Origin of the sequence: Corynebacterium sp. NML130628 (genome assembly GCF_001875665.1) — a bacterium.
Lineage (GTDB): Bacteria > Actinomycetota > Actinomycetes > Mycobacteriales > Mycobacteriaceae > Corynebacterium.
Genome location: NZ_MLAL01000036.1, coordinates 1 through 57,488, shown reverse-complemented (window position 1 = coordinate 57,488; position 57,488 = coordinate 1). Strand labels below are relative to the sequence as shown.

General features: G+C 58.5%; 53 protein-coding genes and 3 tRNA genes (1 of these 56 running past the window's edge). 20 read left to right on the top strand and 36 right to left on the bottom strand.

The window, feature by feature from the left end; translation table 11 throughout:
• The 5 genes in view from BJP07_RS09110 to BJP07_RS09090 are tightly spaced (at most 16 nt apart) and all read right to left on the bottom strand, a layout consistent with a single transcriptional unit that may run on beyond the window.
• A protein-coding gene (locus BJP07_RS09110) for an RsmD family RNA methyltransferase (protein ID WP_071567163.1) crosses the window boundary here: on the bottom strand, window positions 1-461 show its 5' portion. The gene continues 124 nt to the left of window position 1, outside the view; only the first 461 of its 585 coding nucleotides appear in the window; its start codon is at window positions 459-461; the stop codon falls past the left edge of the window.
• A gap of 16 nt (window positions 462-477) precedes the next feature.
• A complete protein-coding gene (locus BJP07_RS09105) occupies window positions 478-2,580 on the bottom strand; it encodes an ATP-dependent DNA helicase RecG (protein WP_071567162.1) in 2,103 nt (700 codons plus the stop codon).
• Between the two features lie 3 nt (window positions 2,581-2,583).
• Window positions 2,584-4,134: a DAK2 domain-containing protein gene (locus tag BJP07_RS09100; RefSeq protein WP_071567161.1), complete on the bottom strand. Its 1,551-nt coding sequence runs from the start codon at window positions 4,132-4,134 to the stop codon at window positions 2,584-2,586.
• A gap of 11 nt (window positions 4,135-4,145) precedes the next feature.
• Window positions 4,146-4,790, bottom strand: a complete 645-nt coding sequence (locus BJP07_RS09095; RefSeq protein ID WP_071567160.1) for a uracil-DNA glycosylase — start codon at window positions 4,788-4,790, stop codon at window positions 4,146-4,148.
• Window positions 4,787-5,752, bottom strand: a complete 966-nt coding sequence (locus BJP07_RS09090; protein ID WP_083584191.1) for a thiamine-phosphate kinase — start codon at window positions 5,750-5,752, stop codon at window positions 4,787-4,789. Before BJP07_RS09090 ends, BJP07_RS09095 begins: the two co-directional genes overlap by 4 nt.
• Before the next feature lie 31 nt (window positions 5,753-5,783).
• Here BJP07_RS09090 and BJP07_RS09085 point away from each other — a divergent pair, with 31 nt between their 5' ends.
• On the top strand, window positions 5,784-6,746 hold the full coding sequence (locus tag BJP07_RS09085; RefSeq protein WP_071567158.1) for a DUF3515 domain-containing protein: 963 nt from the start codon (window positions 5,784-5,786) through the stop codon (window positions 6,744-6,746).
• On the opposite strand, the gene BJP07_RS09080 is transcribed toward BJP07_RS09085, so the two are convergent.
• Both BJP07_RS09080 and BJP07_RS09075 read right to left on the bottom strand, forming a co-directional pair.
• Window positions 6,743-7,816 (bottom strand): D-alanine--D-alanine ligase family protein, encoded by a 1,074-nt coding sequence (locus tag BJP07_RS09080; RefSeq protein WP_255365970.1) that lies wholly within the window; start codon window positions 7,814-7,816, stop codon window positions 6,743-6,745. The two genes, BJP07_RS09085 and BJP07_RS09080, sit on opposite strands and share 4 nt — an antisense overlap.
• 12 nt (window positions 7,817-7,828) lie before the next feature.
• Window positions 7,829-8,842: an NAD(P)H-dependent glycerol-3-phosphate dehydrogenase gene (locus BJP07_RS09075; RefSeq protein ID WP_071567157.1), complete on the bottom strand. Its 1,014-nt coding sequence runs from the start codon at window positions 8,840-8,842 to the stop codon at window positions 7,829-7,831.
• Between the two features lie 113 nt (window positions 8,843-8,955).
• On the opposite strand from BJP07_RS09075, the gene BJP07_RS09070 reads away from it, so the two are divergent.
• The 3 genes from BJP07_RS09070 to BJP07_RS09060 are packed head-to-tail and all read left to right on the top strand — an operon-like array spanning window position 8,956 to window position 10,905.
• Complete coding sequence (locus BJP07_RS09070; protein WP_071567156.1) at window positions 8,956-9,963, top strand: bifunctional NUDIX hydrolase/histidine phosphatase family protein; 1,008 nt, start codon at window positions 8,956-8,958, stop codon at window positions 9,961-9,963.
• A gap of 33 nt (window positions 9,964-9,996) precedes the next feature.
• Complete coding sequence (locus tag BJP07_RS09065; protein WP_071567155.1) at window positions 9,997-10,443, top strand: YbjN domain-containing protein; 447 nt, start codon at window positions 9,997-9,999, stop codon at window positions 10,441-10,443.
• Window positions 10,444-10,905: a hypothetical protein gene (locus tag BJP07_RS09060; protein ID WP_071567154.1), complete on the top strand. Its 462-nt coding sequence runs from the start codon at window positions 10,444-10,446 to the stop codon at window positions 10,903-10,905.
• Here BJP07_RS09060 and leuD read toward each other — a convergent pair.
• Together leuD and leuC are read right to left on the bottom strand one after the other, a co-directional pair.
• Complete coding sequence (gene leuD, locus BJP07_RS09055; protein WP_071567153.1) at window positions 10,889-11,485, bottom strand: 3-isopropylmalate dehydratase small subunit; 597 nt, start codon at window positions 11,483-11,485, stop codon at window positions 10,889-10,891. The two genes, BJP07_RS09060 and leuD, sit on opposite strands and share 17 nt — an antisense overlap.
• Window positions 11,486-11,505: 20 nt before the next feature.
• Entirely contained in the window at window positions 11,506-12,948 is a 1,443-nt protein-coding gene (leuC, locus tag BJP07_RS09050) for a 3-isopropylmalate dehydratase large subunit (protein WP_071567152.1), read from the bottom strand.
• Window positions 12,949-13,008: 60 nt separating this feature from the next.
• Between leuC and BJP07_RS09045 the strand changes: the two genes are divergently transcribed.
• Window positions 13,009-13,701, top strand: a complete 693-nt coding sequence (locus tag BJP07_RS09045) for an IclR family transcriptional regulator (RefSeq protein WP_143111767.1) — start codon at window positions 13,009-13,011, stop codon at window positions 13,699-13,701.
• On the opposite strand, the gene BJP07_RS09040 is transcribed toward BJP07_RS09045, so the two are convergent.
• The 7 genes from BJP07_RS09040 to gltX all read right to left on the bottom strand — a co-directional run bounded on the left by BJP07_RS09040 (window position 13,682) and on the right by gltX (window position 18,139).
• Window positions 13,682-13,981 carry a hypothetical protein gene (locus BJP07_RS09040; protein ID WP_071567150.1) on the bottom strand — a complete coding sequence of 100 codons (300 nt, stop codon included), beginning with the start codon at window positions 13,979-13,981 and terminating at the stop codon, window positions 13,682-13,684. The genes BJP07_RS09045 and BJP07_RS09040 overlap by 20 nt on opposite strands.
• Window positions 13,982-14,011: 30 nt before the next feature.
• Window positions 14,012-14,812 (bottom strand): carbonic anhydrase, encoded by an 801-nt coding sequence (locus BJP07_RS09035; protein WP_071567149.1) that lies wholly within the window; start codon window positions 14,810-14,812, stop codon window positions 14,012-14,014.
• Between the two features lie 130 nt (window positions 14,813-14,942).
• A tRNA-Glu gene (locus tag BJP07_RS09030) sits at window positions 14,943-15,015 on the bottom strand.
• A gap of 38 nt (window positions 15,016-15,053) precedes the next feature.
• Window positions 15,054-16,103: an alpha/beta hydrolase family protein gene (locus BJP07_RS09025; protein WP_255365969.1), complete on the bottom strand. Its 1,050-nt coding sequence runs from the start codon at window positions 16,101-16,103 to the stop codon at window positions 15,054-15,056.
• A gap of 192 nt (window positions 16,104-16,295) precedes the next feature.
• A tRNA-Glu gene (locus tag BJP07_RS09020) sits at window positions 16,296-16,368 on the bottom strand.
• A 28-nt stretch (window positions 16,369-16,396) separates the two neighbouring features.
• Window positions 16,397-16,468, bottom strand: a tRNA-Gln gene (locus BJP07_RS09015).
• 168 nt (window positions 16,469-16,636) lie between these two features.
• Window positions 16,637-18,139: a glutamate--tRNA ligase gene (gltX, locus tag BJP07_RS09010; protein WP_071567148.1), complete on the bottom strand. Its 1,503-nt coding sequence runs from the start codon at window positions 18,137-18,139 to the stop codon at window positions 16,637-16,639.
• A 91-nt stretch (window positions 18,140-18,230) separates the two neighbouring features.
• Here gltX and BJP07_RS09005 point away from each other — a divergent pair, with 91 nt between their 5' ends.
• Window positions 18,231-19,346 (top strand): isochorismate synthase MenF, encoded by a 1,116-nt coding sequence (locus BJP07_RS09005; protein WP_071567147.1) that lies wholly within the window; start codon window positions 18,231-18,233, stop codon window positions 19,344-19,346.
• A gap of 13 nt (window positions 19,347-19,359) precedes the next feature.
• On the opposite strand, the gene BJP07_RS09000 is transcribed toward BJP07_RS09005, so the two are convergent.
• The 7 genes from BJP07_RS09000 to BJP07_RS08970 all read right to left on the bottom strand — a co-directional run bounded on the left by BJP07_RS09000 (window position 19,360) and on the right by BJP07_RS08970 (window position 28,146).
• Window positions 19,360-20,151: a fumarylacetoacetate hydrolase family protein gene (locus BJP07_RS09000; RefSeq protein ID WP_071567146.1), complete on the bottom strand. Its 792-nt coding sequence runs from the start codon at window positions 20,149-20,151 to the stop codon at window positions 19,360-19,362.
• Window positions 20,152-20,188: 37 nt separating this feature from the next.
• Window positions 20,189-21,652 carry a cell wall-binding repeat 2 family protein gene (locus BJP07_RS08995; protein ID WP_083584189.1) on the bottom strand — a complete coding sequence of 488 codons (1,464 nt, stop codon included), beginning with the start codon at window positions 21,650-21,652 and terminating at the stop codon, window positions 20,189-20,191.
• Window positions 21,653-21,715: 63 nt separating this feature from the next.
• Window positions 21,716-22,732 (bottom strand): 3-isopropylmalate dehydrogenase, encoded by a 1,017-nt coding sequence (locus BJP07_RS08990; protein ID WP_071567144.1) that lies wholly within the window; start codon window positions 22,730-22,732, stop codon window positions 21,716-21,718.
• A 72-nt stretch (window positions 22,733-22,804) separates the two neighbouring features.
• Window positions 22,805-24,391, bottom strand: a complete 1,587-nt coding sequence (serA, locus tag BJP07_RS08985) for a phosphoglycerate dehydrogenase (RefSeq protein ID WP_071567143.1) — start codon at window positions 24,389-24,391, stop codon at window positions 22,805-22,807.
• Window positions 24,392-24,446: 55 nt separating this feature from the next.
• The gene (locus tag BJP07_RS08980; protein ID WP_255365968.1) at window positions 24,447-25,286 is read right to left on the bottom strand and encodes a hypothetical protein; all 840 of its coding nucleotides are present in this window, start codon (window positions 25,284-25,286) and stop codon (window positions 24,447-24,449) included.
• A 40-nt stretch (window positions 25,287-25,326) separates the two neighbouring features.
• Window positions 25,327-27,210 carry a DUF262 domain-containing protein gene (locus BJP07_RS08975; protein WP_071567141.1) on the bottom strand — a complete coding sequence of 628 codons (1,884 nt, stop codon included), beginning with the start codon at window positions 27,208-27,210 and terminating at the stop codon, window positions 25,327-25,329.
• A gap of 21 nt (window positions 27,211-27,231) precedes the next feature.
• Complete coding sequence (locus BJP07_RS08970) at window positions 27,232-28,146, bottom strand: cation diffusion facilitator family transporter (RefSeq protein ID WP_071567140.1); 915 nt, start codon at window positions 28,144-28,146, stop codon at window positions 27,232-27,234.
• Window positions 28,147-28,245: 99 nt separating this feature from the next.
• Between BJP07_RS08970 and BJP07_RS08965 the strand changes: the two genes are divergently transcribed.
• Window positions 28,246-28,650 (top strand): DUF4381 domain-containing protein, encoded by a 405-nt coding sequence (locus tag BJP07_RS08965; protein WP_071567139.1) that lies wholly within the window; start codon window positions 28,246-28,248, stop codon window positions 28,648-28,650.
• Between the two features lie 69 nt (window positions 28,651-28,719).
• Here BJP07_RS08965 and ilvC read toward each other — a convergent pair whose 3' ends face one another.
• The 3 genes from ilvC to BJP07_RS08950 are packed head-to-tail and all read right to left on the bottom strand — an operon-like array spanning window position 28,720 to window position 32,187.
• Complete coding sequence (gene ilvC, locus BJP07_RS08960) at window positions 28,720-29,733, bottom strand: ketol-acid reductoisomerase (protein WP_071567138.1); 1,014 nt, start codon at window positions 29,731-29,733, stop codon at window positions 28,720-28,722.
• A 59-nt stretch (window positions 29,734-29,792) separates the two neighbouring features.
• On the bottom strand, window positions 29,793-30,311 hold the full coding sequence (ilvN, locus tag BJP07_RS08955; RefSeq protein ID WP_071567137.1) for an acetolactate synthase small subunit: 519 nt from the start codon (window positions 30,309-30,311) through the stop codon (window positions 29,793-29,795).
• Window position 30,312: 1 nt separating this feature from the next.
• Window positions 30,313-32,187 carry an acetolactate synthase large subunit gene (locus BJP07_RS08950; protein ID WP_071567136.1) on the bottom strand — a complete coding sequence of 625 codons (1,875 nt, stop codon included), beginning with the start codon at window positions 32,185-32,187 and terminating at the stop codon, window positions 30,313-30,315.
• Window positions 32,188-32,426: 239 nt separating this feature from the next.
• On the opposite strand from BJP07_RS08950, the gene BJP07_RS08945 reads away from it, so the two are divergent.
• Genes BJP07_RS08945 through ilvD form a run of 3 tightly spaced genes read left to right on the top strand, consistent with a single transcriptional unit; the run spans window position 32,427 to window position 36,247 of the window.
• On the top strand, window positions 32,427-33,854 hold the full coding sequence (locus BJP07_RS08945) for a mechanosensitive ion channel family protein (protein WP_071567135.1): 1,428 nt from the start codon (window positions 32,427-32,429) through the stop codon (window positions 33,852-33,854).
• A gap of 23 nt (window positions 33,855-33,877) precedes the next feature.
• Window positions 33,878-34,405, top strand: a complete 528-nt coding sequence (locus BJP07_RS08940) for a PH domain-containing protein (RefSeq protein WP_071567134.1) — start codon at window positions 33,878-33,880, stop codon at window positions 34,403-34,405.
• A gap of 3 nt (window positions 34,406-34,408) precedes the next feature.
• A complete protein-coding gene (ilvD, locus tag BJP07_RS08935) occupies window positions 34,409-36,247 on the top strand; it encodes a dihydroxy-acid dehydratase (RefSeq protein ID WP_071567133.1) in 1,839 nt (612 codons plus the stop codon).
• A gap of 13 nt (window positions 36,248-36,260) precedes the next feature.
• Here the strand turns inward: ilvD and BJP07_RS08930 are convergent, their stop codons facing one another.
• Window positions 36,261-37,079, bottom strand: a complete 819-nt coding sequence (locus tag BJP07_RS08930; protein WP_071567132.1) for a DoxX family protein — start codon at window positions 37,077-37,079, stop codon at window positions 36,261-36,263.
• A gap of 166 nt (window positions 37,080-37,245) precedes the next feature.
• Between BJP07_RS08930 and BJP07_RS08925 the strand changes: the two genes are divergently transcribed.
• Together BJP07_RS08925 and BJP07_RS08920 are read left to right on the top strand one after the other, a co-directional pair.
• Window positions 37,246-37,707 (top strand): MarR family winged helix-turn-helix transcriptional regulator, encoded by a 462-nt coding sequence (locus BJP07_RS08925; protein WP_071567131.1) that lies wholly within the window; start codon window positions 37,246-37,248, stop codon window positions 37,705-37,707.
• Between the two features lie 348 nt (window positions 37,708-38,055).
• Window positions 38,056-39,489 (top strand): hypothetical protein, encoded by a 1,434-nt coding sequence (locus tag BJP07_RS08920; RefSeq protein ID WP_071567130.1) that lies wholly within the window; start codon window positions 38,056-38,058, stop codon window positions 39,487-39,489.
• A 79-nt stretch (window positions 39,490-39,568) separates the two neighbouring features.
• Here the strand turns inward: BJP07_RS08920 and gatB are convergent, their stop codons facing one another.
• From gatB to gatC, 5 genes are all read right to left on the bottom strand, one after another.
• Window positions 39,569-41,068 (bottom strand): Asp-tRNA(Asn)/Glu-tRNA(Gln) amidotransferase subunit GatB, encoded by a 1,500-nt coding sequence (gene gatB / locus BJP07_RS08915; RefSeq protein WP_071567129.1) that lies wholly within the window; start codon window positions 41,066-41,068, stop codon window positions 39,569-39,571.
• A gap of 22 nt (window positions 41,069-41,090) precedes the next feature.
• On the bottom strand, window positions 41,091-42,095 hold the full coding sequence (locus BJP07_RS08910) for a bile acid:sodium symporter family protein (protein ID WP_071567128.1): 1,005 nt from the start codon (window positions 42,093-42,095) through the stop codon (window positions 41,091-41,093).
• 89 nt (window positions 42,096-42,184) lie between these two features.
• Window positions 42,185-43,216, bottom strand: a complete 1,032-nt coding sequence (locus BJP07_RS08905) for a 6-phosphofructokinase (RefSeq protein ID WP_071567127.1) — start codon at window positions 43,214-43,216, stop codon at window positions 42,185-42,187.
• Between the two features lie 189 nt (window positions 43,217-43,405).
• Window positions 43,406-44,887, bottom strand: a complete 1,482-nt coding sequence (gene gatA / locus BJP07_RS08900) for an Asp-tRNA(Asn)/Glu-tRNA(Gln) amidotransferase subunit GatA (RefSeq protein ID WP_071567126.1) — start codon at window positions 44,885-44,887, stop codon at window positions 43,406-43,408.
• 2 nt (window positions 44,888-44,889) lie between these two features.
• Entirely contained in the window at window positions 44,890-45,189 is a 300-nt protein-coding gene (gene gatC / locus BJP07_RS08895) for an Asp-tRNA(Asn)/Glu-tRNA(Gln) amidotransferase subunit GatC (protein WP_071567125.1), read from the bottom strand.
• A 189-nt stretch (window positions 45,190-45,378) separates the two neighbouring features.
• Here gatC and BJP07_RS08890 point away from each other — a divergent pair, with 189 nt between their 5' ends.
• Complete coding sequence (locus BJP07_RS08890) at window positions 45,379-46,044, top strand: amino acid-binding ACT domain protein (protein WP_071567124.1); 666 nt, start codon at window positions 45,379-45,381, stop codon at window positions 46,042-46,044.
• Here BJP07_RS08890 and ligA read toward each other — a convergent pair.
• Entirely contained in the window at window positions 46,041-48,068 is a 2,028-nt protein-coding gene (gene ligA, locus BJP07_RS08885) for an NAD-dependent DNA ligase LigA (protein WP_071567203.1), read from the bottom strand. The genes BJP07_RS08890 and ligA overlap by 4 nt on opposite strands.
• 71 nt (window positions 48,069-48,139) lie before the next feature.
• On the opposite strand from ligA, the gene BJP07_RS08880 reads away from it, so the two are divergent.
• Entirely contained in the window at window positions 48,140-48,823 is a 684-nt protein-coding gene (locus BJP07_RS08880) for a 3'-5' exonuclease (protein ID WP_071567123.1), read from the top strand.
• Here BJP07_RS08880 and BJP07_RS08875 read toward each other — a convergent pair.
• Together BJP07_RS08875 and mnmA are read right to left on the bottom strand one after the other, a co-directional pair.
• Window positions 48,820-49,665, bottom strand: coding sequence for a methionine synthase (locus tag BJP07_RS08875; protein ID WP_071567122.1), 846 nt, complete (start codon window positions 49,663-49,665; stop codon window positions 48,820-48,822). The two genes, BJP07_RS08880 and BJP07_RS08875, sit on opposite strands and share 4 nt — an antisense overlap.
• Window positions 49,662-50,753, bottom strand: a complete 1,092-nt coding sequence (mnmA, locus tag BJP07_RS08870; RefSeq protein ID WP_071567202.1) for a tRNA 2-thiouridine(34) synthase MnmA — start codon at window positions 50,751-50,753, stop codon at window positions 49,662-49,664. Before mnmA ends, BJP07_RS08875 begins: the two co-directional genes overlap by 4 nt.
• A gap of 100 nt (window positions 50,754-50,853) precedes the next feature.
• Between mnmA and BJP07_RS08865 the strand changes: the two genes are divergently transcribed.
• The 6 genes from BJP07_RS08865 to BJP07_RS08840 all read left to right on the top strand — a co-directional run bounded on the left by BJP07_RS08865 (window position 50,854) and on the right by BJP07_RS08840 (window position 56,078).
• Window positions 50,854-52,035 carry a histidine kinase gene (locus BJP07_RS08865; RefSeq protein WP_083584183.1) on the top strand — a complete coding sequence of 394 codons (1,182 nt, stop codon included), beginning with the start codon at window positions 50,854-50,856 and terminating at the stop codon, window positions 52,033-52,035.
• On the top strand, window positions 52,032-52,736 hold the full coding sequence (locus BJP07_RS08860; RefSeq protein WP_071567120.1) for a response regulator transcription factor: 705 nt from the start codon (window positions 52,032-52,034) through the stop codon (window positions 52,734-52,736). The genes BJP07_RS08865 and BJP07_RS08860 overlap by 4 nt, the downstream gene beginning before the upstream one ends.
• A 106-nt stretch (window positions 52,737-52,842) precedes the next feature.
• Complete coding sequence (locus tag BJP07_RS08855; RefSeq protein ID WP_071567201.1) at window positions 52,843-53,757, top strand: ABC transporter ATP-binding protein; 915 nt, start codon at window positions 52,843-52,845, stop codon at window positions 53,755-53,757.
• Complete coding sequence (locus tag BJP07_RS08850) at window positions 53,754-54,500, top strand: ABC transporter permease (protein WP_071567119.1); 747 nt, start codon at window positions 53,754-53,756, stop codon at window positions 54,498-54,500. The genes BJP07_RS08855 and BJP07_RS08850 overlap by 4 nt, the downstream gene beginning before the upstream one ends.
• 2 nt (window positions 54,501-54,502) lie before the next feature.
• On the top strand, window positions 54,503-55,252 hold the full coding sequence (locus BJP07_RS08845; RefSeq protein ID WP_083584182.1) for an ABC transporter permease: 750 nt from the start codon (window positions 54,503-54,505) through the stop codon (window positions 55,250-55,252).
• A gap of 16 nt (window positions 55,253-55,268) precedes the next feature.
• Window positions 55,269-56,078, top strand: coding sequence for a spermidine synthase (locus BJP07_RS08840; RefSeq protein ID WP_071567118.1), 810 nt, complete (start codon window positions 55,269-55,271; stop codon window positions 56,076-56,078).
• Here the strand turns inward: BJP07_RS08840 and BJP07_RS08835 are convergent.
• On the bottom strand, window positions 56,075-57,136 hold the full coding sequence (locus BJP07_RS08835) for a glycoside hydrolase family 25 protein (RefSeq protein ID WP_071567117.1): 1,062 nt from the start codon (window positions 57,134-57,136) through the stop codon (window positions 56,075-56,077). The genes BJP07_RS08840 and BJP07_RS08835 overlap by 4 nt on opposite strands.
• Window positions 57,137-57,488 lie beyond the last annotated feature (352 nt).

The window sequence follows — 57,488 nt, the reverse complement described above, 5'->3', positions numbered from 1 at the left end:
CTTTCGCGGTGACGCTCGATGACGACAACGGCGCCGTCGACAAGTAGCTCCTGCAGGGCGGTGACCATCTCGGCGACTGCTTCATCGGCGAGGTCGTATGGTGGGTCAGCAAGCACCATGGAGAAATGCTGACGTGGCGCGCGTGCCACGAACGCGGAAACCTTCACTGGCTCAATATGCGTGTTTGGGTGCCCGACAACGCCCGCGTTGTGCTCGATCACCGCGACTGCTTTCGGATCATCTTCGACAAGAACGACTTCTTCAGCACCACGAGAGGCCGCCTCAAGGCCTAACGCTCCTGATCCCGCGAAAAGATCCAGCACTCGCTGCCCCGGGAACCCGAAGCGGACCTGCAGTGACGAAAAGAGGCCTTCTCGTGCCCGATCAGATGTAGGCCGGGTCCCCTCCGGTGGGACTTTGATCTTGCGTCCGCGGGCTTCACCAGAAATGATGCGATTCATGGTACTCACTCTAGCTTTAGCTCTTTTCTAGGTACACAAAGTCCTCGTCCTGCAGGTGTGCACTCAGCGATCGCGCGCTCTCGAGGTCTTCTTTAACAAAGCGTGCAGCATCACGATATGCACGCGTGACAATCTCGTAGTCTTCGATCAAGTCGATCAGCTTGAAGGTGCGTCGGATGCCTGACTGCTCGGTTCCAAGGACATCGCCTTCACGCCGATGGCGCAGATCCAGGTCGGCAAGGGCAAAGCCGTCGCTTGTCTGCGCAACCTCCCAGACTCGTTGGAACGCATCACTGCCTTCTTCTGCCAAAGTGTGGAAAAGACACAGCGACTGGTTGCCCCCTCGCCCGACGCGGCCTCGCAGCTGATGTAACTGTGACACGCCGAAGTTTTCGGATTCCCGCACCATCATCACCGTTGCGTTTGGCACATCCACGCCAACCTCGATGACTGTTGTTGCCACCAAGATGTCGATGCCACCCGCCGCGAAATCGGACATCACGGCGTCTTTCTCTTCGGCGTGCATCTTGCCGTGAAGTATCTCCACATGCAGGTTTGGAAACTCCGTAGCGCGCAGCCACTCCGCGGTTTCGAGAACGCCGCCTTCACCGTCGATACGCGGACACACGATGTAGACCTGGTGGCCGGCCGCGACGTCTTCCCGCATCTTTTCCCAGGCGCGGGCAATCCACGTCGGTTTGAATTCCGGAACCACCGAGGACTGGATCGGTTTCCTCCCACCCGGCAACTCGTTAAGCACAGACACCTCGAGGTCGCCGAAGACAGTCATCGCAATCGTTCGCGGAATTGGCGTTGCTGTCATGACGAGCAAGTGCGGGGTCTGCTCGCCTGACTTCGCACGGAGGCGGTCGCGCTGCTCAACTCCAAAGCGGTGCTGCTCGTCGACGATAACGAAGCCGAGGTTAAAGAATTCCACGCTGTCCTGAATCAGCGCGTGCGTCCCCACAACAATGTCTGCTTCTCCCGAAACGATCTTGAGTAGCGAGTCCTGCTTCTGGGCCGTCGGCATGGAACCGGTCAGTGGCACCACAGTCGTGTGCAGCCCGGCGCGCATGAGTGTCTCGGTCAGCGAACGGGCGTGTTGTTGTGCGAGGACTTCGGTGGGAGCGAGCAGCGCTGCTTGTGCGCCATTGTCGACGGCTTGGAGCATGCTGATCAGTGCGACGATGGTTTTACCAGAGCCAACCTCGCCTTGGAGAAGGCGACTCATCGGTTGAGCGTGAGCCAGGTCGGTGGAGATTTCTCGGATGACGCGTTGTTGCCCGCCGGTGAGCGGGTATGGGAGTTGTTTGATGAGCCGTCCTTGTTCGCCGTCTGGTTTCTTGGGTAGGGCGGGCGCGTTGTGGTTGTTTGCGTCGGTGCGGCGCACGCTCATGGCAAGTGCAACGGTCATGGCTTCGTCGTATTTGAGGCGTTGGCGAGCTGGCTCGGGCCCCTCGGCGTCTGGCTGGTGGATGGTTCGAATGGCGCTGTCACGTGAGATGTATCCGCTCGGAGTTGCGCTGAGTGGTTCGGGTATTTCGGGAAGGCTTTGGAGGATGGTGTGGATGGCCCCCATGATGGTCCAAGTGCTGACTTGTTTTGTCGCTGGGTAGATGGGGAGCCATTCGCGTCCGGAGAGGATTGTTTCGAGGTCGCCGAAGTGTTGGAGTTGGCGGAGGGCTCCGGTGGCTTGGGTGGGGCCGTCGAGAAGTACGAAATCTGGGTGCTGGAATTGAATCTCGTTGCGGTAGGTGCTGATTTTTCCAGTCATCATGACGCGGGTGTGCTCTTTGAGCACGCGCATGGCGTAGTTGGAGCCGAAGAATGTTGCTGTGAAGGTGTTGGTTCCGTCGTAGACGTGGGTGCGGTAGATGGGCCGGTTGGGGTGTTTACGGTTGGGGATGCGTTGGGTGGCGGTGATTTCGCCGACGATGCTGAGTGTGTCGCCCTCGTTGATGGCTGCGAGGTCAGTTGCGGTGCCGTAGTGGAGGTATCGGCGTGGGTAGTGCTCGAGGAGTTCGCCGCAGGTGTTGTAGCCAAGGTGTTTGCTCATTGCTTTGGCTTGTTTGAGGGGGATAACGAGGTTGAGGGGCCTGGGGTCGATGTTTCCGAGCACTGTTTATTCGACTCCAATCTCGGCGACCGCGCCGAGGCCGTCTGCGGGGAAGACGATGACGTCGACGTCGAGCTTGTTCTCGAGCGCTGCGAGGTCTTCGGCGTCGAGTGTTGTGGTGTCGAAGAGGACGGTAACTTGTTCTCCTCCTGGTTCGAGGAGGCGCTTGCAGGTCTTTTCGACGGCGGCTAACGCGTCGTCAGCAATCAGGAGAGTTTCGCCGTGTGCCATCGCGATGATGTCGCCTTTCGAGACGGCTCCCCCTTGGAGCAGTCCGGATTTGGGGGCTCGCTGTAGTACTGCGGTGCGCATTTCGCCGGCGGCTTCAGACATGGTGAACGCTGCGGTCGCAAGTGGTTGGGCTGGATCGTGGACTGCAAGGGCCGCGATGCCTGACACGAGCCGGACTGTGGGCAGCAGCGTGATGTTTTGTTCGAAGGCGTGGGTTGCTTTTTCCACGGAGGCGAGGCTGCGTTGGTCGAGCAGCCCGTTGGGTAGCAGGATGACTTCGCGTGCCGCGGTTTTGTGGACGGCGGCAAGTATGTCGGCGACGATGTGCTCGCTGGGGGCGACGGTGACTGCTCCTGCCTGGGTGTAGAGATCGGTGAGTGATCCGGGAGGTGTTACAGCGATCACAAGGCGGGTGGGGGTTTGGGTTACCGGTTCGTCTGGCAGCACCTCGAGGTGCAGCTGTGTGACCGTACCGCGCGCGAATGCCTGCTCAATGACTGCTCCTGCTTCGGTGGAGTGAATATGTACTTTGCCGCTGTGCTCATCATTGCGTGCTATCACAAGGCAATCACCCATAGTGCTGAGTTCCTGTTCGAGGACGTCGAGGTCGCCTTCGAAGAAGAACATGACTTCCAGGTTTCCTGTGCCGCTCGTATGCGAGTGCACGTGTTCAACTGATTGCTCTGCTTCGTATGGTTGTCCGTTTAACTCGTATACAAGCGATTCCAGGAGGATCACTAACCCGGTTCCGCCCGCGTCGACGACACCTGCTTGTCGGAGTGCTTCCAGTTGCGAGGGCGTGCGGGCGAGTGCGGTTTGCGCTGCTTCCGTAGCTGTTTCAGCAATGCTCAAAGCAGACGCTTCTCCCCCGTGCTCGTCGAGTGCCTGTGTCGCCGCAGTCGACGCTGCCCGAAGCACCGTGATGACGGTGCCCTCCACGGGTTCTGCGATTGCACGGTCGACGAACTCTACAGCCTGCGCGAGCGCGTTCGCGATAAACTGCCCGCTTCGCGCCTCTTCATCGGCAGTTTGTGCAACGCCCCGGATCACTTGGGACAGTACAACGCCGGAGTTTCCGCGCGCGCCGCGGATGGCGCCCACAGCGAGTGCCTCGGCAACTTCCTGCATCGACTGCGCAACGGAGCTTTTCGACGCCTCTTCGACTGCCGCCGCCATTGTCTGCGCCATGTTTGAACCAGTGTCCGCATCGGGTACGGGAAACACGTTGAGTTGGTTAATCTCGTGTCGGCGGCGCTCCAGTTCTTCCGCTGCTCGGCGGGCCCAAGACAAAAGGCGCGGGCCGTCGAGTGCAGTTGCTGTTTCCATGGTCAAACAGTCTACAGTGCCCAGTCGACAGGCGAAGCACCCTGGGAGACAAGGGCTTCGTTCGCACGGCTAAACGGGCGTGAGCCGAAGAAACCGCGGCGCGCCGACAACGGAGAAGGGTGCGGGGACTCAATCGTTGGCGTGTCGCCCAGAAATCGCTTCGCGGTCTGTGCGTCTCTCCCCCACAGGATCGCAACGAGTGGGGTACCGCGCTGCGCGAGCTGCCCAATCGCATGGGCGGTGACGGCTTCCCATCCCTTGCCGCGATGTGAGCCCGGCGCGCCGGGCCGGACTGTCAGCACTCGGTTGAGCAGCATGACCCCGTTGCGTTGCCAGGAGGTTAAGTCTCCGTCGGGACGCGGGAGAATGCCGAGGTCGTCGTTGAGTTCTTGGTAGATGTTGACCAGTGACCGGGGTGGTTTGACGCCTGGCTGCGTCGAGAAAGAAAGTCCCATGGGGTGTCCTGGTGTTGGGTATGGGTCTTGGCCCAGGATGAGCACACGTACGTCCTCAAATGGGGTCGAAAACGCACGGAGGATGTCTTTACCGGCAGGCAGGTATGCAGGTTCGCTTCGGAGGAAGTCTCCCATCGCGTGGATGGCGGGTTCCACTTCGGACAGTGGTTCTTGCCAGGAAGGATGGACAGGTAGGTTCATGAAAAAGGCTCCCATTCATGGCGTGCGGTGTGTGCGACGCCGTCGATCTCCACGCCGGTTTTGCGTGTAACGGTACCGATCGAGCGGTAGCCCACGGGTGCGGACCCATCGATCGTCCCCAGCAGGGTGTGGTCTTCTCCCCCGTTGAGCACCCAGTCCCACGGGTCTACGCCCAGGTAGTCGCCGACTTTGCGTAGCTGTTCGCTCGGTGCCACTGCAGCCCGCGAGATGTTGAATCCGACTTGGGAGGCGCGGGCGATCGCGCCCAGGTCGTGCAAGAGCCCGTCGGAGTTGTCTGTCATGGCAGTTGCTCCTGCTGCGCGTGCGACCACGCCACGTCCAGGGGTCAATTGCGGGCAACGGTGAGCATCGACGATGTCCGCGAATTCTTCTGGGATATCTCGGCCTGATTCCAGCAGCGCAAGGCCCGCTGCGGAGTGTCCGATTTTTCCGTGTGCGATGACCCGTTGTCCCGGGCGTGCTTGGCTGAGCCGTAGCGGAGGCAGGCTTCCGCCGAGTGAGCCAAGCGCAGTAATCGAGACGGTGAATTGTTCGCCGCGCGTGATGTCTCCACCAACGAGTTGGCTGGAATAGCGCTCGAGTTCAATATGAATGCCGCGTGCAAGCTCGCTGACTACTGCGAGTGGGGTTTCTGGAGGCGCGGAGAGCGCTAGTAACGCCGCGACGGGGCGCGCGCCCATTGCTTCGATATCAGCGAAGTTTTGCACGATGGCTTTGCGTCCCAGCAAAGCGGGAGTGGTCGTCGAAAAGCGAAAATGCTGTCCTTCGATGAGCATGTCTGTTGCCACGACCGCCCGACTGTTCGGTGTATGCGACTCGAGGACGGCTGCGTCATCACCATTGAGCGGAGACGGCGAGGCTCCAACGATGACGTCAATCGTTGCTTGCTCGCCTACCTCCCGCAGCGTCGGGCCGTGCGTGGGAAAACCGACGTTACTCACCAAAGTGCGCCTTTCAGTAGACTGGTACGCCATGAATGATTCCTCTGGCGCGTTGCATGATTCTCAGATTAACCGTACAGCGGTCTACATCAGTTTGGGCCTCGCAGTGGCGCTTGTTTTGGGCGTCATTGTTGGAGCTCGATACTTTTTTCAGCAGGTGGCACTACAGCCTGTCGCTATGACTGAGCTGCCCTCCCCCGAGGCGGATTCCCCCGAGTGCAGTGCGCTCGTGGACAGCCTTCCTGACAAGGTGCTTGGGCACAAGCGCGCCGAGCTTGCCACCCCGGCTCCGGCGGGTGCTGCAGCCTGGCAGTCCTCCTCAACCCGGCGCGTCACGCTTCGTTGCGGCGTGGAAATGCCGCTGCAGTACACCGAGTACACACCGGTGTCCTCCCACAACGGTGCAGAGTGGATCAGAATTGACGACGCCACCCCAGGCTCAACAATGGTGACATGGTTTAGCGCGGACCGGTGGCCCGCTGTCGCGGTGACCACCGATGCAGAAGGGCTCGGCGGAGCGGCAACACCGGTCGACGAGATCGACGTGAGTGCGCTTCCGCAACGCGATCTTCCTCGCAATCCCGCGCCGTTGTCTGAGCTACATACGGACGCGCAGGCCGTGGAAGGTAATGTCTGCGCGGGGTTGCTCGCCGCGTTGCCTGAAACGCTCGCTGAAGGTTACGAAAGGCTCCCAGAAAACGAAGTGGTATCCCCGCAGACGGCCGTCTGGACACGACTCGGACATGAGCCGATTGTATTGCGGTGCGGTGTCGACGACCCGGAACACTACGCAGCTGGGGCGACGCTGCAGCAGATTAACGGGATTCCTTGGTTCGAAGACACCATCACAGCCACGGGGACCACGTCATCGACGTGGTACGCGCTCGGGCGGGTGGTCAACGTTGCGGCGTTTGTGCCCTCGGGCGAAGGCAATGACGTCATCACCACGCTGACCGAGCTCATCGAGGAGCACGTCGCTGAACGTAAGTTCTAAGCTGCTGGCTTGTTCGCTGACTGCAATGCGGTGCGAACCAAGATGTCCAGCAGGCTTGGGTAGTTGACGCCGCTTGCGTTCCAAACCTGCGGGTACATCGAGATTGCGGTAAATCCCGGCATGGTGTTGATCTCGTTGAGCACCGGGCCTTTCTCCGTGACGAAGAAGTCCACGCGGGCGAGCCCCTTGCAGCTCAAGGCCTTAAACGTCTGAATCGCCTGTGCTTGCAACGATTCGATCACATTGGCGTCGTATGGCGCGGGGATCGTTGCTGTGACTCCTTCTTCCAAGTACTTCGTCTCGAAACCGTAGAAGCCTTCTGCCGAAGAATCGGTTCCGTTGAGCTTTGCCGGAACGGAAGCCTCGATGCGGCCGTCGGGAAACTCCAACACGCCTACTTCAACTTCGTCGCCCACTTGCTCTGATTCGATGATCACTTTCGAGTCACACTCGTAGGCTTGCTGCAGCGCAGCGTCGAAATCTTCCCACGACGTCACTTTCGACACCCCAATCGAGGATCCGCCATTGGCTGGCTTCACAAACACTGGCAGACCAAGGCGTTGTTTGTCCTCGCTGTTCAGCGTTTCACCATCGCGGACAATGACCTCCTGGCTCACCGCAATCCCGGCGAGAGCGGCGAGCTTCTTGGTGTACTCCTTGTCCATGCCGCAGGCAGAGGCCAGCACCCCAGGTCCCACATACGGGATCCCTGAAAGCTCAAACAGGCCTTGAATGGTCCCGTCTTCCCCAAATTGGCCGTGCAGGACCGGGAAGACAACGTCGACCTTTGCGAGCACCTCACCGGTAGCAACATCGGTAAACTGGCCACGGCGTGAAGGACTAATGCTCAGTGCGATCTCGGCCCCGTCGCGAACCTCAGGAAGCGCTTCACCGCCCACTGGATCGATGTCCCCGCGCACCCATGTGCCATCCCGCCGAATACCTACCGGGAACACCTCGTACACCTCAGGGTCGAGGTGGGACATGATGGAGCCCGCAGAAATACAAGAAATTGAATGCTCGGTGGAACGGCCACCGTAGACTACTGCAATACGAATCACAGCTGCCACACTACCCGGTGACTACTCTGACTTTTTCGACCGACCCATCAACGCTGCGATCGTCTCCTCCACCGTCACGCCTTGGTGGCACACAGCGAACACGGCCTGAGTCAGTGGCATATCCACCCCATGCCGCTGTGCAAGCTGGAAAATGCTCCGCGAGGAAATGACACCCTCGGCGACCTGCCCCTTCGTCGCTGCTTTCGCCTCCTCAATCGTGGCACCCTTGCCAAGAGCGGAACCGAAGGTTCGGTTACGAGACAGCGGTGAAGAACACGTAGCAACCAAGTCACCCATACCTGCAAGGCCTGCGAAGGTGCGGGCGTCGGCACCTAATTCCTGCCCCAGGCGGGTGCTTTCAGCCAATCCTCGTGTGATCAGCGTTGCAAGGGTGTTCTCCCCCAATCCCTGCCCGGATGCCATGCCACATGCAAGCGCGATGACGTTTTTCGTCGCACCGCCGATCTCACAGCCAACCACATCAGTGTTGGTGTAGGGGCGCAGGTACGGCGTAGCGCACGCAGCCTGGACAAGCTTCGCGCGATTGATATCACTACATGCGATGACAGTGGCCGCGGGCTGTTCTTCGGCAATCTCGCGGGAAAGGTTCGGCCCGCTCAATACAGCGATCCGGCTCTCCTCAGCACCGGTGACCTCCGCAATAATCTCCGACATGCGCATATACGTACCGGTCTCAATACCTTTCGAGATCGATAGCAATGTGGTGTCAGAGCGCAGCATCGGGGCCCACACTTCCAGGTTCTGTCGCATGGTCTGGCTCGGTACCGCAAAAATGGCGATATCAGCCGCCTGCAGCGCAGCTTCTGCGTCAGAGGTGGCAAAGATCCCTTCCGGCAGCGTAATGCCAGGCAGGTAATCCGGATTCTCTCGAGTCTCCTGCATGGTTTCTGCAAGCTCGTCTCTCCGAGCCCACAACTGCACCATGTTGCCGGCATCAGCGAACACTTTGGCCAAAGTTGTCCCCCAGGAACCTGCGCCCATCACCGCTACGTTTACCACTTGTGCCACCGCCATTCCTGTCTGCATGAACCGTTTCACGCTAGCACCTTTTTGCTCCGATTATCCACCACCGTGCTGCTGACCTGTCGCTGCAACGAAAATATGCAAAGTGCGTAGAATTAGAGGGCATGTCACGTTCAAAAAAGCTCCATGAACAACACAAGGATCAATTCGGTGAAATGTTTATCACCGGACGCCACCAGGAAATTCCCCGGCACCCGGGACGTGAGTTCAAGAAAACCACGCTTGCAGCCGGTGCTGTTCTGTGGCGGGGCGATCTCGAGCATCCCGAAACGATCGAGGTCGCGTGTATTCACCGTCCTCACTACGACGACTGGTCACTCGCAAAAGGCAAAGTCGATCCGGGCGAATTCCTCGTCACCACCGCTGTGCGTGAAATTCAGGAAGAAACCGGCTACGAAATCCGTTTGGGCAAGCTGATTGGCAAAACGGTGTACCCCGTCAAGAACACCACGAAGGTTGTGTACTACTGGACCGGCAAGGTTGTCGGCGGCGAGTTCACGCCAAACAATGAAGTCGATGAGATCCGTTGGCTCAACATCGAAGATGCGAAGGATCTCATGAGCTACGAGCTTGACCGTGAAGTCTTGCTCAAGGCAGCGAAACGCTTCGCCACCCCTGCTGATACCCGAATCCTGTACGTGCGCCATGCCCGCGCGAACTACAAGGAAGCCTGGAAGCACGACGATAGTCGACGACCGCTCGACAAGAAGGGGAAACGCCAAGCGAAAGCGCTTGTTCCGCTGCTGAAGGCTTTCGCCCCCGAGTCGCTCTACTCTGCCGAGCCGTTGCGCTGCCAACAGACAGTTGCACCGTTGGGGAAAGCACTCGACGAGGAAGTAGTTGTCGACGCTGCCTTCGGCGAAATCGCGTGGCAGGAGAATCCGGAATCCGCCCGCGCAGCATTTGACAACGTCATCAAGCGAGGCGGCACCCACGTAATATGTGCGCAAGGCGGGGTTATCCCAGAAATGATCGCTTCCCTTGCTTCCGATGGCCGTCTGCCTATCGAGCCCCCAATCTTGGCAAAGAAAGCATCGGTGTGGGTACTGTCCTTTAACGATGGGCAGCTCATCGGCGCGGACTACATGCCGTCGCCTCTCCCGGTGCTCTAAGCCCACTTCGCCTACACAGAAAGGACTGCCCAGTTGCAGCCAGTTACTCAAGAACGAATCGAAGCAGCGCTCGACGCGCTGGAACTGCAGTATTTCCGCAGTTCTGAGGATGGTCTGACTCGAACCGCGTTCCCGTCGATCATGTGCTTTTTCGAGGTCCAGGAGATCGGCTTCAAAATCACGAGCCAGTGGCTTGGAACTGCGAAAATGAATGCTGACAAGCAGAATCTTCGCCTGAGCATCAACGAGCTCAATCGCTCACTACCCCTTCTGCGCGCGCACCCGATCAAGCGCGAGGACGGCGGGCTCGTTGCCTTGTTTGAGGCGCCGTTTTTCTCCTCTGATGGCTTCAGCGACGAGCAGCTACAGTCAATGCTGCAGTTTTACTTCTCGGTCATGCACTATGCGGTGGAAGCGCTCGACGAAAACTTTGCGCACATCAAGGACAAGCACCCGTACAAGCAGGAGAAGGAGCAGTAAATGCAGCAGCTACAGCCTTTAAGTCTTGACCGTCTTCGCAAACTGTTTGACAAGCGTGGTTGGGAGTATCGGGAACCTACACAGTACAACTCTCTCATCACGGCTTTTACCGGCATCGGCTTCGAGATGAAGCTCGTCGACTCCAGTCTCCACTTTGTCTCTACGGTCTCCGTCGACGACGTCGATGTGAGCAGATTCGACGAAGTGTTGACCTGGTGCGAGGACTACAACAACACCCATGCTTTCCCATCGCTCGTCGCCATGAAGGATGAGAAGCGCAATGTCTCCGCTCTGGGCGTTGCCTATGTTATGCCGGGTTTCTGGAAGTACAGCGACCAGCAGTTCGCGGACCACGTCTCCTCCGCTATCCACGGCATCACGACGTCAGTCCGCGACTTCTTGTCGACGTTCGCACCTTCGGCTCTTGAGCGCCTCGGCACCCCTCCTAGCGAGGAGAAGTAGCCGGATAAAACGGGCGACGCTGCTGTTCGTAGTCCTCGATCGCCTGCTCATTTCGCAGCGTCAGCCCGATATCATCGAGGCCTTCGCTCAGACGCCAACGCGTGTAGTCGTCAACGTCGAAAGAGTAAGTGTTCTCCCCGACGGTGACGGTGCGATCCGGCAGTGAAACAGTAGCGATTGTGCCTGGAGCCTGTTCAAGCTGCTTCCAGATCAGCTCGATGTCCGATTCCGACATAATGCCGGCCAACAGGCCAGCCTTGCCCGCGTTGCCACGGAAGATATCAGCGAACCGTGGGCTAAATACTGCCCGGAATCCGTAGTCCTGCAACGCCCATACTGCGTGTTCGCGGGAGGAACCTGTGCCGAAGTCTGGCCCGGCGAACAGCACCGAGCCATCCTTGAATGCTTCGTTGTTCAGTACGAAGTCAGGTTCGTTGGTGCGCCAGTTGGAAAACAGGCCGTCCTCAAACCCTGTCCGGGTCACTCGCTTGAGGTAGCGGGCGGGGATGATCTGGTCGGTGTCTACATTCGACCGCGTCAACGGAACTGCGACGCCACTGTGGGTTGTAAATTTTTCCATGATCGTTGTTCAGCTCCTGACTACTGTGCGTTGGCCGTTGATGGAATGTCTGCAGGCGCGGCGAGGTGACCGAGCACCGCGGTCGCCGCAGCCACCGCAGGCGACACAAGGTGCGTCCGGCCCCCAGGTCCTTGGCGACCTTCGAAGTTTCGGTTCGATGTCGAAGCACTGCGCTCTCCAGGTGCAAGTTGATCGGGGTTCATCCCCAAGCACATCGAGCAACCTGCGGTACGCCACTCTGCGCCAAACTCCTCAAAGATCGTGTGCAAACCTTCGTCCTCCGCCTGTTGCTTGACCTTGGCAGAGGACGGGACCACCAACATTCGGGTGCCCTCCGCAATCGTGCGGCCACGGACGATCTCCGCAGCGGCACGCAGGTCCTCAATGCGTGCGTTCGTGCACGAACCGAGGAACACGGTATCGATACTGATGTCACGCAGTGGCGTACCTGGGGTCAGGTCCATGTACCGCAACGCCTTTTCTGCCGCCTGCTTCGCACTGTCGTCCCCAAAGTCCTCCGGGTCAGGAACGGAAGCGCTCAACGGCAACCCCTGGCCAGGGTTGGTACCCCAAGTAACGAACGGAGTCAGCGTCGAGGCGTCGATCTCTACGACGGTGTCGAATGTCGCGCCGGGGTCGGTTGACAGCGTCTTCCAGTACGCCACCGCGTCGTCCCAGTCCTTGCCCTTCGGTGCGTATGGACGTCCCTTAACATACTCAAACGTCGTCTCATCGGGAGCCACCATTCCGGCACGGGCGCCTGCTTCGATCGACATGTTGCAGATGGTCATGCGCGCTTCCATGGACAGCTGCCGGATAGCTTCGCCACGGTATTCGATGATGTGTCCCTGGCCGCCGCCAGTTCCAATCTTGGCGATGATCGCCAGAATTAAATCTTTCGCACTCACCCCAGGCTGCAGCGTTCCGCTGACCTCAACCGCCATCGTCTTGAACGGTGCCAGCGGCAGCGTTTGGGTCGCCATCACGTGCTCAACTTCGGAGGTACCGATACCCATCGCGATCGAGCCAAACGCACCGTGTGTCGACGTATGCGAGTCACCGCACACAATGGTCATGCCGGGCTGGCTAATACCAAGCTGGGGACCGACCGTGTGGACGATACCCTGTTCCTCATCACCCATCTCGTGCAGCACAACGCCGAACTCTTCGCAGTTCTTCCGCAGCGTCGAGACCTGGGTGCGCGAGGTCGGGTCGCTGATTTCTGCCAGCTCGCCAGAAACGATGCCCGTGGTCGGCACGTTGTGGTCTTCCGTAGCGAGGTGCAGCTCGGGGTGACGCATACGACGCCCATTGAGGCGCAAACCATCAAACGCCTGTGGCGACGTCACCTCATGCAAGAGTTGGAAATCAATGTAGAGAAGGTCAGGCTGACCGTTTTCTCCACGGGTGACCACGTGGTCACGCCATACTTTTTCCGCCAGCGTTAATGGCTTTTGGCTCATCTTGCTCCTCCTCAACAGTCGCAACTACCTCCCACCGGGTGGGATGGTAGAATCCATGACGTGAGACAGTATAGCGAAGACTCTGGAATTAAAGTGCTCGATCGCTCGATTTCAATCGTACGAGCGGTCGCCGGTGGCGACAAAACTCTCGCCGAGCTCAGCGAAGCAACCGGCCTTCCCCGCGCAACAACGCACCGTATAGCCACCGCGCTTGAGGTTCACAACGTGCTCGCACGGACAGAGGACGGACAGTGGACAATTGGCCGCGCGCTCTCCCACTTCTCCGGACATTCCTCCCCCCGTTTGCTCTCTGCGGCTGCGCCAATCATGCGTGACCTAGTGGAGTCCACCGGTGAGTCGGTGCAGCTCTACAAACTCAGCGGCGATACCCGCACCTGCATCGCGGCGGAAAAGCCCGAGAGCGGCCTCACCTACACGGTTCCCGTAGGTTCGCAGCTCTCGCTCACTGCAGGTTCTGCCGCCCGAGTGTTCGCCGCCCACTCACTTATCGACGCCTCCCCGTTCCCCGCCGACGACCTCAAAGAGATTCGCGCCACTGGCCTAGCCGAGTCCATCGCCGAACGCGAAGTCGGTCTTGCAAGCCTGTCCGCGCCCATCACCAGCCCGAACGGATCAGTCATCGCTGTACTTTCCGTTTCTGGACCGGCCGAACGCCTCGTTCCAACCCCGATCAAAAAGTGGGGCGCCGAGCTCCATAAGGCTGCTCAGCAGCTCACCGAGGCACTACGGTAGCCTCTACCCGCTGGCGTCGCTGTCCACCCGCAACGAGTCCCGCGCGCTTGGCTTTCACCGTTCTCATGCCGAGATACACCCAAGCGACGACAGCGCAGCCCGACAGGAACGCCGGCACCGGCTGATGTAACAATGTGTTCGACGTCGTGGCCGCACCAAACGCCGCCAAGTTCAACCACACGTCATACACCGGGGCAATGAACTGGCGGTTCAACACATGCAGGGCTGCGATGATCAGCCCGCACGCAAACGTAATGGAGAGCAACACTGTAATCAGCACATGACCAGCGTACTCCCCATTGCCGAGTTGTTAGCTCGTAGCGTCCAACGTGAGCTCACGACCATTTTGGTTCTGAACAGGGCGAGCATTCTTGCCGATAAGCGACTCAAATGCTTGCAGCTGCTCAGCGGAGGCAGTTACTGGCTGCGTCATCACGATCCAGCGAACGTTCTCAGAACAAGGTGGCGTCGTCAAAGAGCCTGCATACGTGATGTACTCATGTGATGCTGGAAGGGCGTCCGCAATGTTGACCTCCTCTTGAGAGATATGCGAGGCGCCCACAGTCTCTGGCGCATTATCAAGCAGGTACTGCACCAGCTCGTTCGGTGCGCCTTCCTCCAACAAAACCCCAAGGACTGTAATCTCACCGGCCGCATTCTTGTGTACAAAGTGGATCTCTCCAGGAAGCTGCTTCCCGTCCACCTCGTGCTCCGCAGGCGTGTGCATGTGCAGCTGTGCGAGCTCCAGTTCTTCACCGTCAAGCGTTACCTTCTGCGTGTTCGACGGCGTGTACTGCAACGTGTGCCCGTTATTGAGGACTTCACCCGCGCTGGCAGCATATGCAAACTCTACGTCTGCCAAGTCTTCAGGGGTAGCATCGCTCAAATTAATTGGGCTCTGCTCTTGCCCAGTGCCACATGCCTCGAACTCAGCAGATAGATCGCCCCAATGCTCCGGCGAGCCGTCGCCCTCGTACCCCCAGTGCACCTCACTCGTCGCAGCCGCCTCTGTTGAAGTCGATGGAGCGTCCGTCTCTGCCTCTGAGCACCCTGCTAGTACTAAAGCGCTGGCACCTACCGCCGCAAGCACGGCATACTGTGTTTTTCTCATTCTATGTTCACGTTCCTTTCATCTTTGGTTGTAGCCTCCGATGGTACGCGAATCACAAACCCTGTAAACTGCACACCTTTGAAACATTGAAAAAGAAAAGGCAGCCAGTGTTTCCACTGGCTGCCAGTTGTACCCCGTACGGGATTTGAACCCGTGTTACCGCCGTGAGAGGGCGACGTCCTAGGCCGCTAGACGAACGGGGCGCGCTCGCTTTTGCGACCCGTTAACAATAAACGCCGCCCTATAAACTCTCCAAATCTGCAGGCCACGCACCACTTTCCCGTAACGCGCTTCCGATAGTTGGCCATGACGCTCGCAGCATGTGCTCGAATACTCCCCACGTATGCGTTCCCTCGACGATTTCATGCCACGTCACGTTAAGGCCCTGCTGCTGCGCCGTCTCAGCGAAGTACTTCGAGCACGCATACGATGTTGCTTCGATCACCATGGGTGCCCCGAGTCTCTTTGACGATGCCTCCTCGTCAATCACACCGGGCACGCCCTGTGCAGCCCCCAGCCACAGCGCGGTCCCGCGTAGTCGCTCCAGGTTAAGAATTGGCGAGTGGCGCCACCACGCCCTGTTCGACGACGTCGCCCACATGTTCACGGGGTTCCCCTTATTCATTGTCACCCCTGACGAAGTATACATGCCTCCCAGCACACCTGTCGTCGCCGGGCAGCCTGAATAAGACGCGGCAGCCACGAACCGATCCGGAGCATTCGCGGCGATGTCCAGCGCGGGGCCGCCAGACATCGAAATACCAGCGATGGCATCGTGGCCGTTGCCGTGGAAGTGGGCGTCGATAAGTGGAGGTAACTCACGAGCCATGTAGGTGAGCCACTTGTTCGTACCTGTAGCCGGATCCTCTCGGTACCAGTCAGCCTGCATTGAAGACACCGATCCCTTCGGCGTAACCACATTGACGTGCTTTCCAGCAAAGAACGCTTGGTAGTCCGAAGAATTAGCCCAGCTGTAGCCGCCTCCAGCACCGTCGGCCCCCATCATGAGGTAGAACGTTGGCCGAGGCGCGGTGCCACTCGGCAGCAGCACATCATTAACCACCTCCCGCTGCATCGACGGCGACCACACCGTGAGCTCCCACAAGCCCCCTTCAATCTGGTGCATCGACCGCAGCTCAGCAGGCGCCACATCATGCGGCGGAAACGTCGCTGATTCATCTCCCCTAGACGATCCAGTGGAGCTTCCCGGATACAGCTGGTACATCGATGACCCAAGCTCTCCCCTGCCCAGTGCAACCAACACCGCGGCGGGAATGGCAAGCAGTGGCACCCAGAACTCAGGCTGAGTGCCGCCAACGATACGCTTGCTGCATCGAGTGCACTTGACCCTGACCTCGAAGGCTCGCCGGTGAAGATCGACGACAGCGGGTTGTTACGGGCCGAGCTGGCCTCCGCTTCAACTGAGGTCCGGATCTGGGGGAACAAAACAAAACAGCCAGTGCAGTGCACTGGCTGTTACTTGTACCCCGTACGGGATTTGAACCCGTGTTACCGCCGTGAGAGGGCGACGTCCTAGGCCGCTAGACGAACGGGGCATTAGGACACAGAACCGAAGTTCCGCAGCTGGCCTACCTGGACTCGAACCAAGAATGACGGTACCAGAAACCGTTGTGTTGCCAATTACACCATAGGCCATTGTTTTTCTTCGCTTACAAGACTAAACTATTTCTTTCGTTTTGCCTTGCTCGCTCTGAACAACGATGACTACTATAACCATAAAGCCCAATACTGCACAAATCGCCAGGTCAAGATAGAAAAAGAGGCATCGCAAACTATGCGATACCTCTTCACTTTCGACCGTGCTTATGAAGCGTCAGGCGCAGTGTACGGAGTCACTTCACGCGTGGCACGCAAGCGCGCCATCGTCGACTCCTTCCCCAGCAGCTCCATCGATTCGAAAAGCGGTGGGGACACTTGCTCTCCGGAAATGCCGACACGCAATGCACCATAGGCAACGCGTGGCTTCAACTCGAGCTCTTCGATCAGCGCGGTGTGCAGTGCCTTCTCAATAGACTCGGTGGTCCAGTTATCTTCAGCGACGGCGTCGAGTGCTGCGATGCCGGCGTCGAGAGGCTCGACAGCGGTGTCCTTGAGGTTCTTCTTCGCCGCCTTCTCATTGAGAACAAGATCCGCGTCCGGGGTGACCAAGAACTTCAGCAATCCATAAGCATCGGACAGGACCTTGATGCGAGTCTGAACCAATTCGGCGGCAAGTGCGAACTTGTCAGCCGGGTAGTCAGCTGGGAAGTCGGTGAACTCAGTAAGGTAGTCACGCAGACGCTGTTCAAAGTCCTTCGACTCGAGCAAGCGGATGTGGTCAGCATTAATCGCTTCCAGCTTCTTCTGGTCGAAACGTGCAGGGTTACCAAGCACATCAGACACATCGAACGCCTCGACAAGCTGATCAACGCTAAAGATATCTTCATCAGACGACAGCGACCAGCCCAACAAGGCGAGGTAGTTGATCATGCCTTCGGGGATGATGCCATTATCACGGTGGTTAAACAGGTTCGATTCCGGGTCACGCTTCGAAAGCTTCTTATTGCCCTGCCCCATCACGAACGGCAGGTGCGCGAACTCCGGCGTGAAGTCAGTGACACCGATACGCTGAAGGGCCTCGTAGAGAGCAAGCTGGCGTGGCGTCGAGGACAGCAAGTCCTCGCCGCGCAACACGTGAGTGACCTGCATCAACGCGTCATCGACTGGGTTGACCAACGTGTATAGCGGCGCACCGTTCGAGCGTGCGACCACGTAATCCGGCTGGGTCTGCGACTTAAATGTCACCTCACCACGCACCAAGTCGTTCCAGGTCCAGTCCTTGTCCGGCATACGCAGACGCCACACCGGCTTGCGGCCTTCCGCTTCAAACGCAGCGACCTGCTCTTCTGTCAGGTCGCGGTCGAAGTTGTCGTAGCCGAGCTGCGGGTCACGCCCCGCGGCCTTGTGACGTGCCTGCACCTCTTCGTTCGTGGAGTACGCCGGGTAGACCTCGCCAGCTTCAATCAGCTTGTCCAAGATCTCTTTGTAGATATCCATGCGCTGCGACTGACGGTACGGCTCATGCGGGCCACCGACAAGGACGCCTTCATCCCAGTCCAGGCCCAACCACTTCAGGGAGTCGATAATCGCCTGGTAGGACTCCTCTGTGTCGCGCGCTGCGTCGGTATCTTCAATACGGAAGATGAGCGTGCCACCACTGTGCCGTGCCTGCGCCCAGTTGAACAGGGCTGTTCGCACCATACCCACATGTGGTGTGCCTGTCGGAGACGGACAAAAACGGACTCGCATTGTTGCTGGTTTATTCATGAGCCTTATCGTAGCGCCCCTTGGCCCATCAAGTCGCATATGGGAGGCCTAAATACGGACCGCACGACTGCACCTAGTAAAATACGACCACATGTGTTCAGCCCGCCCTTCCACCGCACCTGACTTCTTGCTTTCCCGAAGCACCGGGTCGGTGCGTACCCAAGGCGCTAAGCAAACGTTTTCAGATGCATGGAAAGCCGTCGACGCCCTCGAATCCGGCGACGTCGAAATGGTGGTTGGGGCACTCCCCTTCGACAAAGACACACCTGCAGCGCTGACGGTCCCAGAAACGATCGTGCGTGAATCCGGCACGCTTGAGCCTCACCCGTACTATCGGGTCGGCCCTGGCTCACAGCTCCATGCGTCGCTTATCGACGTCGACCCCACCCCGGAAGAGCACCTTCGCCGAGTTGAGGCCGCAGTCTCCACAATCCAAAGTTCAATGCTGGACAAGGTGGTCCTCGCGCGCGCTGTTGACATTGAGTTCGACCCACCCGTCGACCCTCGTCTCGTCGCTGCCCGGCTCATCGACCTTTCCTACACCCGTGACGGGTTCATAGCGGACCTCACACCCAGCGGACGCGACGGCCACTTCTTCGTCGGCTCATCGCCTGAAGTCCTGGTACGACGCAAAGGCACCATCGTGAGTTCGTACCCCTTAGCAGGCTCCGCCGCTCGCGTTCCGAACGATCCCGCTGCAGATAAGGCTAATGGCCAGGCTCTCTACAACTCTGCGAAAGACCGCGACGAGCATGCGTACGTGGTCGAGCATATCCGTGAAATTCTGGCGCCACTGTGTTCTCAACTCGATATCCCGGATGGGCCCCAACTGGATAAAACTTCAGAAATGTGGCACCTCGCCACTCCAATTCGCGGGGTGTTGAAAGATCCGGCGCCAACCGCCCTCGACCTGGCGTTGCGCCTCTACCCGACCCCCGCTGTATGCGGAACCCCACCCGCTGCGGCAGAGGCGCTCATCACCACCGCGGAGACCGACCGCGGGTTCTACGCTGGCACTGTCGGCTACACCGACCGCAGCGGCGATGGTGAGTACATGGTTGCGATCCGCTGCGCCGAAGTCAACGCCGCCGGTACCCAAGCTCGGGCGTGGGCCGGTGGTGGCCTCGTCGCCAGCTCGATCCCTCAGAACGAGCTCGACGAGACTACGGCCAAGCTACGCACGATCATGCGCGCGCTGGGCCTTTAATCCAGCAATCCAGTTAGGCGCGGGCAACCGGGTTGCTCAGTGAGCCAACACCGGGGATCTCGATTTCAATCACGTCTCCCGGCACCATTTCAGCGGTCCCGGCCGGCGAACCTGTCGAGATGACATCACCAGGCAGCAGGGTGAACGACTCACTAACCCACTCCACAATCTCACCAATCGACTTAATCATCTGGTTCGAGTTGGAATCTTGTTTCGTTGCAGTTGCTCCGTCGTGTGTAAGGTGCGCTTTGATTGGCAGTGCGTCGAAGTCGAAGCGCTCAAGATCAGTCTCAATCCATGGGCCAAGAGGAGCAAAGGTATCCATGCCTTTCGCACGCGCCCACTGTCCATCCGAGGATTGCAGATCGCGTGAACTGACATCGTTCATAATGGTGACGCCGCGCACCACCGACTTCCACTGATCCGCCTTCACATTCTTGCACGGCACACCGATAACAAGAGCGAGCTCTCCTTCGAACTCGACTCGGGTGGCAAATTCGGGGATCCGAATCGGCGCACCCGGTCCAACAACGGCTGTAGGGGGCTTAATGAAGATAGTTGGCGGCAAATCATCCGCGGTTTGCTGGAAAACCTGTTTCACGTGGTCCGCGTAGTTACGGCCGACTGCCACGATTTTCGACGGCAGCGTCGGCGCAAGGAGCCTCACATCTTCAAGCTTCCACGCTTTCCCGGTGAACTCAGGATCGGTAAAAGGCGTGCCTGCAATCGCACGCGCGGTGGTTGCAGCTTCATCAATAACAGCGAAGGTCATGCCTTCGGGTGTAGCTATTCGTCCAAAACGCATAGGGACGAGCATACAACCCCAAAGGCCGCACACCACTTTATTGGTAGCTGACGAACCACGGCCTTGGCTGTACGTCGTTGTATGTCTGCTCCGGGCTAAAGGTTGGCGTGTCTTCGTCGATAAAGTTCTTCCACGCCATAAAGAAATCAGGACTCAGGCCTTGACGCAAGACGTTCCAAGTGTCGAACTTCTGCTCCGGCGCACCATGCCCATCCGCATGAAGCACCCAGGCGAGTTCCGGCTGATCGGTGCGGATGTTCTCACGATCCGGGTACATGTCCAGCCGGAATTGATGCAGAATCAGCGCCTTCTGAGGCAGCTTATGCTCCCGGACCAAGTTCGCAAGCCAGTCGGCCACCGCGTTAATCTCCTCAGAGGTTGCCGACCCAATCCTAGACAACGGTTGCTCACCGGGATTCAGCTTCCATTCCGCATCGAGAGCTAGCCCGACATTCGGTCGAAGGAGAAGTTCCTCATACAGGCGGGCTTGATGCAGGAAGTCTCCCTGGCCGGGTTGTAGGTCGAGCACCGCGTAGCCGCCCGCCTCTGTAATCGCGTCAATGTACGGCACGATGTCTTCAATTGCGGTTTCATTGGAGTAATCACCGTCCGCACCCGGCGATTGCGACGCCACCGTCACGATGATCTCGAATGCCGGAATCACCGACTGTCCATCCAACGGCTGATACTTTTGCACGTACTCCTTTGCGAGCTGAGCCGCTTCAACAGGCGGCTGTTCCCCCATAACGCCAAGCGCAGGCCCTGACGGGTGGCCGTACAGTGCGACCATGCGGCGGCCCGGGAACACCAGGCCACCACCACCTGGGAGCTCTCCATGGGTCGCTAGCGTGATCTTGTCGCGGTACGCTTCCGTATCTCCCCACTGCATGCCAAGCGCGAGCGTGTCTTGCTCGAGGACTGTACGCATAGACGCTGAGGTCACTCGCGGATCGGGGAACTGCAACACTTCGAGTTCAGCCCCCGCCGCGCGTGCAGACACCGCCGCGCCGAGCGATGTCTCCTCAGTCACCAGGATCGGCGGAAACGCGATGGCACCCGGTTTCTGTGGTTGGGCCGCGGCAACAGCAGCGATATCGCCTTCGGGCCGCTCACTTTGCAGCGGCTCTACACCTTCTTCTGGTGTTGGGGTGATCACCTCTGTGGCCCCAAGGCGGTCGATCTCCGCGTCAACTGTTTCGTCGGTGCCAGGCCAGCGCACCAGCAACGGAATTCCACGCTCTAGAGCAATCGCAGCTCCGAGCAGCTGCGAATTCCGCTCTTTCGTTGCAACGACGACTGCCTCCGAGGCAGGATACATCCGCTTCGAAACTTCCACGCCAGTCCCGTCTGGGTCCTGGACAACCTCCGCGCCGGACATCTCCAGGGCGTCTGGTGCTTTCGCCGCGTCACCAGAGCCACCAGTTGAGCACGCGCTCATACACGCCGCTGCGACACTCAGCGCAACTACGACGCTACTTATACGGCGCTGGGTTGAAGCCACCTTCAATTTCTCCCGCCTTTCATTCACGGAACTACTGTCGAAACTGGCCTCAACCCTACGTGGTTACTTCAGCGCGGCGGCAATCCGGTCGCCGACATCCGTCGTGATGATGTCGGCGCCCTCGCGACTCGCTACTTCCTTTTCGACGGCCGCTTCAATCTTCTGAGCGTTTTCCTCATCGCCAAGGAAGCGCAGCATCATCGCGACGGAAAGAATCATGGCGCACGGGTCTGCAATCCCCTTACCTGCAATATCCGGTGCAGAACCATGCACCGGTTCAAACATGGATGGCGTGACCTTTGCTGCGTTAATATTGCCGGAACATGCAAGCCCGACACCGCCTGCAACTGCGCCCGCCAGGTCAGTCAGGATATCGCCGAATAAGTTGTCCGTCACGATTACGTCGTACTGCGCAGGGTCACTGACCATGTAGATGGTCGCCGCGTCGATGTGGTGGTAGTTCGTGTCGACATCCGGGAATTCCTGCGCAATCTCGTCGAAAACTCGCTGCCACAGGCCACCCGCATTGACCAACACATTGGTTTTGTGCACAAGGGTGACCTTCTTGCGTCGCTGCTGTGCAAGTTCGAATGCATAACGCACGACGCGCTCAACACCGTAGTAGGTGTTTTGGGAGACTTCGGATGCAATTTCGTGAGCGGTGCCCTCGCGCAGCGTGCCACCATTTCCAGCGTAAAGGCCTTCAGTCCCCTCCCGAACAACAACAAAATCAATGTCGCCCGGCTGTGCAAGTGGTGAGGTCACGCTTTTATACAGACGCGACGGACGCAGGTTGACGTAGTGATCCAGTTTGAAACGCAGTGGCAGCAACAGGCCGCGTTCAAGCACTCCGGCGGGAACTTTTCGCGGATCCCCGATTGCGCCGAGCAGAATTGCGTCGTGCTCGCACAATGCCTCCAAGTCGCCGTCGGTGAGTAACTCGCCATTACGCAGGTATCGACGCGCACCAAGGTCAAACTCTGTGGTCTCAACGTCGGAGCGAACAGCATTTAAGACCTTGAGCCCTTCGGCCATCACCTCGGGGCCGATGCCGTCCCCGCCAATAACAGCAACCTTCATTTTTGGGATTCCTTTCTCACCAGACGGACAGTGAGCTTAGTGTAACACTGTCCGCCCGTGACGGAACCGCCTTTAGGAATCCAAATCGAGCTGAATCGACGTGGCGTCGATAGACTGCGCGATCTGCTCCTCGATCTGTTCAGGAACTTCCTTATCAACACGCAGAATCAGCACCGCGCCGTCCCCCTTCGTGGTACGAGTTAACGCAGCCGCATCAATGTTGATGTCGTGGGCGCCGAGTTGCGAGCCGACCTTCCCCAGTGCTCCAGGCACATCGGTGTAGCGGAAGAACAGGTTGCGGCCTTCCGCACGCATGTCGACACCACGACCGTTGATTCGGACGATCTTCTCGACGCCCTCCAGGCTGGTCAGCGCACCAGTCACCGTCGCTGTCTGTCCTTCAGCGCCGACAGCCTGTACCTCGAGGGCACTGCGGTGCGTGAGCGCCTCAGTTTCTGTCTCCACCGTGTATGCAAGCCCGCGTGCCTCCGCAATTGCGGGAGCGTTCACAAACGTCACTTGCTCATCAACAATGCCGGAGAACAACCCCCGCACGGCGGACAGACCCAGCAGGCTGACGTCCTCTGTAGACAGCTCGCCACGTGCCGTGATCTTCAATGAAACTGGTGCTTCCTCCAGCAACTTGCCAGCCAGCAAGCCGAGCTTGCGCGACAGCTCAAGCCAGCGAGCAACCTCTTCGCCTGCATTGCCACCAGCAACGTTGACAGCATCAGCGACGAACTCGCCGGCGAGCGCCTTCAATACAGAATCCGCAACGTCGGTACCTGCGCGGTCCTGTGCTTCGGCGGTAGATGCACCCAAGTGTGGCGTCACGACTACTTCGTCGAGTTCGAACAGAGGCGAATCCGTGCACGGCTCCGAGGCATACACGTCAAAACCCGCGCCGCGGATGTGACCTGACTTGATAGCGTCGGCAAGCGCCTGCTCATCCACAAGTCCACCGCGGGCCGCATTGATGATGATTTGTCCCTGCTTCGACTTCGAAAGCAGCTCCGCGTTAAACATACCCGCGGTCTCTCTTGTCTTCGGCAGGTGGATCGTCACAAAGTCCGCACGAGCCATTAACTCTTCCAACTCGACGAGTTCAACGCCCATTTGTGCAGCGCGTGCTGGGTTAGCATACGGGTCGTACGCAATGATCGTGGTCTCGAACGAAGACAAGCGGTGCGCAAACAGCTGCCCAATATGCCCGAAACCAACAATGCCGACAGTCTTGCCGAAAATCTCGGTGCCCTTGAACGAGGAACGCTTCCACTCAGCATCGCGCAGCGTTGCGTCAGCTGCCGGAATCTGGCGCGCTGTAGAAAGCAACAACGCAATCGCGTGCTCACACGCAGAGTGAATGTTCGAGGTCGGGGCGTTAGCAACCATCACACCGTGCTCGGTCGCTGCCGGAATATCAACATTGTCAAGACCAACACCAGCGCGGCCGATGATCTTGAGGTTCTTACCGGCTTCGATCACCTCACGGTCTACCGTCGTTGCGGAACGGACGAGGAGTGCGTCCGCGGCGGGAACGGCCGCCAGTAGTGCTTCACGGTTTGGGCCATCAACCCATTGGACTTCCACCGCCTCACCAAGCGCGTCAACGGTTGACTGAGAGAGTTTATCGGCGATGAGGACAACAGGTTTCGACATAAGAATGGGTCTCCTGATATTCAAACAGAGTGGGTACCCCGAACACCTTAATAGGTCAATTACCTGTTGTCTTGCGGTTAGCTTGATACTTTTCTTCGGCTTGGGAAATCCGGCGCGATAGCTCGTCGCTAGTCCCAAAATCAGTGCCAAGTGCAACGAGTGGACCATCCGCTAACCCTGCAAGAGCGAAAAGCGTATCAAAGGACGCCCTCGGGTCCGGCTCATCGACGACGATAACTTTTGCTCCGAAGCTGCGAGCATTGGCGATTGCAGCGATCGACGTGTTGGACGTCGCAACAACGAGCGGGGCCATATCAGCATCTCTGCGAGAAAGGATTGGGAACGGTTTTGCCTGTGCGCCGTTCATGACCACGGGGTCAGCCCAGGCAGCCCTCAACCACGTAGGCTCCCGCGAGCGCAGTTTCGCCACCTCTCGCGCAGCAGAATCGGGTGAGGAAATTAAGCGCTCCTCAAACATGAGCGACGTCATTGGCCCCAAAGCGCCTCGACCGCCTGGGTCACGGTACACCCGCATCCGCCCGGTGGTCTGTGCTAAGGGCACGTCACCAACCGTGAGCACCGTATACGTGTGTAAACGCTCGGTTTCCTGCAGGATTTCGTTATGTCGATCCGGGTCGTAAACCAACATTGGGGCGTGTGCAACAATCGCAATCGAGGCCGCTCGTAACTGCGCCTCTACTGAAGGATCCGACACCACCAATGTCTCGGAAGCACGGAAGAAGTATTGCAGCGATGCAGTCCCAGTCCGATCCGCTAGCACCACCGGATGTTGCTCGAACATCGCGGACACGTGACGCGACTGGTTGACCTTCCTTGCCTCTCCCAGTGCACCAAGTTGTTGCTCTGGCGAGCAAGCAGCAAGCAGCGTTGCCACGCACAACAATGCGAGGCAACGCTGCTGTACCCGAACGTGCTTAATCCTCTTCGCCTTCCGGCTCGTCCTGTTCTAACTCGGGCGCCTCGGCCTCGGTCTCCTCAGCGACTGGTGCAGGCTCTGTCTCAGGCTCAATCTCCTCAGAGAAATCAACTGCGGACTCCAGCTGGCCGTCGATATCGCGGATTACTGCCTTATCAAGCGCGTATTCGACAATGCCGACGAACCGCTCGCGGCGATCTGACAGGAACTCCGCCCACTGGGAATTCAACAGGTAGATCGGGGTCATCTCGTGGCCTTCGAGGACTTCATCAAACTCGTCATCGTCCATCAGCGACTTCGACTGCAGGCGCGGAATGTAACGCTTTGGCTGATTGTCCTCGATGAGCACGTCCGTACGCTTCCCCATCGGAGTGCGGTTGAGCACCGACTGCGCGACGACGGGGTCAGCGCCAATGTCATCACAAAACGCGGGTGGGAATACTGTATTGAAGTACGGTTGCAGCTCCGCGAAGGTCTCACGGTTGAATGGCTTCCCGGTCCTCCAGTCAAGAGCGCCGCGCGCCATCAACAGCGCGTACAAGCCGCGGTAGACGCCACTTTCCTCTGTTGCGGTGAGCAGACGAGACTCCGCAAAGGTTGCATCCGATACCGTGCGTGGTGTCGCGTCAGTCTCCTGCAGCACCCACGGGGTGACCTCGGTAACGTCGAGCCCTGCACGGATGGTCGGTGCATGCGCGCCATACAACTCACCGAAGACGCCCGACCAATACCACCGGTTCAGACGGTCCTTCGATTCCTGGCGCTGATCCCACTGCGGGTGTTCGGCCAACCTCGCCAAAATCGTCGCAAGCGGCACAATCTGGGAAGTGTACGGAACCTGATCCACGCTCAGGATGCAGCGCTCAGCCATAAACTCGGCCGCTGCCTTGAACGCATCCGCCATTTCCTGTGCATGTTGGCGATAATCATTGAGCGAAAGGTTCAGGATATCGCCACGGTGACCAACTGCATGACCGTGGCGACTGGTCAGCAGGAGCGACATCGCGCGGAGGAACTCGATTCGCCCGATGTCATCCAAGGCCGGGTACTCACGCAACTGCTTCTCGACGCCCCGCCAATGCTCCGCAAGCAGAAAATCAGGGTCTTGCGTGGCAAACATGGCTGTCAGCAGCTCGAAGACGTCCATCTGGACCCCCGCCGAGTTTGCATGGGCAAAGATTTGTCCCACACCGATCTGCGAGGTGTCTCGGTCGATGCGAATCACGGGAACGTCGTAGGCCGGCATCCAGCGCATAACTTCGTTCAGAAACAGCTTGACTGCGGCGCGCATCTCGTGGTCTTCTGCATCCGCGGCCATGTCGATCAGCAGGTCATTGCCCTCTTTCCAGAGCAGCAGCGACACCGGTACGACCCCGTGCTTCAGCATATCCTCGCGGCTCCGAATCCCTTCCGGAATGTCGGGACCAAAGTGCGAGCGGACCTTGCCATCTTCATCAACGGCGAAGACCGCTTCCACCGGCATTGGGTCGGCAGAGATCGCTGCTCGAACATCCACGAAGAACCGGCGGTGAATCCGCCGACCGAGGAAGTCTACGGTCGGGACGATCCCGTCACCCTTGAAAGCATGGTACAGCGATGTCAGGCGCTGCTGGCCGTCGAGAAGCAGCAAGCCCGGCTGCGGTTCCTTGACGCTCGGCTCGAGACCTTCGAGTGGGCGTGGACGGAAGCGCATCGGGGTGCCACGTGTATCCAATGCGAGGAACGAGCCGATTGGGTACCCGCGCAATACCGAAGTGACGAGGGTACGAATACGGTCAACATCCCAGATGTATTCGCGTTGAAAATCGGGAAGCTGAAGCTCTCCGCGCTCAGCCCGCGCGAAGAGGTCTTTAAGTGAATAGCTTGGCGTAGTAAAACCCATAAGTCATACTTTAGAACAGAATTAACAAACATTCTCGTGGCCACGGTGTTCAGGCAGTTCAACCTGAATCGTGGAATGCTCAATGCCCAGCTCACGCAATGTTTCTTGAGCTTCGTCGAGAACACGCGACGCTTTCTCGCCAGGGCTCTTGACCATGTGCACCGTCGCTAACATCGACACCCCATCAAGCGACCACAGGTGCAAATCGTGGATATCAACGACGCCGTCAATAGCACGCAGTGCTGGTTCGACGCGCTCAACATCGAACCCAGGAGGGACCTGCTCAAGCAGCACCTGCAGTGAGTGGCGTAGCAACGACCATGCCCGCGGCAACACCAACGCCGCGATCAAGAAGGACGCAATAACGTCAGGCAGCTGGCTACCGGTGAAGGCAATCACTGCACCGGCCACGAGCACCGCCACCGAACCGAGCATATCCACCAACACATGCAAAAACGCGCCTTCGACGTTCACGGAGTTTTCTCGCTGGCTATGCAGCACCCAAGCCGAAATCGCGTTCGCTAAAAGGCCTATCACGGCGATAACCATCATCGGGCCCGTGTCGATTTCTGTGGGGGTAGAAATTCGCCGAATTGCCTGCACCACAATCCAAATCGAAATCAGCAGCACCGTGAGCGCATTCACCGCAGCGGCAAGCACTTCAACACGACGGTAACCATAGGTGGCTTTCATAGAAGCAGCCCGCTTTCCTATCACCACGGCGACCACCGCGATGATCAAGCCCGCTGCATCCGACAACATATGCATGGCGTCTGCCATCAGCGCCATCGAGCCGGTAATCCAACCGCCAATGAGCTCCGCGAAGAAAACTACGCTGGTAACTCCCAACGCAATTAACAGGGCGCGTAGTGGCGCATCGCCGACGTGGTCATGGTCGTGATTATGGGCGTGCGCGTGGTCGTGGCTGTGCAACATGCCGTGATTTTAGTTCACGCTTGAATATCGGTCAAGCGGGCAACATCAAAAGCAACCACAACGATATTTGCTAGCCTTAAACAAAAAGAAAGGAAACACGTGACTCAGCAACCGCACGAAACCCCGAACAATCCCCCGCTCGAGATACCGGAGGAACGACGCCACCTTCCCGCCCCGTCCGAACCAACCCCACAGAACGGCGGTTGGTGGAAGTGGCTCCTCGGTATCGTCGTGTTCCTCATTCTCGCCTGGCTGCTCTGGTCGCTCTTCGACGGTGGCCAGAGTGACGAAGAGTTTAATAACAACACGACGAGTGTCACAGCAACCGAAACTGTCGACGTCACCACCACTATGACTGAAGACACCACAGAAACGGTTGAGCCTGCAACCGAGCCAAGTTCGGAGCCTTCAGAGCCGACGGAACAGGAAGACGTCACTACGACGGTAAACCTCGACGAGCTGATCAGCGAAGCACCCGAGTCCGAAACAGCACCGGCGCAATAGTCAAAGCCAAAGCGCAAAAACTGGGAGCAACCTCCTTGAGGTCGCTCCCAGTTTTCATCTATCGAGTTCCTAGGCGGTCTCGTTGAGTGGGTTCTGTACCCAGCTCATCATCGAGCGCAGCTCCGCACCAGTCTTCTCGATTGGATGCGAAGCCACCTTAGCGCGCAGGTCCTCCAGCTCCTTGTTGCCGTTCTTCACGTTGTCGACCAAGCGCTTGGTGAAGGTGCCGTCCTGAATGTCACGCAACACGTCACGCATGCGCTCCTTGACACCCTCATCGATGAGGCGTGGTCCAGACAGGTAACCACCGAATTCAGCGGTGTCAGAGATGGAGTAGTTCATGTTCGCCATGCCGCCTTCGTAGATCAGGTCCACGATCAGCTTCATCTCGTGCAAGCACTCGAAGTACGCCATCTCCGGCTCGTAGCCAGCCTCAACGAGCACGTCGAAGCCGGTCATGATGAGGTCCTCCAGGCCACCGCACAACACGGCCTGCTCGCCGAACAGGTCGGTGACGGTCTCAGCCTCAAAGGTCGTTGGGATGACACCCGCGCGTGCGCCACCGATTGCTGCAGCGTACGAGAGCGCCAGGTCGCGACCATTCCCCTCAGGGTCCTGGTCGACAGCAATCAAGCATGGGACACCCTTGCCCTCGGTAAACGTGCGGCGCACCAAGTGGCCAGGCCCCTTCGGAGCAACCATGCCAACGATGATGTCGTCTGCTGGCTCAATGAGATTGAAGTGAATATTCAGGCCGTGACCGAAGAACAGAGCGTCGCCCGCCTTCAGGTTTGGCTCAATATCGTTGCGGAAGATCTCCGCCTGGGAGGTATCCGGAGCCAGCAGCATGATGACATCAGCCCATGCGGCCGCGTCGGCGTTGTTCTTGACCTCGAAACCGGCTTCCTTCGCCTTCTCTGCGCTCTTCGAACCGTCCCGCAGGCCAATGACAACCTCAACGCCGGACTCACGCAAGTTCTGCGCGTGTGCGTGTCCCTGCGATCCGTAGCCGATTACTGCAACTTTCTTTCCCTGGATGATGGACAGGTCTGCATCCTGGTCGTAAAAAACTTCAATAGCCATGAGTCGGCTCCCTTTCTGTATGCGTATGGAAAAATATATCGGAGTTAGTGGCGTCACACTTAGGATTGTGATGCCATTGTTTCGGCGCCGCGCGAAAGCGCGACATCACCGGAACTCGCCAATTCGCGAATTCCGAACGGCTCAAGCACGTCGAGCAGTGCCCGGAGCTTGGCCGGCGTACCCGTCGCCTCAATCACGAGCGATTCGGGTGAGACGTCGACAACGCGAGCGCGGAAGATGTTGGCGGCATCCACAACCTGTGGCCTATTGCCGTTATCCGCGCTCACCTTGACCAACATCATTGAGCGGGCGACCGTGACGTCGTCGTCAAGCCTCTGGACCTTGACCACTTGGACGAGCTTGTTGAGCTGCTTCTGAATCTGCCCGACCGAATGCTCAGTAGCATCGACAACAATGGTTAACCGGTTGATGCCTTCTGTCTCTGTGCTCGCAGACACAAGCGAGACCATGTTGTAGCCACGGCGCGTAAACAGAGCGGATACGCGCGTGATGATGCCATCAACATCTTGCACAAGCACCGACAACGTATGTCGGGTGACTGTTTGCACTGGTGCCATCTTATTTCGCTCCCTCTGTCTCGTCTTCAAGTGTCGTCAACACTTCGTGAATTGCCTCTGGGGTCTCGGCAGCCGATTCCTCCATGTCGAAGAACGGCCGCATCCCGAGCGCATACTGCATGTCCGAGTTTGATGCACCCGCGGCGACCATCGGCCACACCTGCGCGTCCTCACCGACGATGAACTCGACAACAACAGGCTTATCGTTAATACCGCGCGCCCACTCAATCGCGGGGACGACATCTTCTTCCTTCGTGACGCGGATGGACTCCGCGCCGAGGGCCTCGGAAAGCTTCACGAAGTCGGGGACATATGTCTCTTCCCCACCGAGCTTGGTGTGCGAGTAGTTCCCCTCGTAGAACAGTGTCTGCCACTGGCGGACCATGCCGAGGTTGCCGTTATTGATCAGGCAAACTTTGATTGGTAGCCCTTCCATCGCCGCAGTGGTGATTTCCTGGTTTGTCATCTGGAAGCAACCATCACCATCAACGGCCCAAACTTCCTTGTCCGGCATCGCGGCCTTTGCGCCCATCGCAGCTGGCACCGCGTAACCCATCGTTCCGGCACCACCAGAGCTCAGCCAGTGACGCGGCTTGTCGAAGTCAAGGAACTGCGCTGACCACATCTGATGCTGGCCTACGCCCGATGCGTAGATGGCGTCCTTGCCGACAGTCTTCGACAGCGTCTCAATCACGAACTGCGGAGAAAGCTTCCCGTCATCGTGCTTATCGTAGCCGCGCGGGAACCGCTCTTGGAGGTTGTGAAGTCGCTCCAACCATGCATCCATTTTTGGCGCCGGAACATTCGGCGAGCCTGTAAACGCTGCTGTGAGCTGCGCAAGAACCTTTTTCGCATCACCGACAATTGGCACGTCAACCGGTCGGATCTTCCCGATCTCAGCCGGATCAATATCCGCATGGATCGTATCCGCGTGTGGCGCAAAGGTGTCGACATCTCCGGTTACGCGATCGTCGAAGCGCGTGCCAATCGCAATCAGAAGGTCTGCCTCTTGCAGAGCACCAACAGCCGGCACGGTGCCGTGCATCCCAGGCATACCCATATAGCACGGATGATCCTGCGGGAACGCGCCCAGCGCCATCAGCGTGGTCACCACAGGGATACCTGTCGCTTCCACAAGTTCAAGCAGTTCCTTGTGCGCCGCAGACTTGACGACGCCACCACCGATATACAGCACAGGCCGTTTCGCTCGCGAAATCCGCTCCGCAGCTTTCACTATCTGCTCGTTGAGAGGCTCATCAGCGGGAACGTATCCAGTCTCCAGCAACTTCGGTGGCCACGAAAACTCCATAAGTTGCGCCTGAATATCCTTCGGGATATCCACGAGCACCGGACCCGGCCGGCCACTCGAGGCGATGTGAAATGCCGTTGCGATCACACTTGGGATCTCGTTGACATCCGTGACCATGATGTTGTGCTTTGTGATTGGCATCGTAATGCCACGAATATCCGCTTCCTGGAACGCGTCCGTTCCGATCATCGACGAACCTACCTGCCCCGTGATCGCAACAATCGGGACTGAGTCCAGATAAGCGTCACCGATCGGTGTGACAAGGTTTGTGGCCCCCGGCCCGGAAGTGGCGATGCACACGCCTACCTTTCCGGAAGCAACCGCGTACCCTTCTGCGGCGTGGCCTGCACCTTGCTCATGTCGAACCAACACATGCCGCAGCTTCTCTGCTGCGAACAGTGCGTCGTAAAGAGGAAGCACCGCGCCACCGGGGAGGCCAAAGACAATCTCGGTACCTAGCTCCTCAAGACTGCGAACGACAGCGTCGGCTCCGGTGATCAGCTGCGCGGTGCGCTCATCACCAGGCTGCGTCGATGCATTCGTCGGGGGCTTGTGTGAAGCAACCACGATGTCGAGCTCCTTAGTGTTTCAATTAACAACAACTATCGAATTAGATCTAAAACAAAAGCCCCCGACCAGCCGTGTGGCTGTCGAGGGCGCTTGAGTTCGCGACTGACTAGGCAAGCAGTCCGCTACGGCAAGCGCCGGGCGGAATAAGAATGACTAGTACGCGCGAAATGATCATGAGTTGAATCATACACATTCCACAGGGGAATGTGAGGGATTTGGATTATTATTCAGAAACTATGCCGTTGTCATATATTGCCGAACAGATTTGGCGCTGGTTCGCGGAGACCGGAATCAACCTCGCGCTCCTGCTTACACTCGCGTTTTTAGTACCGCGAGCTGGCCGTTTCTTGAACCGTCACGCTGAGCGGCAAGTCAAGGAGTCCGGTGAAACCGATGAGGCGAAGAGCCGCCTAGCAATCGTGGGCGTGGGAGTCTACATCGCCCAAATGATTGCCTACTTCTTGATTTTTGTCTTCGCTCTCCAACAACTTGGCTTCTCACTCGCGGGTGCTGCGATCCCTGCAACGGTTGTTTCAGCAGCAATCGGTTTTGGTGCGCAGAACATCATTGCGGACTTCCTTGCAGGATTCTTCATTCTCACCGAGAAGCAGTTCGGCGTCGGCGATTACGTCGCGTTCCAGGGCAACGGCATCGATGTCTCCGGCGAGGTCATCCAGATCACGATGCGTGCTACCCAAATCCGCACGCTCGAGCAATCGACTATCTCCATCCCGAATTCCACAGCAAGAATTTGCATCAACCAATCCAACTACTGGGCAAGTGCAGTCGTCGTCATCCCAGTTCCCCTCCTGGGTTCAGCATCGGCAGAAGACGCACTGCAAAGAACCCAAACCGCGGCCCAGCGGGCACTTTCCCAGCCCGAAATTGCCGACGCAACCATCGACGACGTCGTGGTGCAACCTGCAGTAGCCGTCAACCCTCCGGCTACAGTCGGAAGCTCGTGGACCGTTGATATGCGCGTGATGGTTCGAACCGAACCACTCATGCAGTGGATGGTCGAACGCGCGATCCGCATGTCAATCCTGGACGAATTCTGGAACGAGTACGGGGCCGCGACCACATTCGAGGGCGCGCTGGTGCAAAGTTTGGAGCAGCCGACAAGGCATTTCAACACTCAACCGTCTACTGAGCAGATACCTAATACTCCCCCGCCGACGCAAGCACTTCCTGCAACCAATCCGATCCCGGACCCCGCCGCCGACGATGCGACAGCTGCTGATGAAGATGCGCCGGAGCCACGACGCGTGTTCCGGGGCATCATGCGACTTTCCACCGCTTTTCTCCTCGCAGGGTTCGCCGTCCTGCTCATTGTCCGCGGCCTCATGTTGCAGCCTGCGGAAGAGAGCAACGCAAACTCCGGCGTCTTGGCACCGCCTGCCCGGCCGACTTTCACCTCGAACACACCTTTGCCAGCATCTCAGGTAGAAAGCCCCACGCTCGACACTAGTACTGTCGAACCGACGCTCACCGAGACCACGGAACCCACCACTCCTGCGCCGACGACCACTTCAAGTGAAACGTCTGAATGGACGTCGGAAACCACCACGCACGAACGCCCCGAACCGACAGCGACGCCAACTGCGCCGGAGGAAACGGTCACGGACGAAGCAGGCGTCGATAAGGAGCAACTCCCGCAGCAGTAACGAGATTGGCTAGCATAACTTGCATGACTGACTCGTCCACCACTTTTCGCCCCAGCAAACAACACGTCATTGCACTTATCCTCATGACTGGCATCGCTCTGATCGGCATTTCCTGGGCTCCGCTCATTCTCGGTTGGCTGCTGATCATTCCGCTGGCGTGGCTGCTCTGGATATTCACTGCCTCAACCACAATCAGCGAGCAGGGCATCACGCTGCGGTATGTGGTGAAGCCGAATATCACCATCAAGTGGTCAGAACTGGCAGGCATTGCTTTTCAAGGCGCGAAAGCCAAGGCCACGACCCAGGACGGAGCATCGCACACCATGCCCGGAGTGACCTTTAATATGCTGCCGGAGCTCGCTGAAGCATCCCGCGGACGCATCACGGACGTCATCACGCAAGCGCAGGAGGCCGCCGATGGAAAATACGAAATCATCAACAAAGACGGCAATAAAGTACTAATGTCTCGAGAAGCCTACGACGAATACGTCAAGGCCCACCCCGATCTGCCCGGGCCACGCCCCGAGCCCGCGCCACGTACGAAGGAGTAAGTCGTGATCCCTCTCCGCTCACGAGTCACCACCATTGGCCGACAAGCCGCAGGCGCCCGCGCGCTATGGCGAGCAACCGGCACTGAAGAAAATGAGTTCGGCAAGCCGATCGTGGCCATTGTCAACTCGTATACGCAGTTCGTGCCGGGGCACGTGCACCTCAAAGAGGTCGGAGAAGTCGTGGCAGACGCCGTTCGTGCAGCCGGCGGCGTGCCGAAAGAATTTAACACCATCGCGGTCGACGACGGCATCGCCATGGGGCATTCCGGCATGCTCTACTCCCTGCCCAGCCGCGAAATCATCGCAGATTCGGTGGAGTACATGGTCAACGCCCACACTGTCGACGCCATGGTGTGCATTTCGAACTGTGACAAAATCACGCCGGGCATGCTCAACGCAGCTCTGCGCCTGAACATCCCGGCCGTCTTCGTCTCCGGCGGCCCAATGGAGTCGGGCAAGCCGATCGACGTTGGTGGCGTCGAAAAGCCCGCCTCCGACCTTGTCGACGCCATCGCGCTCTCCGCAAACGAAGCCGTCTCGGACAGTGAGCTCGACGCCATCGTCGAGGGGGCCTGCCCTACCTGCGGATCGTGCTCCGGCATGTTCACCGCTAACTCCATGAACTGCCTCACCGAAGCTCTCGGGCTTTCGCTGCCCGGCAATGGCACCACCCTGGCCACGCACACCGCGCGACGTGAACTTTTCGAGAAAGCCGGCGCCACCATTGTTGACCTGTGCAACCGCTACTACGGGCAGGGTGACACTTCAGTGTTGCCGCGCTCTATCGCAACAGTGCACGCGTTCCGCAACGCAATGGCGCTTGATATGGCAATGGGCGGCTCCACAAACACCATCCTGCACATCCTGGCTGCCGCGCAAGAAGGTGAAGTCGACTTCTCGCTCACAGACATCGACGACCTCTCTCACCACATCCCATGCCTCTCCAAAGTCGCGCCCAACGGCACCGCCCACGTTGAAGATGTGCACCGCGCCGGGGGCATCCCCGCTATCCTCGGCGAACTGCGCCGTGGCGGTCTGCTGCACGAAGATGTCCACTCAATTGTCTACGACTCCCTCGACGCATGGCTCAACGAGTGGGATATACGCGGCACCGGGGCACGCGAAGAAGCCATCGAACTCTTCCACGCCGCACCAGGCGGCAAGCGAACCACACAGGCATGCTCACAGTCATCGCGCTGGCCCAGCCTGGATACCGACGCCGTTCGCGGTGTGATTCACGATGTTGATCACCCGTTTACTTCCGACGGTGGCTTGGTCGTCCTGCGTGGCAACCTTGCCCCGGACGGCGCAATTCTCAAGACTGCGGGCGTCGAGGAAGGACTCTGGGAGTTCTCAGGCCCCGCGCGCGTCGTAGACTCGCAGGAACAGGCTGTATCAATGATTCTTGCCCGCGAAGTACTCGAGGGCGAAGTGGTCGTCATTCGCTACGAAGGCCCAGCAGGTGGACCTGGCATGCAGGAGATGCTCCACCCCACCTCCTTCCTCAAGGGCGCCGGACTAGGTACGAAATGCGCCCTCATTACCGACGGCCGCTTCTCCGGTGGCACGTCAGGCTTGTCGATTGGCCATATCTCGCCCGAGGCTGCCCATGGAGGACTCATCGGCCTGATCGAAAACGGCGACACCATCTCAATCTCGGTTTCGCGGCGCGAGCTCACCCTCGCCGTCGACGAAGCTGTCTTGGCAAAGCGCCGTGAAGCAATGGAAGCCTCCGAACACCCGTGGACACCAAATCGTGTCCGCGAGGTGTCGAAGGCTCTCAAGGTATACGCCAAGATGGCAACGTCCGCTGATAAGGGCGCCGTTCGCCAGCTCGACTGACGAGGGGTGGTGGTTAGGCCAGCGGGTTGACCCCGGCGCCGAACCACCACAGCGCACCTGCTGCTGCCAACCCAAGGATCGCAAAGGCCCACGAGCTTGCTAATGGTCGGCGCGCCCACGATCGGGTTGCGTCGACGCCGTACAGACCAGGGCCAGTGAACTGCAGCGCGAGCACAACACCGAACAGCACTGCCGCCAAGACCGTGGCTGGCTCCCACTCGAACACGTTCAAACCAATACCGCCCACAACAATGCTGTGCAGGACTGCGAAGCCAGTAACAGTGATCCCCACCATCGCGGCCACCGGTGTCAACAGCCCAAGCAGCAGGAACACACCTGCGGCGAGCTGTAGCGTCGGCAAGATAATGGCCAGCCCATCGGTAAACGCATAGCCTTGTGCGGCAAACTCGGATTCCAGACCGCCGATTCCAGCAGAGTTGCCGAGGCGGAAGAACACCGCGATCGACTGCAATATAAGCAGCAGCCCCACCGTGAGGCGTAGGAGCAGCAGACCAAAGTCAAGCGTGCCGCGCTTTGCATGCTCCACCTTGCTTGCTTCCTCCAGCTCGGAGTCAGCTGCTAGAGCAGGTTCCGCGTAGGTAGCCGGCACCGGGTCAACCGTGTTGTTAGTGATTACCGTTTCAGTCGCGGGAGCGGCATCGAATCCGCCGGTAGCGTCAGCATTCGGAAACACCTCGGTCGGGGCAGCTTTCCCCGTCATCGAGTAGATCCCTTTCGTGGAGTCGCCTCCAGCTGATCCCTGAAACTCGGGAACGCCATCGAGTCCACCAAAATCCTCGGGCGTAGCATCTCGCAAGTTTTTATCAGTCATGCCTAGCAATCTAGAACAAATATGCATGATTCCAAGGCTGTGCTCCGGCGCGCCACAAAACTTCTTGACTTCCAAGACACAGTTCCCCCTCCACCGCACACCCCACATACCAATGAGCAACGGAAAATTAGGTTGAAATCTGTTGTATTCACTAACATCTCAACACATGCATCGATTCAGTTGGCTTGATGAACACGACACTGAAATTTGGCTCACCATGTGGGCGATGATCTCGTGGATCCCTGCCCGCCTCGACGAGGCTCTGAAAGCCAATGAAAGCATGAACCTTTCTGACTACCTTGCGCTGGTAGAGATCGCACAGGCTGACGACCAGAAGATCACAATGAGTCAGCTCGCCAAGGCAACACAGATGTCTGCTTCTCGTCTTTCGCACATCGTCGCGCGTCTTGAAACCCGCGGCCTTGTGGTTCGAAGCCAGGACTCTGCCGATCGCCGAACCAACATCGCAACGCTTACCCAAGACGGGGTCGAGTTCATCGTGCGGTCCACACCTGGATACCTCCAGAAGCTCCGTGAACTCGTATTCGACTCCATCACGCCCGAAGAAGCGGATCAGCTCAACCGCATCATGAAGAAGATCGTTGCAAAAGCAGGACCAAATCATTAGGTACTCACTCGCCCGAACGTAACAGTTCCGTAACGCTTTCAAAAAGCTATGCGCCATTATCGCTGCGCACATTATTACGTTCAGCCCCCACGCAGGCTCCGCCTTATTTAGAATCAACTTCCCCCCTCTAACCTGGAGGTTTGGCGGCAAACGCGCGGACCCACTCGCCGTGCGAAAGCGCCTTGACGCCCCTCTGTCGAATACCATTAACGATACGAGTAAGACCCTTTTGTAGCGTGCGCTGGCCAAATGCCTTTGATACCATCAACCCCGGTTCGGTGGCGTTCGAAAAGAAGCTACCGAAAAATTTGTTACTGACTTCTATATTTTCACTAGGGACATGTTTTTATGCGTAAATCTATCCGAGTAGCACTCGCATTTGTGGGGCTGCTCGTCGGAGCTGGCTTCGCATCCGGCCAAGAAGTGATTCAGTACTTCCTCGCCTACGGGTACTGGGGCCTGGTCGGCTCGATTCTGGCAGGCCTCATCATCGTGATCGTTGGATCGACGCTTTTCCAGCTCGGTTCTTTCTACCTCGCAGACGATCACAGCGCGGTGTTTAACAACGTGTCGAAACCGATTGTGTCAAAGTTTATGGACGTCGCTACGATGTTTACCCTCTTTGCTATCGGTTTCGTGATGGTGGCTGGTGCCGGATCGAACCTCGACCAGCAGTTCGGCCTGCCTACGTGGGTAGGCGCGGCCATCATGACCGTGTTTCTACTCCTATCGGGCTTCCTGGACGTCGACAAACTTACGAACGTCATCTCCATCATCACGCCGTTCCTCATCGTCGCGGTGATTGCTGCACTGATGATCACGCTGGTCAACATGCCGGATAACATCAGCCACATCAACGAGCTCTCGATGCAAAACGCTACTGCGACAGGTGTAGGAAATAACTGGCTTCTTTCTGCCGTCAACTACGCAACGCTCTGCATCATCATGGCGGTCTCCATGATCCTCGTGATTGCGGGTTCACAGCTCAATCCACGCGAGGCTGGCATCGGTGGTCTCCTCGGCGGGTTTATCTTTGCTGCACTGCTTGTCATTTTGAACTTCATCATCTTCATGAATATGGAAGGCGTGTACGGCGCTGACTTCCCATTGCTCATGGTGTTCGACAACATGCATCCTGCAGTGGGCTTTGTGGTTTCACTGCTGATCTACCTGATGATCTATAACACCGCTGTGGGTATGTTCTACGCCATGGCACGTCGCCTGTCAGCAGGCCGTCCAGAGAAATTCCGCGTCATCTACTTCTCGGTAGTCGGGATCGGATTCGCCCTCTCGTTCATCGGTTTCTCCGCACTTGTAGGCTGGGTCTACCCTGTCGTCGGCTACCTCGGTCTCGTGCTGTCCGCGGTGATGATTATTTCCTGGTTCAAGGACCGCGGCCGCATCGCAGCCGAAACGAAGCGTCGCGAACGCCTCGCAGAGCTCGCGGAAACCGCCCTCGACCCCACAGAAAGCGAACTGACCGACAAGGAGCGCGAGGAGGTCGAAGGCTTGGTCACCGAGTCGCACGTCGGCGACACGCACCTGTGGCAGTCCGTACAAGAGGAGGTCGCTGCTGACCTGCACGCAGACCCAGAAAACGAGTTTTCGCTCGAAGACGCCCCAGCGCTGAATCCAGAGTCCGATGAGTACGAAGGAGCCCCCGGCGACGGCGACTCCCACGACGACCCGATCGACTGGGAAGCCTATTCCGAAATGTACGAGACAGGCACGTTCCCGGCTGTAACCGACGAGGACGTCGAAAAAGCATCGAAGAACAAGTAACCGCGACTCATTCCAACGCACGAAGCAGCCCCCACGCCGTTTTTGAACCGGTGTGGGGGCTGCCTCGTAGCGCGAAGACTTAGGACAGCTTCTGCGCAATCAGCTTGTTCACCTGGCCAGGGTCTGCTTTGCCCTGCGTCGCCTTCATGACGGCACCGACAATCGCGCCGGTGACCTTCTTGTTGCCGGCACGGTACTTCTCGACGATGTCTGGGTTCGCAGCCAATGCGTCATCGACAGCCTTCTCGATTGCGCCGTCATCACGCACAACCTCGAGGCCACGAGCTGCAACAACCTCGTCAACGTGGCCTTCACCCGCGATCACGCCGTCGATGGCCTGGCGGCCGAGCTTCGTGGTCAGCTTGCCTTCCTTCACCAGCGCCACCACGCGGGCAACATCCTTCGGCGTAACGCCAACGGCGTCGAGGTCCTTGCCAAGCTCATTCGCCTTACTCTGGATGTACGACACCCACCAAGCGCGCGCCTCGTCAGGAGTAGTGCCTTCCTCGACGGTGTCGACGACCAAATCCAACGCGCCAGCGTTGACCAAGTCGCGGAACTCCTTCTCAGGCAGCTGCCACTCCTCCTGGATACGAGCACGGCGCACCCACGGAAGCTCCGGTAGCGTCTTGCGGATCTCCTCGACCCATTCAGGCTTCGCAATCACCGGAGGCAAATCAGGGTCATTGAAGTAACGGTACTCGGATGCCTCTTCTTTTGGACGCCCCTTCGACGTAGAGCCGTCTTTCTCCTGGTAGTGGCGGGTCTCTTGAACAATCTCCTCACCGTTGACAAGAGCTTGTGCCTGACGCATCATTTCGAAGCGTACAGCCTGCTCGACCGATTTCAGCGAGTTAATGTTCTTTGTCTCCGTGCGGGTCCCGAACTTCTCTTGTCCAATCGGTCGGAGCGAGACGTTGGCGTCGCAACGCATAGAGCCCTGGTCCATACGCGCATCAGAAACGCCGAGCGCCTTTACCAACTCTCGAAGTGCTCCAACATACGCACGAGCGACCTCAGGAGCACGCTCCCCCGCTCCAATAATCGGCTTCGTCACGATCTCAATGAGTGGGACACCCGCGCGGTTGCAGTCAACAAGAGACGCCGTCGCACCCGTGATTCGGCCAGAAGCAGACCCCAGGTGCGTCAGCTTGCCAGTGTCCTCTTCCATGTGCGCGCGCTCGATCTCGACGCGGTACTCAGTGCCGTCGTCAAGCAGCACGTCAAGGTATCCGTCGTATGCAATCGGCTCGTCGTACTGCGAAATCTGGTAATTCTTCGGCTGATCTGGGTAGAAGTAGTTCTTGCGCGCAAAGCGGGAACTTTCCGCAATCTTGCAATTCAGCGCAAGGCCAATCTTGATCGCCCACTCAACACCCTTCGCATTGACGACGGGCAAAGCACCGGGCAACCCGAGCGACACCGGGTCGACGTTGGTGTTGGGTGCCGCACCGAAGTGGGCTGAAGATGTCGAGAACATCTTGGTCTCAGTCGCTAACTCAACGTGTACCTCCAACCCCATAACAGGGTCGAATTTTTCCAGTACTTCGTCGTAATCCATCAGGTCGTACGCAGTCATAGTGCTCTAGTGTAGTGCTCTCTTAGTTTTCCGTGTCGCTTGGCGCGCCAATAGCACGTTTCCGCTGGTCTACCGAGCGACAGATGAATGCAAACACCGCGCCGGAGAGGTTATGCCACACAGAAAAGACTGCCGCAGGCAACGCAGCAACTGGATTCATGTACTGAGCCGCAAGCGTCGCTGCCAGACCAGAATTCTGCATGCCGACTTCGACAGCCATCGTTCGCGCGGCCGTCTCCGGCTGACGCGTCACCTTTCCAGTGAGGTAGCCGAGCAAGTACCCCAGAATGTTGTGGAGTGCCACGCACAGTAAGACCAACAGACCGGCCTCGGCGAGTTTCTCACGCGATCCCTGCACCACAATCGCCACGATCATCGAAATTGCTATAACGGACACCCACGGCAGGGCAGGCAAGATGGCGTCGACAAGCTGTGGCAACACAAGGCGTACAACAAGCCCCAGCACGATCGGCACGATCACCATCTTGACGATCGAGAGGGCCATTGCTGCCGCACTTACCGGCATGTGCTGGCCTGCAAACCAAAGTGTCAGCAGCGGAGTCATGATTGGCGCCAACAGCGTCGAGACGGACGTCATGGTCACCGACAGGGCAACGTCACCGCGGGAGAGGTAGCTCACCACATTCGAGGAGGTGCCACCGGGGGCACAGCCCACAAGGATTACTCCCGCCGCGATTTCCGACGGCAGCCCGAGCACCGCGGTAATAGCAACCGCGATCGCCGGCATGATGACGAACTGCGCAACTACGCCGATCAACACTGGGAGCGGACGCGAGAACACTAGGCGGAAATCTACTGGGCGCAACGTCAGCCCCATTCCGAACATGGCGATGCCCAGAAGCCACGTGGTCCACCCCGAAATCGGAGCAACAATGCCTGGGGCAGCGGCACCAAGTGCAAATCCAATCAAGACCAATACAGGGAAGCCTAGTGTCGCGAGGTATGCCGCACGTTCCTGGCTATTCCCGCTAGACGGTTTTACTTTCTCACCTACCGAAACGCTCATAGGTAGCACTATAGACGCAAAAAGGAGGCGCCCGTGCTAGTTTGCGCAAAATCTTTTTGCACTAGCCGGGCGCCATCAACAAAACAAATTTATCCAAACATGCTGCGCGCAGTCTTATAGCGGTGTCCCGGCACGGTCTTCAGCTGCGCTACCGCTGATCCAAGCGGGACCAAGTCGATATCTTCGCCATGGAGCGCAACGCATGAATCAAAGTGTCCCTCGTGAGCAGCACGTGCCGCATGTACACCGTAGCGAGTAGCGAGCACCCGGTCATATGCCGTCGGGGTACCACCACGCTGGATGTGACCGAGCACCGTGGTGCGGACATCATAGCCAAGGCGACGCTTGATCTCGTCGGCGATAATCTGGCCCATCCCGTTAAACGTCTTGTGGCCAAACTCGTCTTCCTCGCCGAGGCCGGCATCCATCGTGCCTTCCTTCGGGATTGCACCTTCAGCGACGACAATAATGCCGTACTTTTCACCCATCTGGAAGCGACGCTCCATCGCCTTGCAGATATCAGCGATATCAAACGGGTCTTCAGGAATGACTGTGTAGTGTGCACCACCCGCCATGCCTGCGTGGAGTGCAATCCAGCCCACATGGCGCCCCATCACTTCAACAATCAGGATGCGGTTGTGCGATTCTGCAGTGGTGTGGAGGCGGTCAATCGCGTCGGTGGCGACCGAAACAGCAGTATCAAAGCCGAACGTGTAGTCAGTCGCGGCAACGTCGTTATCAATCGTCTTAGGCACACCGACGACTGGAATACCGTTGTCGGACAGCCACTTCGCTCCCTTGAGCGTGCCTTCGCCACCGATGGCGATCAGCGCGTCGACGCCGGCATCTTCCATGTTGGCCTTAATGGTGTCAATCCCAGCCTTAAATTTGTCGGGGTGGAGACGACCAGTGCCCAAGATTGTGCCGCCACGCAGCAAAATCGAGTCGATAAAGGCGTCGTCGTAAAGGTCAATCCTGCGGTCTTCCATCAGTCCGACCCAGCCATCGAGGTACCCGACAACTGTCGAGCCATATTCCGCGCTGGCAGTTCGAACGATTCCGCGAATGACGGCGTTCAGCCCTGGGCAGTCGCCGCCGGAGGTAAGAGTGGCAAGTCGCATACACACAACCCTAGCGCTTTAAAGGCAAAAGGGCTTAGTCGTGCTGTCCAAAAATTCAATATACGCAGGTCACAACCAATAAATTGATGCTCTCATTTCGGCATAGTTTGCCCAATACAGCCACTAAGGTGTTATCAAAATGAAGAAACCCCGCGGTATGAGACCCCGGGGTTCAACAGATTTATGGACTTAGCGCCCAGCTTCAAAAGCCGCACCAACGCGGTACAAGCGCTCATCCTCAAACGCAGGCGCAATGAGCTGCAAACCAACCGGCAAACCGGTATCGTCCGCAATTCCAGCAGGAACGCTCATGCCAGGCAGACCCGCCAAGTTCAGCGGCAGGGTGAAAAGATCAAAGTTGTACATCGCCAACGGGTCGTCGACCTTCTCCCCGATCTTAAAGGCTGTCTGAGGCACTGCCGGACCGGCGATTACATCGACCTTCTCAAACGCTCGACGAAGGTCCTGCGCAATCAGCGTGCGAACACGCTGCGCCTGCAGGTAATACGCGTCGTAGTAGCCGACAGACAAAGCATACGTACCGAGAATGATGCGACGCTTGACTTCAGGGCCAAAGCCATCACCGCGCGACGACGCCATCACTTCCTCTGCAGAGTGCTTCCCATCATCGCCCGTACGGAGGCCGTAACGCATGCCGTCGAAACGCGCAAGGTTCGACGAGACCTCCGACATCTGAATGATGTAGTACGCCCCCATAACATCGTCGAAGCTTGGGCAGTCAACCTCCACGATCTCTGCACCCTGGCGCTCAAACTGCGAGAACGCTGCGTCGATACGCTCGGTAACCCCTGCCTGCGTGCCCGGGCGCGAGAACTGCTTCACGCGTCCAATCTTCACACCAGAAAGATCCCCTGAAGCCCCCTGCTCGGCGGCTGCTGCGAGCTCCTGCACCGGAGTATCAACACTCGTGGCGTCAAACTCATCGTGACCACCGATAATCTCATGCAGCAAGGCGGTATCGAGAACATTGTTCGCACACGGCCCTACCTGATCCAGCGAGGATGCACAGGCAATCACACCATAGCGAGAAACACCACCATAGGTGGGCTTCACGCCGACTGTTCCCGTCAACGAAGCAGGCTGACGGATGGAGCCGCCGGTGTCCGTACCGATACCCAATGGCGCCTGACCAGATGCAAGCGCAGCAGCGGTACCGCCACCGGAACCGCCCGGAACGCGCTCAAGGTCGTGCGGGTTGCGGGTGACCTGGTACGCAGAGTTCTCAGTAGAAGAGCCCATTGCAAACTCATCGAGGTTTGTCTTGCCCAAAATCGGGATCCCGGCTTCGCGCAGCTTGCGTACAACAGTCGCGTCGTATGGGCTGCGGTAGCCCTCCAGCATCTTCGATGCCGCGGTAGTTGGAGCGTCGGTGGTCACCAACAGGTCTTTCAGCGCCAGTGGCACACCAGCAAGCTTCGAAGCTGGAGGCTCACCCGCAGCCACCTGGGCGTCAACCGCGTCGGCCGCAGCGAGCGCCTCCTCAGCACCAACATGGAGGAACGCTCCGAGCTTCTCGTCGGTCTCAGCAATACGGTCCAGGAATGCCTGGGTAACCTCGCGCGACGTCAATTCGCCGGACTGAATCTTCTGGGCAAGCACGTGAGCCGGGAGTGAAACAATGCCTTCAGTTGGAAGCGTGTACTCAGTCATGCTTACTCACTTTCTCCAAGAATCTGCGGAACTACAAAGCGCTCTTCATCAACCTCTGGGGCCTGGTCAAGTGCCTGCTCCTGCGTCAACGTCTTCTTTTCGACGTCCGGCCTCATGCCAGCGTCAATCGAATGGGGGTGGCTCATCGGCTCTACCCCATCAGTGTCGACCTGTTGCACCTTCGAAACAGCGTCAACAATGGTGTCGAGCTGCTCGGCGATCTGGTCAAGCTCATCCTCCTGCAACGCAATCCGCGCAAGGCGTGCGATGCGGGAGACCTCATCGCGTGAAATCTCAGCCAATGTGAAGTCCAATCTTTACCGTAGGTTAGCCACTAAAACGTGTTCATTCTACGTTATCCCTAGAAACCACACCGCACTAGGCAACACCACGCACCGAAGCGCAACCTTTTCAATACATTTTTACGATTGGATGCATATATTCATGCAATTTACAGCATTTAGGCGATCGACGATGCTATAAAAGAGCCTATGTCTTACCTCGTACGAGTGACCTTGCCCGACCTGCCTGGCAGTCTTGGCGAACTCGCAGAAGCCTTCGGCGTAATCGACGCGAATATTCAATCCGTCGATATTGTCGAAGTTGATCCGAATGGCACCGTCACTGACGACATTGTCGTTAGCCTGCCTACCGGCACGATGGTCGACGCATTGATCACCGCAGCTTCCGCCATTGACGGCGTCGAAGTGGATTCAATTCGCCCCTTCGATGGACGGGTCGATCGCAGCGGCCACATCAGGATGCTGGCAAAGATCGCAGAACTTGGAAAGAAGCCGAAACAAGCGCTCGATGAGCTCACTGTCACGATTCCGCAAGCCATGACCTCCTCATGGGCTGTGGTGTTGCAGCACACTTCTGAGGGTCTGCAGCGGTTGTGTGCATCCCAAGCGGCGCCCGAAGATGACCAGTCCCACCCCGTCATGCCTCCCCTCGAGCATGCGCGGGTGCTTGTTCAAGACAACGACGACTGGACACCTGAAGCGTGGTGGCAGCTCGATACCGCGCTTGCCATCACCCCGCTGGGCACCTCTGACTACATCCTCGTCGTCGGGCGCATCGGTGGACCCGACTTCCTCGCATCCGAGGTTGCACAGATCGGAGACATTGGAACCATTATCGGCTCCATTCTGTCCTAACCCTCTACCGCCTCTGGCCCCTGTTCGAGCAGGCGCGTGAACTCGTCCTCATTCAATATCCTGAGGCCGAGGTCGCGCGCCTTTTGCTCTTTGGAGCCAGCATTTTCCCCGACAACCACAAAGTTGGTCTTCTTAGACACGGATCCGGACGCCCTTCCTCCGCGCGAGACAATTGCTTCTTTCGCGCTATCTCGTGAGTATCCTTCCAGCGTGCCGGTCACCACCACGGTAATCCCCTCGAGGGTTTGCGGTGCAACGTCGGCAGCATCGATCTCCATCGTCACGCCAGCGGCGGTCCACTTTTCGACGATGTCGCGGTGCCAGTCAACGCGGAACCATTCCTCGAACGATTCTGCAATGATGGCGCCCACTCCGTCTGTTTGCGCGAGGTCTTCCAGCGGGGCGTCGATAAGTGCTTCCATGCTGCCGTAGCGTGAGGCGAGCGCCCGAGCTGCGGTTGGGCCGACGTGCCTGATTGATAGTGCGACGAGGACTCTCCAAAAATCGGCGCGCTTCGCCGTGGCAAGGTTTTCCAGGAGTTTCCTGCCCGAAGCATTCACCGTGCCTTTCTTTGTCGTGTACACCTGCGACTTCTTCAGATCGTCCTCAGTGAGGTCGAAGAGATCGCCTTCGTCTTGGATGACGCCGGTGTCGATCATGTCCTGCGCGCCCTTTTCACCCAGCGCCTCGATGTCGAAGGCCCCACGGCTGGCGAGGTACTTCAGACGTTGCGCGAGCTGTGCCGGACAAGAACGAGTATTCGGGCAACGCCAATCAGCATCACCCTCCTTCGCAGGTGCCAAGGTCGCCCCGCAGCTTGGGCACTCCGTGGGGAACACGAACTCGCGCTCTTCCCCGGTGCGAAGGTCCGCGACAGGTCCCAGCACCTCGGGGATAATTTCGCCGGCTTTTCGCACCACGACTGTGTCACCGATCAGCACGCCCTTGCGGCGAACCTCAGTTGGGTTGTGGAGCGTCGCCATGGCAACAGTGGTTCCTGACACGAACACGGGTTCCATCACCGCGTACGGCGTAACACGCCCGGTACGTCCGACCGAGACCTCGATATCAAGCAGTTTCGTCGTGACCTCCTCCGGCGGGTACTTGTAGGCGATCGCCCACCGTGGCGCCCGGGACGTCGCGCCCAGCTGTCGTTGTTCCTCTACCGCGTCGACTTTCACGACGAGGCCATCCATCTCGTGAATTGCGTCGTGGCGGTGCTGCTCCCAATAACGGACAGCTTTCACCACATCATCAGCGCTCGCTGCGCGCTTTGTGTATTTGGACACCGGCAACCCCCACGCTGCCATCTGCGCGTAGGCTTCGTGCTGAGTCTCCGGGACAAACCCCTTACGCGCACCAATGCCATGACAGATCATGCGGAGTTTACGTTTCTTCACGTCCTCGGGGTCTTTTTGTCGCAACCCACCCGCTGCAGCGTTACGCGGGTTCGCGAAGGGTTTTCCGCCTTCTTCAATGCGCGTCGCATTGAGGTCTGGGAAGTCCTCAGGCCGGATGAAAACCTCACCCCGGACCTCGACCAGCGCGGGAGCCTCCCCCTCGAGCCGGTGCGGTATATCCTCGATGACCTTTGCGTTAGCCGTGATATCCTCGCCGACGCGACCGTCGCCACGCGTAGCTGCTCGGACGAGCGCACCATGTTCATACACGAGGTCAATCGACAGCCCGTCAATCTTCAGCTCGGTCAAGTACGGGCCAGGCGTTTTCGCCAGCCAGTCCCGTAATTCGGTTTCTGAGAACACGTTATCCAAACTCATCATTCGCTCAAGGTGTTCGACATCGGCGAATGCGCCGTCTGTTGGAGCACCAACCTGCATGGTTGGCGAGTCTGGCACTGCTAATTCTGGGTGTTCTTCTTCAAGCTTGACCAAGCGCTGGAACAGCTCATCAAACTCGGCATCACTAATGACGGGTTGACTGTTGTAATACAGGTCCCGATGGTGGCGCACTTGGCTAGCGATGTCGTCCCAGAGACGACGCACTTCAGCGTCATTAGCAGGCATTTCGTTCATGTTTTCGTTCATAACGTGCAAGTCTAGCGCCTCTGTCGGACACGGTTAGTAAGGTAATGAGCATGGCTTTCTTCGACGCATCCCGCATGATGTCTTTCGACCTCGAGACAACCTCTGTCAACCCGCGCACTGCGCGCATTGTGACGTCCGCGCTTGTCACCATCGACGGTGCTCAGGCCAACGCGCACGAGGCCCTCGCCGATCCCGGAGTTGAGATCCCCGCAGAGGCCACTGCGGTCCATGGGATCACAACAGAATACGCAAAGGAGCACGGCCGCCCGCACGACGAGGTCCTGCAGGAAATAGTCGACATGATTAAGCGCGGTTGGGACGACGGCCTCACCCTGATCGTCTTCAACGCTCCTTACGACCTTTCTGTCCTTCGGCAGCTGACCGGCGACTTCACAGTGACCGGTCCCGTGTTTGACCCCCTCGTCATCGACAGGACGAAAGATCGATACAGAAAAGGCAAGCGCAACCTCGGTGCGCTCTGTGAGCTGTACGGAGTCAAGCTCGACAACGCGCACGATGCCACGGCGGATGCAACAGCCGCTGCGCGTCTCGCCTGGAAACAAGTGCGCTCAACATACCCTGAGCTCGCGCAAATGAGCACGGACGATCTCATGGAATTTCAAGCGGTTGAATACTATAAGCTCCAAACAGAACTGCGGGAGTTCTTCGAGGCAAAGGGGCGGGATGTTTCCAATCTCACGACGTCGTGGCCGATGATCGGTGATGCGAGCTAGCGCAGCCCTTCCTCCATCTCGGCGGCTGCGCGATAGTTCGCTGCTGCCTGCAGCAACGTCTCCGCCGGTCGCGCCCACACATCGAAGCTGCTTGCTGCAGGATCGGTTTGGAGTTCGTCAAGGACGTTCCACACGGCCCGCGGCTGCATTGGAGCGAGCGCAAAGCGGCTTCCGTGCTCCAACAACTGCGCAAAGGAGTCCTTTTCGGCGGTTGATTGTAGAGCCGCGAGGTCAATGGTTTGCCATGGCACATTGACCATCACGGGTGCGTGGAGCAGGTATTCGCCGAAGCCTGCGAGGCGTTCCTCTGGTTCAGGGTATGCCGGGATTCGTTCGGCGTCGGTCGCTCCCCGTAGTGAGCCTCGCATCACGGCGTCGAGGCTCGGCTCGTCGATTTGTAGCACTGTCGGAGCTAATCGGCGCTCCACATCCTCTCGATGTTCATGAATTGCTTCGGTGAGTGCATCGGTGACATCACGCAGTGCACCAGCATCGGTGATCATGCGGTGCCCATTTCGCATCTCGATTTCTGCCGCAAGCGTCCAGGGGCCTGCAACCTGGACTTTGACCGCATCGAGCTTGCCTGCCCACAAGGACTCCAGGACATCCAGGTCGCGGTCCATTTGGTCACGCACCGCTCTATGCTGAGTACCGACGCGCCATCCGCGCGGGCCTCGGTCGATCGGGATATCGAGCAACGCGGCCGTTCGCCCAATCAGGTCACTGCCGATTCCACGCGCCGGCAGCTGAGGGAGGTGCGGCAGCGGTGACTCTGAGAGTACGACGTCCGCGGCAGCGACCAGATCCGTGCCGGGCAACTCCCCAAGTCCAAAGGCCGTCATGGTTGCACACTCGAAGTCCCGCAAATCGTGCCGGACCCCAACACAACGTCGCCAAGTCCGTCTGGGTCAGGCAGGTACAGCACAGCTGCCTGACCTCGGGCGACACCCTCCAAAGGCGTATCCAATTCAAGGTGCATGTGGTCGTCCTCGATGCGCGCGCGGCAACCTACTACCCCACCGTGTGCACGGATCTGGACGTTGGCAGCGAACTCACCACGCATCTCCGGGTGCAACACCTTCAAGCGATCGGCGTCGATCTGCCAAACTTTGAGCGCTTCGCGCGGGCCTACAGTGACTGTTCCCGTGGTGGCGTCGACATCCGTAACATAACGCGGCTTTCCGTCCTGCGCTGGCACGCGAAGGTTCAGTCCACGGCGCTGCCCGATGGTGTATTGAAAAGCGCCATCGTGCTCTTTGAGAACGGACCCGTCCTGATCTCGCACGATCCCGGGGCGCATGCCAATCGACCTTCCCAGAAACGCCTGGGTATTGCCGTCGGGGATGAAACAGATGTCGTAGGAGTCCGGCTTCTGCGCGGTGGAAAACCCGAGCGCTGCCGCTTCCTCACGAATCTGGGGCTTTTCGGTGTCGCCGATCGGGAAGATGCACTTGTCTAATTCGTCGCGGGTCAGCACCCCCAACACGTACGACTGATCCTTCAGCGGGTCCACAGAGCGACGTAGGTTTCCGTCTTCGTCGATAATCGCGTAGTGCCCGGTAGCGATGGCGTCGAAACCTAGCGCGACAGCGCGCTCAAGCAAGGCCGCAAACTTGATTTTCTCGTTGCAGCGCAGGCATGGGTTCGGCGTCTCACCGTGCTCGTAGGACCACACGAAATTATCAATGACATCTGCCTTGAAGCGATCAGAAAAGTCCCACACGTAAAACGGGATCCCGAGCTTGTCGCACACACGTCGAGCATCCGCAGAATCCTCCAGTGAGCAACACCCACGCGCCGACTCCCTCGTGGCCTGCGGGTCCTGCGAGAGCGCAAGATGCACTCCCACAACGTCGTAGCCAACCTGGACAAGGCGCGCCGCGGCCACCGAGCTGTCCACGCCTCCACTCATCGCTACTAAAACTCGCATGTGGCGGAAGTGTACCCGCGAGTAGAAGGAGAAGGAAAGCATCCGGCGAATCCTACCGTGGTATGACGACTGCCCCGAGCAGGTCGGTTAGGTTGAAAGTATGCCACCCACGACTTCTCAATCACCGTTCCGTATGCGAGACGCGGGCATCGCACTTGCACTCGGCCTGGGTGCATTGCCCGGCGTCCTCAACGCTCCGGGTTCTTTGTGGGGAGTTGTGCCACTTCTTGTGTGGGCGCTTATCGCTCCGTTTGCTCGCTGGCAGTGGCCTACGATGACTACGCTGACCGCATTTGCGTTGTTGGGCATGCAGGCGTTTAGTACTGAGCTCACCGTCGCGGTGATCGTCGTTGGGGTTTTCACCGCCTACATTATTCGACGCAATGTACGCCCTGTACTCCGCGACGTCGCTGCCGCTGCGTTGGTTGTCGGTGACCTTGTCGCGCTCTCCTTCGTCTCACCAGCGCTGCGAAGCATGCCGTTTGCACAGCAGCTCCCCTACCTCGCGTGGAGCGCAACGTTACTCGTGGCAGCAGGACTCTTCGGCGTGTTGCGCAGACGAACCGAAGAAGCGGCGGCACGTGAACTCGAGCAGGCGCTGCAACAACAGCGGATCGAACTTGAGCATGCCATGTCTGCACAACGTGCATTCCTCGCCCGCGAGATCCACGATGTGGTCACCCATTCATTGACTGTTATTGTCGCGCAGGCGGATGGTGGGCGCTACGGCGGGGACAGTGAGGAGGCGCTCCGGGTAATTGGAGAGGTCGGGCGGAAGTCACTGGGGCAAATGCGCGAGGTGGTCACGTTACTTCGTGCGCCAGAGTCGCGGCCTGTCGAGCCCTTAGCAGTTTCACTTGATTTCGATGAGCTGGTTCACACCAGTCAACTCGGTGGCCTTAACATTAACTACTCAGTACGGGGCACGCCTCCACCGCAGCTGCCACTTGCCACTTCCCTCACAGCGAGGCGCGTGGTGCAGGAAGCACTTACGAACGCGCTGAAGCACGGCGACGGCACTGCTCTGCTCGATGTGGAATGGGGCGAAAGGCACGTGGTGATTCGTGTGACCAACAGCTTCGCAGACACTGCGGCAAACCGCCGTCATGGCCACGGCTTGCGCGGGATGCGCGAGCGCGCTGCTCTGATTGGGGCGACAGTGCAGGCGGGACCCGCTCCCAATAGCAACGGGCATATAGAGTGGGTCACCCAAGTGGAGATTCCATACGCTCCCCAACCTTCCGACGGAAGCCAGCACCCAGGCACGATGGAGCGCACATGACCCCAATTCAGATAGGCATCGTCGACGACCAGGTCCTCTTCCTCCACGGTATCCGGCGAGTGATCGACTCCCAGACGGATTTACAAGTAGTTTGGCTTGCTTCGAACGGAGCTGAGGCACTCGAGCAGCAAGCGGCCCACCCTGTCGACATTGTCCTGATGGACGTGCAAATGCCGATCCTCGACGGCATCACGTCGACAGCGCAGTATGCCAAGCGTTTCCCAGAAGCCAAGGTAGTCATCCTCACCACGTTTGATGACGAAGACTACGTCGTCAATGCGCTGAAAGCCGGGGCGAGCGGATTCTTGCTCAAGGACGCCCAACCCGAAGTACTTCTCGACGCCATCCGTACCGTCGCTGCCGGAGACGCCGTGATCTCTCCACGCGCGACTAAGCGGATCGTTGCTCGCTTTTCCAACCGCGCCCAACTAACCGCGCACACTGACGTCGAAACGTCGCTCTCGAGTGCCGACCGCCTTGCTCTTGGCGAGCTCACCGCTCGAGAACGCGAAGTGCTCGTCGCGGTTGGACGGGGCTGGTCAAACACGGAGATCGCTGAGCGCATGTTTATCTCCATGCCGACAGTGAAGACGCATGTCGGGCGCATCTTGTCCAAGACGCAGTCGCGCGACCGCGTACACGCGGTACTGTTCGCCTACCGCACGGGCCTTGTCAGCCGTTCCGATCTGCTCGACGAATAGGCGTCAACATCTCCTGAATCATCCTCTCTATCATCCCCCGGTATGACGCGGAAGATGGTACCCAGCTCCGACGCTTTCGTGGGGGCGCTTGGCGATAGTAGACACCATGAACTCACCGATCATTACTACACGGGGTCTTACAAAGACGTACGGTACGCACACTGTCGTCAATAACCTCGCGCTTGAAATCCCCCAGGGCGCTGTACACGGGCTGCTCGGCCCGAACGGCTCTGGTAAATCAACCACGATGAAGATGCTGCTCGGCCTGGTCACCCCGACCGCCGGTGAAATCACTGTCTTGGGTCAGCCAATGACCCGAGCCACGCGTGACGAGGTCCTTTCCAGTATCGGCTCGCTCATCGAGTCGCCAGCGGCCTACCCGCACCTCACCGGCGCGGAAAACATGCAGATTGTGACGCGGCTGTTTAGGGCCGACCCGGCGAACGCACAACGCGCGGTACGGCTTGTTCACCTGGAAAAGCACATGGACAAGCAGGTCAAGCACTATTCGCTCGGCATGAAGCAGCGCCTCGGCATCGCCTTCGCTCTCGTGCGCGACCCGCAGCTACTCATTCTGGACGAGCCGACCAACGGCCTCGACCCAGCCGGGATCGAAGAAATCCGCGAGCTCATCATTAGCCTCGCGCGCGACGAAGGGCGCACAGTCCTTGTCTCGAGCCACCTGCTGTCTGAAGTGGAAAAGATGGCCACCAGCTTCAGCATTATCAACCAAGGCAATCTCGTTTTCCAAGGATCGCAACAGCAGCTTTTCGACGCCCACCTACCCGACGTCTACGTCCAAACCCCAGCGGCAACCGTTGCCGCCGAGGTTCTCCACGATATGCGCCCACGCATCGTTTCCGGAGGCGTGGAGGTATCCGGGCTCAGCGATGATGCTGTGGCTGCCGCATGCGCGCAGCTTGTACACCGCGGGGTTCCGATCCACCAGGTTCTGCGCAAGCGTCGCAGCTTAGAGGAAATCTTTATCGGAATGACGGGACGTAAGGGGCTCAGCGCATGAACCTCGAGCTTTTAAAACTGCGGCGCACACATATCCTATGGCTGGGCGCGGCGCTGTCCCTCGGCATCGTGTTGTTCGCGTCTATGAATCTGTTTTCTGCCGGACGGGTCGACTCCTTCGGCACAGACCCAGCAACCGCGTGGGCTGGCCAGTTGGTTGCGGTTGCAATGTCATTCGCTTTTCTAACCCCGCTACAGATGGCGCTCATCGCCAGCCGCGCAGTGGATAGCGAGCATGCAAATGGCGGGTGGCTACTCAACGCGGTTGCCGGCGTCCGCAAAGGTTCGTTGCTGCGAGGCAAGCTACAGGTAGTAGTACCCCTCGTCGTCGTGCTCAAGCTGCTGGAGTTCGGGATTTGCATCGCTCTCCCCGTACTGCTCGGAGCACCGCTACCAAACGCAAGCACTGCCACAGCTTGGGCTGCATACGGCGCCGCAGCGATGATTACCAGCCTGGCCATTGCAAGCGCCATGCTGTTGCTCGCAGCGCTCGCTGAATCACAAATCGGCGTGCACGCTCTCGGCGTGGCGGGAGGTTTCTTCGGCATCGCCTCGCTGCTCTCTCCTGCATGGCTCGCCGTGATGAACCCCTTTGGCTACTTTGCTGTACTGCTTCCCTACACGTTCACGGACGAAGGCGTCGTCCCTACGCAGCCTGGATGGGCAGCATGGTGCATCTACATCGTCCTGCTTGCGACTGGGTTTGTGGCAGCCACGAGGTGGCTTAACAGGAAGGAAATCTAACCATGGACATGCTCTCCAGCGAGTTCTGTAAACTTCGACGCACACACGTCCCCACAGTTGCTATCGTTATCCCCCTCGTCTCCGTCGTCTTCGGTGCTGGCAACTACGCCGCCAACGCTGAGACATTAGATGCTGGGTGGGCCAGCTATTGGTCCCAAACGACGCTGTTTTACGGGATGCTCTTCATGGTCGCGGGCATTTCGATTCTCGCTTCCGCAGCGTGGCGCGTGGAACACCGCGGTGGAAATTGGAACACGCTGCTGACGTCGTCAAGGTCGGCGGCAAGTCTGGTTACAGCAAAGCTTGGTGTGATCGTCGCCTTGACCACACTTATGCAATGTATCTTCATCGTCACCAGCATGGTCGGCGGTTGGGTCAGTGGCCTTTCAGGAATGCCACCGCTGGAGTTGCTCGCGTCGGCGCTGCTCGCTGTGGTTCCTGCGGTCGCGGTTGCCGCGTGGCAGAGTTTCGCTTCCATGGTAATTCGAAACTTTGCTATGCCGGTCGCCCTCGGTGTGTTCTCCAGCATCGTTGCTTTCGGCGCTATCGCTGCCGGGGCTACGGCAACACAGTTTTTGCTTCCACCCATCGGTGTGTCCACAACGCTGTGGATGGGCGGTACCGCAGTCGCTGGCTCGAGTGCATTCGAATGGAGCACGATATCCGGTGTTCTCACGAGCACCCTGCTGCTCACTGCAGTAGCGTGGCTTGCCTCCGTCGTGTACCTGCACCGTGTCGACGTGAAGGCGTAAGGTACTGTCACTGTCCATGGCAACGAAAAGTGACTTCCATGAAATCGACACCGGCGTCGCGGAGGTGCTCCACGAGCCGGACGGCTCCATGGTTCTCCTTGTCAACGGGGTGCCGAGCTCCCACATCGTCCCCGGCGATCCCGAACGACTGGACTTCGAATATATGAGATGGATCGCTGACTTTCTCAACGATCAACAGCTTGTCGACGTCCCCCGTTGGCCAAAACCGCGTCTCACCCACCTCGGTGGGGCAGCCTGCACTCTTCCCCGCTACTTCGCCTCCAAATGGAAGGGCTCGCGCAACACCGTCGTGGAAATCGACATGTCACTTGCCGAACTCGCCCGCGAACTTTTCGATATCCCGCGCTCACCAACCGTCAAAATACGAGTTGGTGATGCCCGCGAAGTCACCGACAGCTTCAAACCGAGCACACGCGACATCATCATCCGCGATGTATTCTCGTCAGCAATTACGCCTCGAAACTTGACCACTGTAGAGTTCTTCGCCCAGGTCCGGAATGCTCTCAGCCCAGAAGGTATGTATGTCGCAAACTGCGGGAGCCACGCGGACCTCAAAGAAGCAAAGGAAGAACTCGCTGGGATGCTCGAGGTGTGGCCTCACGTTTCCGTAATCGCAGACCCCCCAATGCTCAAAGGTCGTCGCTACGGCAACATCGTCCTCATCGGCGCAAACACTCCGCTCGAGGCGAGCCCCTCATTGAACCGGGAGCTTCTCAAGGGCGCCGTGCCTGCGCAGTTCAAGCATGAAAAATGGGCCCGTAGCCTTGCTACGAGCCCTCGCTACGATGCGCCAACCGAAATCTAGTGCGCAGCGTTATCCAGCAGGATCAACAAGTCGCCGACCTGGTAGTCGCCGATCATCATATTGCGCAGGTCCTCTACGGGCAACTCTCCCTGAGATGCCAAGCGCTGAACAAAACCCGCGATGTTGTTAGCGTCCTTGATGTCGAACCCGAACTTCGCCGCCTCTGATGCAACCTGGGAGGCACCCAACGCGCCGGCCGCCAACGCGAGAATCGCAACGACGAGAGCAGTACTGTTCTGTTCCAGCACCTCAAGCTGATCGGAGTCTGGCGCCTGGAACGTCTCAAGCACACCACCTGCAGAACGCAAGTTACCAGCAGCAAAGCCACCAAACTGAGCACCGGTGCCGTTAAACAGGTTCATATCAACAGTCGCCGGAATACCTGCCACACGGCCCGAGTCGCTACGCTGCCAGAACGTCAGCTTGTCCCAACCCCCAACTGGTCGTGGTGGCTGGTTCTGGTATGCGGCAAGCCACAGCGGGTAGCTAGTAAATGCGTTGGTATTGTTCATCCGCTCGTACCAGAAATAGCGATACGTGTACAGCATTGGGCGCTTGCCGGTTGCACGTTCCAGCTCCGCAAGGAAGATCTGCGTCCACGCCGCGAGCTGTGTTGGACCAAGCCCCTCATCAACCTCAAGATCAAGCACCGGAGGCAATTGCTGCGCCGGTCCAGCGTTAATCACATCTGCGAAGTGCCTCGCCTGTGCAATCGGGTCCATCCCCGGTCGCGCGTAGTGATACGCACCTACTTTCAGACCGGCATCCGCAGCTGCCTTTACGTCCTCTTCGTAGAACGCGTTCTTATACGTCGTTCCCTCAGTGGCCTTCACGAAGGCGAAATGCTGCCCACCTACCGTTCCTGCCATTTTCCAGTTAATAGGTGTCCCGCCAGGGCGCTGGTGATCAGCGACATCGACACCGGAAATGAGACCAGGGATCGCCTGAGCATCCGCATGTGTGTTCAACGACTGAGGAGCAACAACAGTCAGTGCAAGGGCAAGCGTCGCAGCCACGAAGGCTGCCGTTGCTGCGCGAAGTTTAGGGACTAGATACATACGCGACACTCTAGCGCACTCAAATCACAATATTCACATGCAACACACCCGAAGCAGCAGTCACTTCAACACCTCCCGCCTGCGCTTCGGCTGGGTGCCACACCCCCGCCAGGAAGCCCTTGCCACAACGAGAAACAACACCCGGATCCTGGCTCCTCATGCCACTGCAAAATAGTTCCCACGCCCGGGAACTATTTTGCGTATTAGACCGGTTCCCGTCGACCTACGCTCACATCTCCCCAGGTCGCGGCGGGTGTCCACGAAGATCGTTCCCGGCTTCACTGATCTTCGGGGAACAATCCCCCCGGCACACCCACCTGCCCTTCAACGCAAAAGGAAAGAGGCCCGTAGC

Bases quoted from the DNA above. Each gene is read 5' to 3' on its own strand.
- BJP07_RS09100 (WP_071567161.1), bottom strand. From the start codon at position 4,134: ATGGAAACAGCAACTGCACTCGACGGCCCGCGCCTTTTGTCTTGGGCC.
- BJP07_RS09095 (WP_071567160.1), bottom strand. From the start codon at position 4,790: ATGAACCTACCTGTCCATCCTTCCTGGCAAGAACCACTGTCCGAAGTG.
- BJP07_RS09085 (WP_071567158.1), top strand. From the start codon at position 5,784: ATGAATGATTCCTCTGGCGCGTTGCATGATTCTCAGATTAACCGTACA.
- BJP07_RS09075 (WP_071567157.1), bottom strand. From the start codon at position 8,842: ATGGCGGTGGCACAAGTGGTAAACGTAGCGGTGATGGGCGCAGGTTCC.
- BJP07_RS09070 (WP_071567156.1), top strand. From the start codon at position 8,956: ATGTCACGTTCAAAAAAGCTCCATGAACAACACAAGGATCAATTCGGT.
- BJP07_RS09060 (WP_071567154.1), top strand. From the start codon at position 10,444: ATGCAGCAGCTACAGCCTTTAAGTCTTGACCGTCTTCGCAAACTGTTT.
- leuD (WP_071567153.1), bottom strand. From the start codon at position 11,485: ATGGAAAAATTTACAACCCACAGTGGCGTCGCAGTTCCGTTGACGCGG.
- leuC (WP_071567152.1), bottom strand. From the start codon at position 12,948: ATGAGCCAAAAGCCATTAACGCTGGCGGAAAAAGTATGGCGTGACCAC.
- BJP07_RS09035 (WP_071567149.1), bottom strand. From the start codon at position 14,812: ATGAGAAAAACACAGTATGCCGTGCTTGCGGCGGTAGGTGCCAGCGCT.
- gltX (WP_071567148.1), bottom strand. From the start codon at position 18,139: ATGAATAAACCAGCAACAATGCGAGTCCGTTTTTGTCCGTCTCCGACA.
- BJP07_RS09005 (WP_071567147.1), top strand. From the start codon at position 18,231: ATGTGTTCAGCCCGCCCTTCCACCGCACCTGACTTCTTGCTTTCCCGA.
- BJP07_RS09000 (WP_071567146.1), bottom strand. From the start codon at position 20,151: ATGCGTTTTGGACGAATAGCTACACCCGAAGGCATGACCTTCGCTGTT.
- BJP07_RS08990 (WP_071567144.1), bottom strand. From the start codon at position 22,732: ATGAAGGTTGCTGTTATTGGCGGGGACGGCATCGGCCCCGAGGTGATG.
- serA (WP_071567143.1), bottom strand. From the start codon at position 24,391: ATGTCGAAACCTGTTGTCCTCATCGCCGATAAACTCTCTCAGTCAACC.
- BJP07_RS08975 (WP_071567141.1), bottom strand. From the start codon at position 27,210: ATGGGTTTTACTACGCCAAGCTATTCACTTAAAGACCTCTTCGCGCGG.
- BJP07_RS08970 (WP_071567140.1), bottom strand. From the start codon at position 28,146: ATGTTGCACAGCCACGACCACGCGCACGCCCATAATCACGACCATGAC.
- ilvC (WP_071567138.1), bottom strand. From the start codon at position 29,733: ATGGCTATTGAAGTTTTTTACGACCAGGATGCAGACCTGTCCATCATC.
- ilvN (WP_071567137.1), bottom strand. From the start codon at position 30,311: ATGGCACCAGTGCAAACAGTCACCCGACATACGTTGTCGGTGCTTGTG.
- BJP07_RS08945 (WP_071567135.1), top strand. From the start codon at position 32,427: ATGCCGTTGTCATATATTGCCGAACAGATTTGGCGCTGGTTCGCGGAG.
- BJP07_RS08940 (WP_071567134.1), top strand. From the start codon at position 33,878: ATGACTGACTCGTCCACCACTTTTCGCCCCAGCAAACAACACGTCATT.
- BJP07_RS08930 (WP_071567132.1), bottom strand. From the start codon at position 37,079: ATGACTGATAAAAACTTGCGAGATGCTACGCCCGAGGATTTTGGTGGA.
- BJP07_RS08925 (WP_071567131.1), top strand. From the start codon at position 37,246: ATGCATCGATTCAGTTGGCTTGATGAACACGACACTGAAATTTGGCTC.
- BJP07_RS08920 (WP_071567130.1), top strand. From the start codon at position 38,056: ATGCGTAAATCTATCCGAGTAGCACTCGCATTTGTGGGGCTGCTCGTC.
- gatB (WP_071567129.1), bottom strand. From the start codon at position 41,068: ATGACTGCGTACGACCTGATGGATTACGACGAAGTACTGGAAAAATTC.
- BJP07_RS08910 (WP_071567128.1), bottom strand. From the start codon at position 42,095: ATGAGCGTTTCGGTAGGTGAGAAAGTAAAACCGTCTAGCGGGAATAGC.
- BJP07_RS08905 (WP_071567127.1), bottom strand. From the start codon at position 43,216: ATGCGACTTGCCACTCTTACCTCCGGCGGCGACTGCCCAGGGCTGAAC.
- gatA (WP_071567126.1), bottom strand. From the start codon at position 44,887: ATGACTGAGTACACGCTTCCAACTGAAGGCATTGTTTCACTCCCGGCT.
- BJP07_RS08890 (WP_071567124.1), top strand. From the start codon at position 45,379: ATGTCTTACCTCGTACGAGTGACCTTGCCCGACCTGCCTGGCAGTCTT.
- ligA (WP_071567203.1), bottom strand. From the start codon at position 48,068: ATGCCTGCTAATGACGCTGAAGTGCGTCGTCTCTGGGACGACATCGCT.
- BJP07_RS08880 (WP_071567123.1), top strand. From the start codon at position 48,140: ATGGCTTTCTTCGACGCATCCCGCATGATGTCTTTCGACCTCGAGACA.
- BJP07_RS08875 (WP_071567122.1), bottom strand. From the start codon at position 49,665: ATGACGGCCTTTGGACTTGGGGAGTTGCCCGGCACGGATCTGGTCGCT.
- mnmA (WP_071567202.1), bottom strand. From the start codon at position 50,753: ATGCGAGTTTTAGTAGCGATGAGTGGAGGCGTGGACAGCTCGGTGGCC.
- BJP07_RS08865 (WP_083584183.1), top strand. From the start codon at position 50,854: ATGCCACCCACGACTTCTCAATCACCGTTCCGTATGCGAGACGCGGGC.
- BJP07_RS08860 (WP_071567120.1), top strand. From the start codon at position 52,032: ATGACCCCAATTCAGATAGGCATCGTCGACGACCAGGTCCTCTTCCTC.
- BJP07_RS08855 (WP_071567201.1), top strand. From the start codon at position 52,843: ATGAACTCACCGATCATTACTACACGGGGTCTTACAAAGACGTACGGT.
- BJP07_RS08850 (WP_071567119.1), top strand. From the start codon at position 53,754: ATGAACCTCGAGCTTTTAAAACTGCGGCGCACACATATCCTATGGCTG.
- BJP07_RS08845 (WP_083584182.1), top strand. From the start codon at position 54,503: ATGGACATGCTCTCCAGCGAGTTCTGTAAACTTCGACGCACACACGTC.
- BJP07_RS08840 (WP_071567118.1), top strand. From the start codon at position 55,269: ATGGCAACGAAAAGTGACTTCCATGAAATCGACACCGGCGTCGCGGAG.
- BJP07_RS08835 (WP_071567117.1), bottom strand. From the start codon at position 57,136: ATGTATCTAGTCCCTAAACTTCGCGCAGCAACGGCAGCCTTCGTGGCT.